The following is a 57,671-nucleotide window of genomic DNA, read 5'->3' on the forward strand; positions in this document are numbered from 1 at the left end:
AAGCCCAAGGAGTGATTGGTCAGCCAGTTGCTCCTCTCATTGTAGCTTAGGCACGAGATGGAGGGAAAGCCGGACTGGCTGTCCGGCTTTCCTGTCCAAATTTATTGTAATAGGAGTGATACAGTGTTCCGTTGACATAGAAATTAGCGACACCGGAGCCCAGATATTCCACCCGCAGGTGATAAATCTCTGTATTTTGGTCTGCAGCAGACAGGGCGTTGGTATTCACAAATTCATCTTTACCATCTTTGTGGGCAAAGGCGAAAACAGAGTTGCCGCCCTTAACCACCATCAAAGCGAACAGATGGTCCGGCTCCCCACGCTCATTGGTGGGATTATCCGGGTTTTGAAGGCCAAAGGTAATTCCCGCGCCGTACTGCCCGGATTTCAGTTCCACATCAGCCTCATAGATAAAGGTATCATCACTGGCCACAGAGGGAGCGTCAGCGTAAGCAAAGGTGTCCTTGCCAGCATCCACGCCTTTGTAACCGCTGGATTCCTCTGTCCAGGTACCGTTGAGGCCCTTCCATCCAGTCAGGTTAGTAGAGAAGCCTTCCAAGGCGCCACCATTGACAGTGTAGTTTACATTGTTAAAGGTCAGAGTCGCATTGCAGGCATTCAGTCCGAAATAGCCGCCGGGGAATTCCGGCAGTTCTCTGGTATGAATCAGATTCCCATCCAGATAGAAGTTGAAGGGGCCGTTTTCGGTTTCCCGCTCCACCTTCAGTTGATAGGTGGTCTGGTTCTTCTGCTCTTCGCTTAAGGGAATCGCCTGAATGAAATCTGCGACACCGTTTGTCTCAGAGAAGATGCAGGCATTTCCGCCGCGATCCACATTGAGGCAGAACCACTTGCTCAGCGGGTTAGCCGGGTCTCTGACACCAAAGACAATACCGCCAGCCTGCTGACCCACAGGGAGGTTTAACTGCGCCTCATATGTAAAGGACTCAGAACTATTGATCATGGTGGTGGACATGGCGAAGACATTGCCCGTGCCAGAGCCTTGATAGCCCTCAGGAAGCTCGGTCCAGGTGCCGCTAACTCCACGCCAGCCAGTCAAGTTGGTGATAAATTCACCAACGAGGAAATCCCCGTCATCGGAGTATCTTACATTGCTGAAAACAGCCTCTGTATCATAGGTCATAAAGCCTAGATAGCCGCCGTTGTAATAGTCGGCAAAAGAAGCCGGCATATTGACAGTAACAGGCTCGTCATTCACAGTAACGGAAAACACTTTCGAAGGCGTTACCGTAACCTTAATATGCTGGGGCTCAGACAGGTCCGCGCCAGAACCTGCCGGGATGCCGGAGAACATCCACTCAGCATTGGCGACAGCCTTCTCATAAAACATAGTCAGGGATAAATTTCCATCTTGAGCGGCAGTAAGCTCCAAGCCAAAAAAGGATGAGACATTTCGGCCCCTTCGTTGGGGGCGCCAAATGTTAAAGTAGCTTTATTGGAACCTCCCTTAAACAGGATATCCGCTTCATAAGTGAAAGCATTGACCTTGGTGGAAGAACCCACAAAGTTATTCTGTCCTTCCTCTCTGGCCACGGTATAGCCGCTTGCCGCATCACCAGTGACGTTATTGCCCACAACACCAGCTAAATCGGTAAGGCCGTCGTCAAGAACAAAGCTGCCTTCATCCGAGTATTTTACATTGCTGAAAACAGCCTGGGTATCATAGGTCATGAAGCCCAGATAGCCACCATTGTAATAATCCGCGAAATTTGCCGTCATCTGTACAGGTACCGAGGTATTGTTGATGGAAACGGAAAATTCCTTATCGGGGGTAACTGTGATCTCTACATGCTGAGGCTGGGTCAAATCCACGCCGGAGCCCGCTGGCACATTCATGAACAGATAGACAGGATTGGCTACTGCCAGTTCGCAGAACATGGTGAGATACAGGTCATATTTATCGTTATTGGGCTGCGCAGATACCTCCATACCAAAAAAAGGATGGGACATTTCGCCGCCGGATTCTGCCGCGCCAAAGACCATGGTGCTCTTTCTGCTCCCATCGGGGCTAATTAACATATCCGCCTCATAGGTAAATGCCTCTACTTTGGCCGAAGATCCAACAAAATTATTCTGATTCTCGATTCTCTCTACCGTATAGCCATCTTGGGCATTTCCGGTTACATTGCTTCCAGCGACCCCCTCTAAATCCTGGAGTTCAGCAGCGATTGTGGTGAGGGAGCCCACGGAAAACAGGGAAAAACCCATCACAAGCGCGAGCAACAATGAGAGAATACGGCGAGGCATCTGTCCACCGCCTTTTTTCGTTTGTTTCTGTTGCATACAATACTCCTTTTCTTCTCAATTCCTCAAACCGTTAAAAGCTAAAAACTATTTTCCCCCCTTTCGCCCTTCCAAAATGATCTAATCATATCTATTATAATAAGAGACATTTACCCATTCAATAAGAAAGTACCGTCTTGGAAAAGTTCGTGGAAAACCTCTAATTTGAGAACTTTCATCTTAGTTAAAAAGGCTACACATTCTTTATGATCTATTGAAGATCTATGTTTAAAAAATCGGGATCACCTTTACAGCGATCCCGATTCCTTTATGAATTCCCTTCGATCTCTTGGCGTTTTTCTCCTGCCTCCTGAAGCTTTTGTGATGCCGTCAGCAAAAGCTGGGTTCCCTCGGCAAGCTTCTGGGAGTTCCCAGAAGGATTCCCGCCGGTGAAGTAGACCTGTAACTCCTCCTGTATCATCTCCAAACCCTGCAGGGCATGATCTGACGATTCATCAAGTAACTGCTGCACCTGACGGTATTTTTCCGGCGCCTCTAAATCTCCAAGCTTGCGAAATGTTTCGTTCATCTGATCCAGCAATCCCTCTACCTTTTCTAAGGATGTACTGTCGTTGGGGTCAAGCGTGGGAAGCTGTTGGCTAAAATCGATAAATACTTCACCAATCTCAGATGAGATAGTGTCTAACTCTTCGCTATATTGTTCCTCTGCGCTTTTCCCACCGCTGCAGCCCACCATGGCCAGCAGCATGGCCATAGCTAAAAACAGCGCAAGCACTCTTTTTATCTTTAAATATCCTTTCATAAGCCCCGCCTCACTTTTTTCTGCTATTATATCATGGCCCTCCCTTCTTGGAAAGATACTTTGATGATGGAACTTTTGACTCAAATTGATTTTTCCAAATCTCGCTTTAACCGCTTGATGATCTTTTTTTCGAGCCGTGAAATATAGGACTGAGAGATTCCGATCATATCCGCCACTTCTTTTTGTGTATGTTCGTTTCCGTTAATTAGTCCAAAACGCAGCTGCATAATGGTCCGCTCCCTTTCTCCCAACCGGTTGACAGCTTCCAGCAGCAGGTTTTTCTCCACATCGTGCTCGATACCAATATTCACGCTGTCGCTTTCTGTTCCTAACACATCGGATAGCAGCAGTTCATTACCGTCCCAGTCAATATTCAGCGGCTCATCAATAGATACTTCATTCTTGGAGGATTGGCTTTTGCGGAGGAACATCAGGATTTCGTTTTCAATGCAGCGGGACGCATAAGTTGCAAGTTTGATATTCCGTTTGGGGCAAAAGGTATTGACCGCCTTAATCAGCCCTATTGTCCCGATGGAAATCAAATCCTCTACGCCAATACCTGTGGATTCAAATTTCCTGGCGATATAAACCACCAAACGCAGATTATGCACAATCAGCGTCTGTTTCGCATCCTCCTCATCATTCTCCAAGCGCTGGAAAACCTGCGCTTCCTCCTCCCGGCTTAAAGGGGGAGGAAGCGTTTCTGGTCCATTGATATAAAAAATATGGTTGCCAAGACGGATTTTCACCATATACTTTTTAAGCCATCTGACAATCTGACATAATGCTCCCCTGTATTTTGTATTCATGCCGCTTCTCTCCTCTTTTCTTCCGTATAGAATCTTAATTTCAATGAAACACTGTATCGCGGCCCAATAAAAGGTCGTAGTTGCCACCGCCCACCTGTTTCTCTGTGATGCCAATGAGAATATCCTCCACTTCCCTTTCTCGGCCGCCCTCAAAAAACACAAAGTGATCTGGCCGGAATGCGACCAATAGCCCACTTCCGCTTACGGTTTGAAAAGGGATGACTCGTGCAGGACTCTTTGTCTCCACCAGAAGAGATCCATTTTTTCCTGGACTTCCCTGTACCCTTTCATAGTAATCCATAATTGCCGCCGGCAATATAGGGAGTATTTTTTCTATGGAGCAAACCGCTACCGGCGTTCCTAAGAAGGGATCCCGCAGCGTATTTCCCGTATCCAAATATCCTTTTAGCTTGACGGCTTTTCCATCAATTTCGACCCGCACTTCATATATGCGGTTTGAAATTGGATGCACTCGAAAGATACGGTGAAACAGGCTCAGCAGGAGATAAGCTGTCAGACTGAGCACTACCAATGTCACAGCGGAAATATCAAAGTAGACAATACCATTGGCAATATAGAAAGATGACGGCGCCATGAACATCCAAAGGGCAAACATAACCCCTGCAAATCCCATGCTCACGGCGAAAAAACAAAATACTGTTTTTCCATAAATTTTATAGGATTTCCGAGGAAATGCCACGGCCACGATCACAAAAGCGGAAACAATTCGTGTTAGCATTTCCCAACAAAAGCCAATGGGTGGTAGTAATATCAAAAGGGAAGTAAGGGAGCCTAGGGCGGCGGCTAAAAAAAGCCGCCTTCTCCCGCTAAAACGGGCGCTTAATTTGGCCGTTGCCAAAAGGAGCAGATAATTGATGAGCAGATTGGTACATATCAGGACGTCCAAATAAATTACCTGGGTCTCCATCCCATCACCTTCTTCCCTCTTAACAGTCATTATCTCACCCTCATAGCATGGAATTATCTTCCATATTTCTTATTATAGTGCGGGGACAACCTGAGGACATGTCACATCCAGGAAGAATTTCTTGTCGGATGTCGGGTATTTATCCATTTTTATGCCTGGTCAAAAATATGCGCGCTTTCCCGCACCAAAAAAAGACATGCATCATAGGATAAGTTAGCCGTTGAAGGCGGCTGTCGAATCACAATGAAATGAGGAAACCTTTTATGTGTTGCAATAATAATCGATGCTGTGGCTGCGGTTGCGGCTGGAACACCTGGAGCGGATGCTCCTGCGCTAACGCAAACACTTCCAATACTGCCAATTCCACCAACTGGAATTGTGGCTGCGGCTGGAACAGTGCCAATGCAGCCTCCAGCTGTGGATGCGATTCCATCTGGTCTGACACAAGCTGGAACTGCAATAACTGCTTGTAAGCTATTCTTCCTTTTCTGCCCCATAACAGAAAGTTGCCTGCCAAAAGTAGATAAACCATTAACTCCTATATCATGTAAAAAACGGGCTGTCAGCATAATGCCGACAGCCCGTTTTTTTGATAAATTCACCAATTATTCTGTACGATCTCACAGATTTACGGTTTACAAAGATAAAGAAGTCTTTCCCTACACCTGGTTCAGTGCATGGAGATAAGCTTTGATTACTGCCTCAATGGCATCGACACCGTCGCTTTCCCCCATATACATCCTGCCGCCGTGGCGTACCCGAACCTGAGCCTTTCCACCAAATTGCTCAGGCCTTGCGGTGACATCAAAATGGTAGGAGTCCATATGGGCGTCTAATTTCACAATCTTGTCAATGGCTCTTATAATTGCTTCTATTGCATGTTCCGCCCGTCCTACATATTCCTTTTCAACTCCGTCTACATACAGCCGTACTACCGCTGTGGCCGGCACGATATTTCCATCATTGACAATAAAACTATGCAACACATATTTTTCTCTGTCCATTTTAGCCTCCTCTCCCCGGAGCTGCCCCCAGTACAGTGAATTTGAATGGACTTAATACAGAGTGTATCCTATTTGCTAGGCACTGTCAATTTTTTATACACGGAATTTAGGATAACTTTACAAAATCATACTGTGTTATATGATCATCGTGTTGACATCTTCTAAGGAGCGCTATAGACTTAGTTTTGTAGAAAAAAAACAGGAGGGATTTTGTGCAAATCAGTCGAAAATGGCGACAAGTCGTCCAACTCTTTCTCACCTTTTTTAAAATTGGCGCCTTCACTTTTGGAGGCGGATATGCTATGATTGCGCTAATGGAGCGAGAAGTGGTAGACAAACGCCACTGGATCACTGAAGAGGATGTCATGGATATCATCACCATTGCCGAGTCTACCCCCGGTGTTATTGCTGTAAATTCGGCCACCTTTATCGGCTATAAAACGGCCGGATTCTGGGGCGCTTTTTTCGCCACGCTGGGGGTAGTTATTCCCTCCTTTACGGTGATCTTTATCATTTCCTTATTCTTTCTGGAGTTTAAAAGCTTAAAAATCGTCTCTTATGCGTTTGAAGGCATTCGCGCGGGAATCGTCGTGCTTATTGTAAGCGCAGCCATAAAACTGGCAAAGTTTTGTCCTCGGGATGTGATTAGTTTTGTCCTTCTAGGCGCCACCTTCATCGCTTCCGCCTTTTTTAACGTGAATTCCATTTACATTCTCCTCACCGGTATGGTTTGCGGCATTGTGTATCAAGTTATCAAGGTAAAAAATACGCCGGTCAAAAAGGGAGGGGACATGTAAGATGATTCTTCTTCAGCTTTTTTTCACCTTTTTTAAGATTGGGCTTTTTACCATCGGCGGCGGATATGCTATGATCCCCCTTATCCAGGCGGATGTTGTAGGCAATGGATGGATGGAACTCGAACAATTCATCGATTTCATCGCGGTTTCCGAATCTACCCCAGGGCCTTTTGCCGTCAATATTGCCACCTTCGTTGGTTCTGAAATGGGCGGGATAGTAGGGGCAACTTTTGCTACTGTCGGTGTGGTCCTTCCTTCATTTCTCATTATTTTATTCATCGCACGATATTTTATGAACTTTCAGAAGAATTTCTATGTTCGTTCCGCTTTGCAGGGATTGCGTCCAGTTATTGTTGGTTTGGTCTCTTCTGCCGCCTTCACTATTGGTATTGCCAACTTTCTTCCCGACCTTTCCAGCTTCTCCGCAGCCTTTTCTCATATCAATTATCGTGGACTGATTATTTTTGCGGTAATCTTACTGATCCATCTTAAATTTAAAACTCACCCCATCTGGCTTATTGTTATTTCTGCAGTCTTAGGCATTCTCTTTTTCGGCGTGCCGGAAATGCTGGGATGGGGGATCCCTTAAGGAGGAAATGTCTATGACAAAAAAGCAGCGGGCTCTCGCTGTCATTGAGCGCTTGAAGGAAAAATATCCCGACGCTATCTGTTCTCTCACTTATCGAAAGGATTACGAACTGCTGATTGCCACACGGCTTTCTGCTCAGTGTACCGACGCCCGAGTCAATATTGTAACCCAGGATCTATTCGCCCAATTCCCCACGGTGGAATCCTTCGCCCAGGCGGATCTCACTCAGGTTGAAGAAATTGTTAAGCCTTGTGGACTTTATAAAACGAAGGCCAAATCCATTGTAGAAATGTGCAAAATTTTACTGGAACGCTTTGACGGAAAGGTACCCGACAACATGGAGGATTTGCTTACGCTACCGGGCGTGGGAAGAAAAACCGCCAATCTGATTTTAGGAGATATTTTTCATAAGCCGGCCATCGTCTGCGATACCCACTGTATCCGGATTACCAACCTTTTAGGCTTGACCGACACCAAAGACCCCGCCAAATGCGAAGAGCAGCTGCGAAAAATTCTCCCTCCCGAAGAATCCAGCGACCTTTGCCATCGCTTTGTTCTCTTTGGAAGAGAACGCTGCAAAGCCAGGAAGCCTGATTGCGGCAGCTGTGAGCTTAAAGATATCTGCAAACATGGTAGTTCTGAGAAAACTGAAAGAAAATAGTCAATAAAAATCTCTGCCATTAGGCAGCATCCTATTAAAAGCAAAATGTATTTCGATGAGAACCGGTGTGACCTGACACACCGGTTCTCATTTGCTCAAAGCCTTTCTTCCAATTTTCAAAGAGATGCGGATTTGTCCTGTCTACCCATTTAATTTCGCTTAACTAGTCGTTAGAGGTGCTGAGTGACTACGGACATTCGTATACAATATGATGTAAAAATTATAAACACACAATAATTTGGGCGAGAAATATTTTCCTAAAAGGCAATGATGGGATGAACATTATCCATCCGGGAAGAAGCGAAAAATTGGCGCGTTTCTGAACGAAGCATCAACCAATATCACTCCATCTGCCACTGCCGGAGGAAATGCCGGAGGTTGAGAGCTTTCTGCCGCTGCTGCCGCCGGGGCTTCGGGCCTTTGCGCTGTATGTACAGGCCCATTATCTCTATTTGAAAGAGGAATATACCCGCAGCGCTGGCATTGTGGCCGCCGCCCTTGCTCTGGCTGTGCCTGTACCATTTGTTTCCCCGGACGGTCAAGCTGTCGTGCCGTTTCCAGCGGTATTCATTTCCGGCGCGGGTAAGCTGCTCGCCCTGTGATTGCAGGAAAGAAACAAGGTCGGCTTGGTTCGCCCGGTCTATCTGTTCTTGGGTGTAGTACATGGTTGATACCTCACTTTCTGTGGTTGAACTGTTCATAGTTTTGAAGTACAATAAAATTAAAGAATAAAGAAAAGAGGTGGCAGCATGAAATCAACTAAAGTGATGTTGTCCGCAGTCATGTTAATGCTATTAGGTATTTTTGTCGCTCTCGTAGATATGGGCAGAAATACATGGCTGGGCGGAGCTTCTCTAATCCTCGTGTTATTGGCAATTATTGTTTTTGTCATCGGCTTTTTTACAAAGAAATAAATTGATTTTATAGGACGGACAAGCCGGACAGCTTGCCTGTCCTTTTCCTTATCGCTCCTGTTCGTGCCGCTTGGCGCGGGTCTGCTCCGGCTGGTCGGCTTTCAGCGCAATATCAACGCACTTGCGGATATTGTGCAGCTCGGCAACCTCGGCGCGGGTTTCTTTCAGCTTGGTATATTCCGCTGTCCTCTGTCCGCTGAGGGTGGCATACTCTTTTTCCCATTCAGAAATAGGCAAGGGGGGGCTTTGTCCCTTTCGGCAGATTTGCATGGAGATAGCGGCTCGCTGCGTTCCATAGGGTAAGCTCGGCGCGGTGGGCTTCCTCGTACTTGTCGCGCTTATTCGTCCAGCCGTTTTTCAGCTTTTTCAGCTCGTCGTGAATGGGCTTGTACTCGGTGTAGTTCTTCCCGTATTCAATCAGCTTTTGCAATTCTTTCATGCGCTTCTCGGCGGTTTTCATGCCCTCCCGGATAGTGTCGGCCTGTTCGCTGACAGAGGAAAGGGCTGCGTCCAGCTCCGCAAGGGTGGAAATGCCATGCTCGGAAAGATAGCCTACCGCCTTTGCAACGGCTTTCAGTTCATCGGCTGCGTGCTGCCTTTGCCAACTCTGCGAATACTTCCGGCTCTTTTCTTTCTGAACGCTCAAATACTTCATCAGCAGATTTGCAAGGCCGGGGGATTGCGGGGGCTGCTCCGGGGCAGTTTCCCGCGCCTTGAACAGCTCGCCAATCCATTCTTTGAGCTTCCCAATCTGCGCCCGGATTTCCGTGAGCGTTCTGGACGGTTGGATTCTCGACGAAGATACATGGGATATGGATTGGGATGAGATGGCGGCAAGCGCTTCCCAGATCGAGGGCTCGCCCTTTGGGGAGGAAACGGTAATCGCGAGAGCGCTCACCGAAGGCAAGCTGTATTTCGGCGCAACCGATTCCGCCGCCAATCCAGGCGACCCCACCGACCCGGATCAACCCATCGGTCCAGCTGATCCGACCGGTCCATCAGGTTCAACTGATCCGATAGACTCCGATGAACAAAACGGCAACGGAGATAAAGGCAAGGATAATCCGCTAACCAGCGATGGCAGCAATATGGTCTTGTTGCTTTCCCTGCTGCTCGCATCGGGAACAGTTGTGGCCGCCGTTACAGTATACGGTCGTAGGCCCAAAAGAGAACAATAAAAGGTGAGAATATCCGGTGTTTTTCTTACCGGGCTGATCTGCTGACAGGAGCAAAGCCTTGTTGAGAAGCAAGGATTATTCGTATTTAAAAAATACCATCATTGCTTTAAATTGCCATGATGGTATTTTTTATAGTCTAAAAAGAGCATCAATAAATGATGGGGGAAATCACAGTATAAATTCCTATAAAGGAGAAAATAGGTACGACTCAATGAGACATAGCCTAACCCCCTTTTTGAGTTGAAGCGTTTATTCCTTTTTATAAAAAGGAAATGGGTACCACAGGAGTGGTACCCATAACTGCGATAAAATTACCTATAACGGATTTTCGCAGGTAGACAGCGGCATTATAACTGCTATATGCCGCATCTTCTGCTGATAGAACAAAAAACGTCTGCGTGGACGGCAAATAGCTCTGATTAAGGCTGTAGCATCGTCCCACAGATACTCCCCCTTCGTCCTCGGAGGGCGCGCAGTGGCCAAATGTCATATCACCGCCTGTTTTACACAAGATGAGTAAGCGCACTCTTTGGAAAACAGAAGCGTCCCGGTTGAAGTAGAGGATTTTTTATTTACTTATCAAGTTTGTCATAGGCTTTTTGGCGAAACTTTTCTGTTTTGACAATAAAGCGTTTATGTTGGCCTTCACCAATCATCCCTTTTTCATCATAGGCTTTCACAATAAAGGTGATTTCCCTGCCATCTACTCCAGCTATTTCCGCCTCGGCCCGTACCGTCATTCCTACCGGGGTAGCGGCCACATGGCTGACGTTGACAAGAGTTCCCACTGTTGTCATCCCCTCCTCCAAAAACTGTTTGCAGCAGGCCGCAGCAGCTTCTTCAATGAGGGCAATCATCATCGGCGTGGCGAACACATCAATTTCACCGCTTCCCACCGTTTTTGCGGTATTTTCTTGAGTTACCTTTGTCTCTTTGCTAAGTTTTGCTCCAATTAAAATTTCCATCACTGTCTACCTCCATCACTTTTACCAATTTATGATAAACTTTTTTGTCAGTTTTGTAAAGAGGGAATCTTACTTTTTACAGATCGGGTGATGGAGAAAATAAATTGATCCTCTTGGTAGGTACAGTGAATATGATCCCCTGAAGAAAATTCGCCCAGAAGCATTTTCTCAGCCAAAGTATCCTCAATCTCACTTTGAATCAACCGACGGAGAGGACGGGCTCCATAGGTAATATCATATCCCTGATGGGCAATATGTTCCACCACCTCTTTGGAAAAAGAAATAGAAACCCCGATATCTTCCATCCTTTTTTGCAGTTTCGATAACATGAGACAGGTAATCTTCCGCACATCATCTTCCTTTAGCCTTGAAAAAACGACGATCTCGTCGATCCGGTTGACAAGCTCCGGTTTAAAAAGACGTTTTAACTCCTTCATCATATCGGATTTCATCGTTTTTTCATCTCCGGAGAACGGAACAAAACCTACATTACTTCCCTGTGCTAAAGCCTGAGCTCCCAAATTAGAGGTCATAATGATGACGGTATTTTTAAAATTCACCTTCCGCCCCTGGGAATCGGTAAGAACTCCATCCTCTAAAATCTGTAGCAAAAGGTTAAAAACATCTGGATGAGCTTTTTCAATCTCATCAAAGAGTACAACACAATAAGGCCTGCGGCGCACCTTTTCGGTGAGTTGACCCCCTTCATCATACCCCACATATCCGGGAGGAGAACCGATGAGCTTGGATACAGCATGTTTTTCCATAAACTCAGACATATCCAGCCGAATCATCGAATTTTCGTCTAAAAAAAGACTTTCCGCCAATGCCTTGCTCAGTTCCGTTTTTCCCACACCGGTTGGGCCCAGAAAGAGAAAGGAGCCTACCGGTCTCCCCGGATCAGAAATTCCTACCCGTCCACGGCGGATGGCCCGGGAAACTGCGCTGACCGCCTCTTCCTGCCCCACGACACGGTGATGCAGCTCTTCTTCTAATTGAAGAAGCCTTTCACTCTGTCTTGAAGTCAAGCGGCTTACGTCAATTCCTGTGTCGGCGGAAACAATTTCCGCAATATCTTCTGCTGTCACCTGGCCGGTAAAACAGCGATGTATTTTTTCCGGTACGTTATTCTTTTTTTCAATTCTTTCCTTCAGTGACAGTTCGCTATCCCTGATTTTAGCCGCCATCTCAAAGTCCTGGTCGTTGATGGCCTTTTCCTTTTGTTCTCTCAGCAGGCTGAGCTCCTCATCCAAATGATTGACAGGGGCAGAAAATTCTCGCAACTTAACCCGGGAAGCTGCTTCGTCCATCAGGTCAATGGCCTTATCCGGCAAAAAGCGGTCACTGAGATACCTGGCAGAAAGACATACTGCCGCATGAATGGCTTCATCAAGAATTTTAAGTCTATAATGCGCTTCATACCGTTCTCGTATTCCCCTGAGAATTTCCTCTGCATCCGAAAGGGAGGGTTCTGCAATGACCACACTTTGGAAGCGGCGTTCCAAGGCGCTATCCTTTTCAATATACCGCCGATATTCTTCCGTAGTCGTAGCACCGATGACCTGGATCTCCCCACGGGCTAACTGGGGCTTCAAGATATTCGCTGCATCCACAGCACCCTCCGCTGCCCCTGCCCCCACAATGGTATGCACCTCATCGATAAAGATAATAACATTGCGGGCGGACACCACCTCTTCCAGCACCTTCTTAATTCTTTCCTCGAATTCTCCTCGATATTTGGTGCCTGCCACCATGGAGCTAAGATCCATAGACAACACCCGCTTTCCCCGCAGAGAATCAGGTACCATATTTGTCACGATTTTTTGTGCCAGCCCTTCCACTACAGCCGTCTTTCCGACCCCTGGTTCTCCAATAAGGCATGGATTGTTTTTGGTGCGGCGAGAAAGGATCTGGATAACGCGCTCAATCTCCTTCTGTCTGCCAATCACCGGATCCAGCTGGTTTTCCCTGGCCTTCTGGGTCAGATCCTTACAGAATTTGTCTAAATTAGGAGTACGGCATTCTCCGGTTCGAACGGCCTGCCCATAGGCTTTGGAGATCGGCTGTTTACCGGTGGAAGAACCCTCGATCCCCATTACTTCAAACAGTTGGGCGCATATGAAGTCACAGTTTATCCCCAATTCTCTGAGAAATCGAACGGCATAGCTATCGTTTTCCTTGAGAATGGCCATTAAGATATGCTCTGTCCCCACCATGCTGTGACCCATCAGCTTTGCTTCTATAAGGGATAGTTCCAGGATACGCTTACAGCGAGGGGTTAAATCGTTGGGGGAGAGCACTGATTTAATCCCCCGTCCTACTGTGAGAATTAACTTTTTCTTGATTTCTTCTAAGGTAATCCCTTTTTTTGATAATATCTGATAGGCTACGCCGCTTCCCTCTTCCAACAATCCCACCAGCAGATGTTCGCTGCCAATATAGGTGTGTCCTAAGTTTTCTGCTTCAGTAATGGCAAAATTAATCGCATTGTTGGCCTTCTGGGTAAAGCCATTGAATTTAAACATGTTTTTCCTCCGCTCTTTGGTCGTAAGGCGCATGCATTCTCCTGCGTCCCCTTCTATTCTATGTCATTATCTTGTGCTGTTTGAAAAATAAATATGCCATTGATATCTAGGGACATTCTTATAAACATGTAACATCTTTTAGCCCAAGCACATAGGATACCATGAAAACTTTTTAAGGAGGCAACTCTTATGTGTAACTGTAATTCCGGTTGTGGCAGCTGTTCTTGGATTATTATACTTATCCTGATTCTGTGCTGCTGTGGTGGTTGCGGTAACAACTGTGGTTGCAATAACAACTGCGGGTGCTGCAACTAACCCTGCTGGTTTCCTCTTGTGATAAAAGAACAGGGGACGCCGTTTATAACGGCGCCCCCTGTTCTTTTGGTGCGCATGAAAATTCGCCGCTTTATCGCAGCTATCTTTTGAATGCCGGTGCGGACGATTAATACATACCGCCCTGAGCGCCTGCCGGCATGGCCGGTGCGGGATTCTCTTCCTTCTTGTCAGCGACAAGGGATTCGGTGGTCAGCACCATAGAGGCTACAGAAGCTGCATTCTCCAGAGCGCTTCTGGTTACCTTGGTGGGATCCACGATACCTGCATCCATCATATCCACATATTTCTCATTGTAAGCATCGAAGCCATAGCCGACCTTCCGTGCCCGGCGGATCTTATCGATGATAACGGAACCTTCCAGGCCTGCGTTCTCAGCAATCTGGCGGATAGGAGCCTCCAAAGCTTTCAGAACAATGCGAACACCGGTCTTTTCATCGCCGTCGCAGGACGGAATGATCTTCTCAACTGCTGGTATTGCATTGATCAGAGCGACACCGCCGCCGGCTACAATGCCTTCCTCTACTGCTGCTTTGGTTGCAGAGAGAGCATCCTCAATGCGCAGTTTCTTCTCTTTCATCTCGATCTCGGTAGCTGCACCAACTTTGATAACAGCAACGCCGCCAGCCAATTTTGCCAGTCTCTCCTGGAGCTTCTCGCGGTCAAATTCGCTGGTAGAAGTCTCAAGCTGTGCTTTGATCTGGCCAACTCTTGCCTTGATCTCATCAGGATTGCCGGCGCCGCCTACGATAATCGTGTTCTCTTTCTGCACCTTGACCTGACGTGCGCGGCCCAGCTGCTGCATGGTGGTATCTTTCAGATCCAGACCCAGCTCATCGCAGATAACAGTACCGCCGGTCAGGATGGCGATATCCTGCAGCATATCTTTTCTTCTGTCGCCAAAGCCCGGAGCCTTAACAGCGACGCAGGTAAAGGTTCCTCTCAGTTTGTTGACAACCAGGGTGGTCAAAGCTTCGCCCTCTACATCCTCAGCAATGATGAGGAGTTTCTTGCCAGCCTGTACAATCTGCTCCAGCAGAGGCAGCAGATCCTGGATAGCGGAAATCTTCTTATCAGTGATCAGGATGTAAGCGTCGTCCAGGACAGCTTCCATCTTATCGGTATCGGTGACCATGTAAGGAGCAATATAGCCCCGGTCAAACTGCATGCCCTCTACAACCTCGCTGTAGGTCTCAGCGGTTCTGGACTCTTCGACAGTGATAACGCCTTCTGCGGTTACTTTCTCCATAGCCTCGGCAATCAGATTACCGATGGTCTCATCACCAGAGGAAACAGAAGCAACTCTTGCAATATCCGCGGAGCCTGCCACCTGTTTAGAGTTGTTCTCCACCTCGGCGACAGCGGCCTTGACAGCCTTCTGGATGCCCTTCTTAACAACCATGGGGTTTGCGCCGGCTGCCACGTTCTTCATGCCCTCATTAACCAGAGCCTGTGCCAGCAGTGTAGCGGTTGTGGTACCATCACCTGCTGCATCGTTGGTCTTGGTAGCAACCTCTTTGACCAACTGTGCGCCCATATTCTCAAACGGATCATCCAGGTCGATCTCCTTAGCGATGGTAACACCGTCGTTGGTGATCAGGGGAGAACCGAATTTTTTATCAAGAACTACATTTCTGCCCTTGGGGCCCATGGTAATTTTTACTGTATTTGCCAGTTGATCAATACCAGACTGGAGAGACTTTCTTGCCTCTTCGCCATATGCAATGATTTTAGCCATAATGAAAACCTCCAATAATACTTCTATTTAGAAATTCCTTATTCAACAATTGCCAGGATATCGGACTGACGCAGGATAATGTATTCCTGTCCGTCGATCTTCACATTGGTGCCTGCATACTGGCTCATCAGAACCTTCTGGCCTTCTTTGAGGTACATTTTAACCTCTTTGCCATCTACCATACCGCCCGGTCCAACGGAGATAACTTCCGCGATCTGGGGTTTCTCTTTGGCGTTACCGGCCAGGATGATCCCGCTCTTGGTTGTTTCCTCTGCTTCCACCATTTTAATCACGACTCTGTCCGCGAGAGGTTTGATTGTCATTTGTAGTTCCTCCTTGTATGATATGATTGTATCAACATATTATTAGCACTCTTTATTCCCGAGTGCTAAGTTATATTTTAGCTATTTTTTCATAAAAATCAAGACCTTTTTGGATTATTTTCACTTTATTATAAAATTTAACAAATCGTTCAATATTAGTATGGTTTTCCCTCCCTTGCCATATTCATGAAGGGCATTTCTCCAGGGAAACTACCTGATAAACTGCCTTATGGCGTAGAGAAGCCAAATGTGCAGCGGGTAGAAAAGGTAGAAAAACCAACGGGTGACTGTGCTGTCCTTTCCTCTCTTCCCGTTATAAAAGAGAATAGGAATGATCGCGAATATCATTATCCACTGGGGATTGACCTGCCAATAATACTCTGCCGGCATCAGCGGCAAAATGGCGGAAGATACAAGACAGGCAATCAGGTAGCCCAGCGTCAATCTTCCTCTGTGTCCATGGAAGCAATAAAACGCCAAGCTACAAGCGATGCCAATAAGCCCGGCTTCGGTCAGCAAAGTAAAGAGCATCGACGCCACAACACAGAGAAAGCTGACGAAGCGGTGTTTGCCCTTAATAAAACTATCCACGAAGATGACAACCAACAGGCATCCGGCAAGTCCCAGAAAGATGTTATTGGTGATCTCCGGCCCATTGTGGAAAAGGTGTTTCATCCCCTCGTTTCCCAGCTGCATAAGAACACCGCAGCCAAACAGGCGGAGAAAATACTTGCCCACATTCCTAGTGTGGAAAAAGGCTTCAACCATGAGGAAAAAGAATACCGGTGCGCTCAGCCGTCCGATATAGCGCATCCAAAAGGGCATTCCCGGTATAAACGCACCGATGTGGTCAATAACCATGCAGAAAAGGGCAAACATTTTGAGCCCCCATCCGCTGATAAGTCCTTTTTGCTTTGCCATCTATTCGTCCTCCCCATTGCTCAGCAGTTCCCGCAGCATCCGCTGTGGATTTTGCAAAAATTCTTTGGTGATAAAATAATGTTCTGTCTCCTGATAGGGGGTTAAGGTGATACCATTCTCTCCCAGTACATAAATCTGGGCGTCCGGATACGCCATGAGGATGGGAGAATGGGTGGCGATGACCAGCTGGGATTCTTCCCGGACCAGTTCCCCCATCCGGGAGAGCAGGCTCAGCTGCCGTGCCGGGGATAGAGCCGCCTCCGGCTCGTCCAATAGATACAATCCCTTACCCCAAAATCGATGTAGTATCAGGGAGAGAAAGCTTTCTCCATGGGACTGGCAGTGAAGGGATTTTCCCCCGTAGGAATCATATAAAGAAACAGGGCTCACGTCGTTGAGACGTTCCACTTCGGTGGCCACATTATAAAAGCTCTCTGCCCTCAAGAAAAATCCATCTCTGGGGCGTATTGGTCCCTTGACAATTCGCAGCGCCTTGTAAAGGCTGGAATGGGTGGCGGCCGAGGAAAAATGAAAGTTTTTGGAGCCTCCTTCTGGATTAAAGCCATAGGCCACGGCAATCGCTTCCAACAAGGTAGATTTTCCGCTGCCGTTTTCTCCCACGAAAAAGGTAACTGGGCTTGTAAACTCCAATTCCCCCAACTGTTCTATAGCCGGAATCTGGAAGAGATAGTCTTCACAGAGTTCTGCCGCGTTTTCTTTGAGAGTAACCGATCGAATATACATAGTCCTTCCCCCTGCCCTCTAGTATAGCACAAGATACACAGCAAAACACCCGGCAATCAAGATTGCCGGGTGTTGCATAGGAACGATTTTGTCTTGGCTAAAATCCCCGAGAACTGCCGCCGCCGCCAAAGCTGCCGCCTCCTCCGGAAAAACCGCCGCCGGAGAATCCTCCTCCACCACCAAAACCGCCGCCGCCAAAGAAGCTGTCGTTGTGGTGATGTCCGCGATGGTATGGCATGAACAAAAAGCCTCCGCCACCGCGACCGCCACGGCCGCCGCGACCACCGCGGACAATGGCGGAAATGGCGATAATACCAAAGATGACAAGGAAAGGAATAAAAGCAGTAAAGAGATTTCCGATGTCATTATCCTCCTCTACAACCTCTTCGGCAGAGGGGAGCTCATCTCCTACCTCTATGCCATATTCGTCATAGACAAGGCTCAACACCGCTTTGTAGCCCTCTAGCATTCCGGTGGAATAATCCCCGTCTCGGTAATAAGGCAGCATATATTTATCCTGGATCTGCCCGGTACGCAGGTCGGTGAGCGCGCCCTCCAGCCCATAGCCTACCTCGATACGGCTTTCCCGTTCTTCCAGTGCCAGGAGAAGCAGAACGCCGGAGTCATCCTCTTCATCGCCAATCCCCCAGCTTTCTGCCAGGGTATAGGAGAAGCTTTCCAGATCCATGCCATCCATAGAAGGGACGGTGACCACCACCGCCTGGGCCTTGGTCTGCTCAAACAGGCTGACCCCCAACTGATAGATGGCATCCTCATCCTCTTCATCCAGCACATCGGCAAAGTCGTTGACAAAAAAGCGGGAAGTGGGCTGCAAATCTTCCGGGGCTGCACCCATCAGTAGGATGCAGATAATGCCCAGCGCTGCAATCAAACGCAGCTTTTTCATAAATGAGTCCTCCGCTTCTCGAAATATTTCTCTTTTCTAGTTATGCGCCAAAGTCCACAGAAGGCACCTGTTCCGCTCCCTCAGAGGCCTCAAAGTATTCGGTCTGTTCAAAGCCGAACATAGAGCCGATGATGGATGTGGGGAACCGCTTCAGGCTGGTGTTATATTCCTGGGCTGCCTCGTTGTATTTGGTCCGGGCTACCTTGATTCTGTTTTCGGTTCCCTCCAGCTGATCCTGGAGGGCAATAAAGTTTTCATTGGATTTAAGCTCCGGATAGTTTTCCACCACCATCAACAATCTAGATAGGGCAGAACTCAACTCAGAATCCGCCTGAGCGCTTTCTTGGAGGTTGGTTGCCCCTGCCAGCTTGCTTCTGGCATCGGCAATCTCGGTAAAAATTTCTTCCTCCTGGCTGGCATATCCTTTGACCGTTTCTACCAGATTTGGGATCAGATCCGATCTTCTCTGCAGATCCGCTTGGATATCGCTGGCGTATTTCTGTACATTCTCCTGCTTGCTGACAAGGGAATTGTAGGTGCCAATGCCCCAGCCCAAAACAGAGACAATGAGCAGCACCAAAACGCCGACAATCGATAAGACCACTATGGTTGATTTTTTCATGATTTTCCTCCAAATCAGTTTCGGTTTGTTTCTTCACCTATCATCTTCATTGCCCTGCAGGGTGTTCCGATGTGGTATGGATATATCATATCCGAAGTTCGAAAATTTAACAATGTCAAAAAAACGCCGGTTTCCCCCGTTTTTGCCCGGTTTACCCTGTTTGGGCCCAAGAGGCAACCGGCTCGTATCCGGGGAAGCTACAGTTCATTCGGCCCCGTTCTATTTAAAATACATATAAAGCTGACATTTGAGCATACCGTTATATAATTTGCGCCGTTTGTCCGCCTTCCGTCCAAAAATCCGTTCAAAATCCTCATCTGGGCTGATGATATAGTATTTCAGATATTTTCTATGCTCAAATACTTTTCCCATGGTATGATAGATTTCCCTGGCTTCTTTGACTTCCAGCATCCGCTCTCCATAGGGAGGATTACAATAGATGACCGCACTCTCCAGATCGGTGGCAAAGCTCCTGATATCTCGTTTTTCCACCCGAATTCTCGGCGATACGCCTGCTTTCTTCGCATTATCCATGGTCAGTTCCACCGCAGCATCATCAATATCATAGCCAAATCCGTGAAATCCAGCCTGCTTATCGATAGCGGAAAGCGCTTCCTGCCGCGCTTCTTTCCAAACACTCTGGGGAACAACACCCCATCTTTCACAGTCGAAGCGGCGGTTGATCCCTGGAGCAATATTCATAGCAACCAGTGCGGCCTCTATCAAAAAGGTACCGGATCCGCAAAAGGGATCGATGACGTTGGCATCTTTCCGCAGCCGTGAAAGCTGGACAATCCCCGCTGCCAGTGTCTCCTTGATGGGCGCCAGGTTGGAATTTCTGCGATAGCCCCTCTTATGCAGCCCAGGGCCCGAGGTATCCAACATGACGGTAACCATATCTTTCATAATGGAAAACTGAATCTGGTGAAGGGCCCCGGTTTCCTCAAACCAGGACTGATGATAGACCTGGGATAACCGGGTGACAACCGCCTTCTTGATGATGGACTGGCAATCGGGGACGCTGTGAAGCTTGGAATTGAGCGACCATCCCTTGACTGGAAAGGCGTCCTTTTTCCCGATGAAATTCTCCCATTGAATGGCCTTTACTCCCTGGAATAAGTCCTCAAAGCTGTGAGCCGAAAAGGTTCCTAAAATAATCTGGACCCGTTCTGCCGTACGCAGTTGGATATTGGCCCGGGCCAAATCTGTAAAATCCCCGTCAAAGGCAACTCTGCCATCGGTGACTGCAACATTCTCAAATCCAAGTCGTCGCGCCTCGTCTCCTAAGACCCCTTCTAACCCAAACATGCAGGGGCAGGATAATTTCATCTTCATTGTATGACTCCATTTCTCTTTTTGACTTTTTGGGCGGGTATAAATGCCATCCGCCATCTTTTAAATTCGAATAATTTTATTATAACCGATGACAAAGGCAGCTGCAATTCATTTTAAGACGAAAAGGGCCAGCCGTGTTCGGCTGGCCCTTGTGCTTTCATATCGTGATTTTCTTAAAGATTATTCTTCAATTTCAGGTTCAATAAGCCCATAATCTCCGTTCTTCCGTTTATAGACAACACAAATGTCGTTGGTTTCTGCCTGGCGGAACATAAAAAATTCATGCTCCAGCAGATTCATCTGCAAAATTGCCTCATCCACACTCATCGGCTTAATGGCAAAGCGCTTTGTCTTGACTACCCGGTACTCTTCCGGCTCTACAGCGTCCTGATACTCCGGTGCAAAAGCATTGACACGCAGCCGTTTTTCCAGACGGGTCTTGTTTTTGACGATCTGTCTGACAAGGGAATCGACAACCACTTCCAGGGAATCAAACATGTCACGGGTCGTTTCCTCCGCCCGGAACACCATATAGGCTGCCCGAATGGTAACTTCCACCGTCTCTCTGTCCCTCTCCCGGGATACGGTGACCACAGCCACTGCATCCTGGTCAAAAAAGCGATCCAGCTTTTTGAGTTTTTTCTCAACGCGGGCCTTGAATGAATCTGTGATGGTTACTCTTCTGGCATTGATTGTGATGTTCATAAATCGGACCCCCTTAACTTGTACATTAAACAATTTATCTAAATTGTTTAATGTTATTATAGCATAAATTGTTTAAAACAGTAAGACAATTTCGGAATTTTCTATGAATTTGGATATATCTACAAAAGAACTGCTATAAATCTGTGGTTTTGTTCCCTGTGATAGAGTCACCTCCACTAATTGCGCCAAAGCGTTCCCAGATAAGAGGCAGATCGTCCAAAATATTTCCCTCCGGCACTTCATTTACCCCGGTGAAAAACAAGCTTTTTTCAAATGTGACAGCTCAATTTATACAATAATAGAACCGTCAATCATCACCATTTTGGGCTTGGCATAGACGGAAAAGGGATCGCCGGCAAAAACCACCAGGTCGGCGTCCTTACCTACCTCAATCGAACCCACTCGGTCATCAATTCCACAAATTTTCGCCGGGGAAATGGTAATGGCTTTAAGGGCCTCATGATAGTCCATCCCCTCCTTAACCGCAATACCGGCACACAGGGGGAGATACTGAATGGGGATCTCTGGATGATCGGTACAGAGGGCAACCGACACTCCGCAATTGGACAACATCCCGGGATTGGCCGGGGTCAACTCTCTGAGCTCTGGCTTGGATCGGTCACATAGGATGGGGCCGGCAACGACACAGGCTCCTTCCTCCAGCAGCACGTCAGCGATTTTATACCCTTCCGTGCCATGGATCAGAACATAATCCAGGTCAAATTCCTTGGCCAAACGGATCGCCGTAAACATATCGTCAGCCCGGTGGACATGGATATGTGCCTTTACCTCCCGCCTGAGTACAGGAATGAGCGCCTCACACTTCATATCGTATTCCGGTTCATCACAGTCTTCGTCATTTTGGGCCTTTTCCATATCTTCCATATAACGGCGGGCCTTGTATAACTGTTCCCGAATCAGAGCCGCCGTTGCCATACGTGTCACCGGCGCCTCCCCTTTGGCATGATAGACACTTTTGGGATTTTCCCCCAGAGCAAATTTCATGGCAACCGGGTCTTTGATTATACAGCTTTCCATTCTCCGGCCCTGTGTCTTCATCGCCAACATCTGTCCAGAAATAGGATTGGCACTACCAGGCCCTGTTATCACCGTTGTAATACCGGCTTGGCGGGCTTCTACAAAACAGCGATCCATGGGATTGACAGCATCACAGGCACGAAGGTGAGGCGTAATCGGATCTGTTTCCTCATTGCCGTCATCACCCTCAAATCCAAGGCCATCTTCCCACATGCCCAGATGGGTATGGGCGTCAATAAAGCCTGGATATACAGTAAATCCATGCATGTCTAGGGCATCCCCCTGCGCATCGAGCTCCTCCATAGGGCCAACTTTCGCAATCTTTCCATCCTCTATCTGCAGGAATCCCCGCTCAATCACTCCATTGGTCACTGTGTTGATTTTTGCATTAATAATATACATCCTTGCCCTCATTTCTTCCTAAAAAACTTTAAAAAATATAGTTTACAAATATTGGAAAATATGGTATTATCTGAATGTAACATCCTATTTCCCAAACACTTCCCCTATTATTTTATTGTGACGCCATCCTCAGTGATGGCGTATTTTTTTGTGGATATGGTCAGAAAACAAAAAAACGAAGCGTCGCCACTTCGTTTCAGTAAAATTAGATTATCTGTTTTGTCCGCCGCCCCGGCGACCCGATGAGCCGCGTTTACCATCCATAAATTTTTTTAGGTCATACATTTTTTCATCGCTGGTTTGTTTGAACTTATTCATCATATCTTCAAAGCTCTGGGGCTCACTTTTTCTGCTTCTGCTAAAATCACGAAAATCCGACCGCTGAAAATTATTCTTCCGCGGCTGCGCTGGCGGAGGATTATCCATGGCACGCTTGATCGACAAACTTACCTTTCCGTCCTCACCTATGTTGAGGATTTTGACCTTGACCATCTGATTTTCTGAGATGTGGTCTTTAATTTCCTTGACATAAGTCGGCGCCACCTCAGAGATATGTACCATACCGGTCCTACCTCCCGGCAGTTCGATAAATGCGCCGAACTTTGTTATGCCGGTCACCTTGCCTTCCACGATGCTTCCAACTTCCAGCTGCATATAGTTGCTTTGTCCTCCTTAATAAATTCACAATGATTGCGTTACATTATACTTAAAATCCAAGAGAAAAGCAAGCTGCTTTTTCTCTTTCCAGATTTTGTGTCATCAACTGCCGGAAGCATCTACAAAGACTTTCTCATCAGGATAAGCATAATCCAGCTTATCCCTCGCCACCTTTTCTACGTAGCTCTCATCATCGCCCTGGGAGAGCAGCCGCTCCACCTCCAGATTTTCCATCTGTTGGGTTTCACATTGTTGATGAATACTCTCCAGATAAGCCTTTTGTTCCCGGATTTCGATCTGCTGGGTCACAAGGGTGGCTATTGTATAGACACCGAAAGCGACTACTGCCAAACGTAGAAAAATATGTTTTTTAGCTTTTTCTTTTTTTACTGCCACCGTTTTTCCCACCCTTTCGGCGCATCCTATCTTTCCGATTTCTTTTTTTGTTACGTTTAAATAGATTATACAATAAAACCTGTCGTTGTTTCAAGCGGAATTTTACTTTTGTACCAAATTTTTTGAACGGAATCATCAATTTTGACAGGAATTTGCGGATCTTGCGGCCTAGCCAAACTAATAGAAGCAGTACAGGGCGGATAAGCACCCGATAGATAAAACGAAACACGGCTTTGACCGCACGAATAATCAACTTTGAGATCTTCATGATCAAGGAACCGACAGTAAAATAATAAATTACACCGCCAAGAAGTTCTCCCAGCACAATGAAAAAACGCAGCTGCCCGCCTATAGACTGCATCATATAAAAGAAGGTCACGAGCGCGCATACAGCGAAAAATAAAGCGTCTTCCAAAAAAACAATGGCTGCTGGATTTTTGACGGCAATCCGGATAATCCGAAATACATCATAAAAAGCGCCTAATCCAGCACCGATAAGGCACGCGATGAGAAACACCTGGGTTTGCTGAGCGATCATCACATTCACTTGCCTTACCATACCTTTCCGGATGTTCTATTCTTCCTGTGATGGAAGGGTTTACTTGAAAATTTTAGACAGGAATCCTCCGCCCTTTTGGGGTTGTTCATCCGCATAGGATAAGGAATAAATCTCCCCCTCCAATGTCAGCTCTCCTGTATCTACATTCAGCTTGTTGATGTGGAGATTAAAGCCCTTTACCGTCAGCTCTCCTAAATCGGTAAACAGGATAACGCTTTGTTCATCAAAGCTGTCTATATCAGCAACTCCGGACACACTCAAAGCCCGTCTATCCTCTAAGATCAGATTATGGGGCAATTTTACTACTTTTTTCTCGTCTACCATTTTCTTGACCTCCATTACTGATTTTGCGGCAAAGCAAAAAACTCCTGTTGCCCATCAATGCATTTTATGATGGACAACAGGAGTTTATGACTGCAGACTATTCCACCACTTCATAGTGGGTGGCGGCGTTTTCTTTGTTGGCGTATTCGCTCACCTTGAGTACCCGCACCTTCAGCGGACGGCTTCCCATGTTAATTTCCACAATGTCTCCCTCTTTTACATCATAGGAGGCTCGTGCGGCCTTACCGTTGACAACGATACGGCCAGCATCACAGGCCTCATTCGCAATGGTACGACGCTTAATCAGCCTCGTTACCTTGAGGTATTTATCTAGTCTCATCGCTTTTCCCCTTTCTACGTCTCATCATTTTCACTGAAGTAAGCAACAAAAAAACCGGTTAGAAAACCGGTTTTTTAACACATCGATGTTTTCTTATTTTGCGACTGCATCCTTCAGAGCCTTGCCGGCTTTAAAGGTCGGCAGTTTAGATGCGGGAATGGTGATCTCCTCTTTTGTTCTGGGATTTCTGCCCTTTCTCTCGCCGCGCTCCTTCACTTCAAATGTGCCAAAACCAACAATTTGGATTTTCTCGCCCTTGACCAGTGCTTCCGTAATGGAATCGATAACAGCACCAACGACTTTATCGCTCTCTTTTTTAGAGATATCTGCTTTTTCTGCAACCAGATTTATCAGTTCTGCCTTTGTCATGTGAATTTCCTCCGTATTTCAAGTTTAATTTCCTAAAACGGCCGCCCTTGATTTCGGTCAACCGTTTGACAACTTTGCTTTTGCCTCTTTCCAAAGGCCATCAAGACTCTCTAGATCTGCTTTTTTCATATCCACCCCGTTCTGGTCTGCCAAAGTTTCGACTACGGCAAACCGACGGATGAACTTTTCTGTCGCCTCCCCTAGGCATTCCTCTGCGTCAACATCCAAAAATCTGGATACATTGACAGCCGCGAAAAAAACATCGCCCATCTCTTCCCTACAGTGCAATGTTTCACCCAGGGCAATCGCTTGCTCCAATTCTGCAATTTCGCTTTTTAGTTCGGAAAGCGCTCCGGCAACATCATCGTAGTCAAAGCCCGCTCGGGCCGCCCGCTGCTGCACCTTGGCACTGCGCATCAGGGCCGGAAGTACTTTGGGCACATTCTGCAAGGTTTCTGTCGCTGTTTTCTGGCCTTTGGTCGCCTGTTTAATTTTATCCCAGTTGACGAGCACCTGGTCGCTGTCTTTCACCTTGATATCACCAAAGATGTGCGGATGCCGGATAATGAGTTTCTGACAGATATCGTTAGCCACATCATCAAAGTTGAAACGGCCTTCTTCCTCCTCCATACGGGCGTGAAACACCACCTGGAGCAGTACGTCACCTAATTCCTCACGAAGCAGCTTTGGATCCTCGTTATCAATGGCCTCCAGAACCTCGTAGGTCTCCTCTAAAAAGTTTTTCCGGATAGAATGGTGATCTTGCTCCCGATCCCAGGGGCAGCCATTCTCCCCACGGAGGATCTCCATGATAGCAAGGAGGTCATCCATGTTATATCTGTCTTTGCGCTTAAATTCCCGTGGCATAACTTCACCTTTATTCTTATCGCATCCCGCCTGAAAAATCCACGAATTACCGGATTTTTCATGAGCAAGTTATATCTTACCTTATCAGACCTCGTTTTTCAAGTAGTTTTGCGATTTTTTCTCCTTTCGGAAGCATAATCACGTCATCTTTGGTAATGGCGTGGATCAAAAACAAAGAGACAAGATAAACCACACATGCCAGTGCGATTGCTCCGATGACAGAGAGGGTATTTCCCAGTCTCATATGGAGCAGTCCAAAGCTGGCCCATCCTGTGGCAGCGCATATTCCTCCTGCAATCAAGGGCTTTATAAAGACACCGACTATATTGGGGACAACATCTGTAATTTTACATAAGCAGATAATACCGGCGACAACAATAATCAAATAGCAGATAATGGTGCCAATAGGCGCTCCGTTGATGTTAACCGATGGAACTGCCACCAGAAAAAAGTTGATTCCCAGCTTGACAATTCCTCCTGCCACCATCAGCTTCACCGGCAGATCCGGCCGTCCCACCGCCTGAAGCATGCTATTGATTGGCGTAGCTACCGCCACAAAAATGGCGGCAATTCCCAGCATCTGCAACAAAGGCGTAGCAATGACAGCCTCTGCCGCCCTGGCAGAAAAGAGCATCTGCAGGATCGGCCCTGCCAGGGCAAAGAGTCCCAGTCCCGCCGGAATCGCCACCAAACAGGTCATGCGAATGACAGCCTCCACATTTCGGCGCAATTCCTTTTCACTTCTGGTGGCCCAAGCCGTGGCCACCGCAGGCAGAGCACTGACGCCAAGGGTTGTGGTGAGGGAGGGCACCAGATTAAAGATGGTAATGGCCAGCGCCTGGTAAGACCCAAAAAGGTAATTGGGAATTTGGCCAAGGCTCATCCCCTCAGGAATCAGTCCCTGGTACATAGATAAAACTGCGGCACTGCCCTGCCCAATGGCAGTATCCAGCCGGTTCATCACCGATACCAGGTCAATCATTGAGGTCAGATTGACTGCGACCGCTCCCAAGCAGACCGGAATGGCCAGCCGGATGAGCCGGCGGCGCAGCTGCTTTGCCGGGCGAGGCTGCGGCGATGCTTCTACCTCCGCTTCTGTAATACCGTCACCTCTGCATTTATGGCGGATCCAAAGATAAGCGGCACCGCCTAAGGTACTCAGAGTGACGCCGAAAATAGCACCAGCCGCTGCATAGGGCAAACTAGCCGCTTGGGCCTGCTCCATGGTGGCAACTGCCTGGCCAAAGACAGAACCCCCACTTTCAAATTGTCTTGCACCCCACAGCAGCATAAGATAAGCGCCTAGCAATCCTCCGGCCAGCTTGATAATCGCCTCTACAATCTGAGACACTGCCGTGGGATACATATTTCGCAGTCCCTGATAATAGCCCCGGTAAGCCGAGGTCATACATCCGAAAAAGATTGCCGGGGAGATGGCAATCACCGACCAAAACGCTCCAGGGTTTCCCACTGCCCGGACAAAAAGCCCTGAACCGAATACAATAAGCGAAAGGCCCGCAATGCCCATGATAAAAAAAAGCGCCGTAGAAATCCGCATAATCCTTCGAATGTCTTTGAAACGGCGCAGGGCAGCATTTTCCGCCACCATCTTGGCTACTGCTACCGGCAGTCCTGCAATAGAGAGAGCATAGATGGGATTAAACAGCCCATAGGCTGTGGTAAAATAGCCCATTCCTTCCCCGCCTATAAGGTTGGTCAGGGGGATTTTAAATACTGCGCCAATGAGTTTGACAATAACGGTGGCAACCATTAAAATAATCGCACCGTGCAGGAAACTCTGCTTGGGTCTGTTCGGCATGTAAGCTACTTCCCCCTTGTCGATTTGCCCTAAATAGGCAATTTGTCCCCTCTCTTTATAAGTATTGTCCCATAGTTTTAATTATACATTATAGAGAATCTCTTCATAGGTGGGAATCGGCCAGATCTTCTTGTCCACAATTACTTCTAGCGCATCCGCAATAGCTCGGATCTTATTCATAGCCGGCAGGATCTGATCCCTACATTGAATGGCCCGCTGTTCCATCTCCTGCAGCGCGGCAATCCGCTCAGCAATCTGGCCCAACTCGATAACGGCACTATCCAGCTCATCCAACTTCCGGCTGATAAATTCCAGCCGCTGTTCCTGGGATTTGGCTGTATATTGGTGGGCCCGGACAGCGGTAATGCTCTGAGCAAGTTCGGTGGCATACCGCATAACCGCCGGATAGATCTCCCGATTGACCATCCGCACCATGGTGTTAGCCTCAATAAGTAGGTGCTTGCTGTAGCGCTCCAGCATTACCTCTTCCCGGGCGCGCAACTCGCTCTCCCGGCAGACATGGTACCTTGAGAATAAGTCAATCGCCCGTTGATGGGTAAGAATTTTCGCGGCACTCACCGTATCCGAGATACAGGGCAGCCCTCTTTTGGCAGCTTCTGCCGGCCATTCCGGCGCATAACTGTTGCCGTTATAGATGACTTTCCCGTGTTTCAGATAGATCTCCTTGATAATTTTGACGATTTCCCCGTCAAAATCCCGGCAGTTTTCCAAGCGTTCCGAGATCCAGTCCAAGGATTCCGCCACCATGGTGTTGAGGGTGGCGTTAACCCAGGATACCGACATAGAAGAGCCGAGCATCCGAAATTCAAATTTGGAGCCGGTAAAGGCAAAGGGAGAGGTTCGATTGCGATCGGTAGCGTCTACCTGCAATTGAGGCAGGGAGGGAATTCCAAAGTCCACGACAGCACCGCTCTGATACTCTTCCTCACCGGATTCCCCCGCCAAACGTTTTAAAACTGAAAGCATGGAATCGCCTAGGCAGATGGAAACAATGGAAGGAGGCGCTTCATAGCCTCCCAGCCGTTGGTCATTGCCAGCACTGGAAGCTGCTGTACGCAATAGGGGCGCATACAGATCGATAGCGCGAATCACCGCACATAAAAACATGAGGAATTTCGCATTGTCATAAGGATTATCCCCTGGCTCCAGTAGATTCTGACCGTTATCGGTCATGAGGGACCAATTGTTGTGCTTACCTGAACCGTTGACATAGGCGAAGGGCTTTTCATGGAGCAAGCAGACCAACCGATGGCGCAATGCCACCCGATGCAGTGTTTCCATCATCAGCTGGTTTTGATCGGCAGAAATATTGTCCACCGTAAAGATGGGTGCCAATTCGTGTTGACAGGGTGCGGCCTCGTTATGTTTGGTCTTGGCGGATACCCCCATACTCCAAAGCTCTTCATCGATTTCCTTCATAAAAAGGGAAACCCGCTCATTGAGGGAAGCGTAATAGTGGTCGTCCAACTCCTGACACTTGGGGGGACGGGCACCAAATAGCGTGCGGCCGCAAAGCTTCAGATCCTCCCGTTTTTGATAGGTTTCCAGGTCAATGAGGAAGTATTCCTGTTCTGCTCCCACCGCCGCCCTGACATGCCGGACCTGATGGTCTCCAAACAGGCGAAGCAGGCGCAGTGCCTCTTTTTCCAAAGCACGTGCTGCGCGGAGGAGCGGGGTCTTTTCATCCAAAGAATCCCCATTATAGGAACAAAACGCAGTGGGAATACACAGGGTCACCCCAGACTTGTCCTCCTTGAGGAAAGCTGGCGAAGTTGGGTCCCACATGGTGTACCCTCTCGCTTCGAAAGTACAGCGCAGCCCGCCAGAAGGAAAAGAGGAAGCGTCTGATTCTCCCTTGATGAGCATCTTCCCTGAAAACTCCATGATGGCGCCGCCGCCAGAAGTAGTGGACATAAAAGACTCATATTTCTCCGCTGTGCAACCGTTCAGCGGCTGGAACCAGTGGGTATAGTGGGTAGCGCCCATGGCCACTGCCCAGTCCTTCATGGCGTTGGCCACCACCTCCGCCAGTTTTGCGTCCAACATTCTGCCTTCATCAATGACCTTTTTCAGCTCTCTGTAGGTTTCTTCCGGCAGTCTTTCCTGCATCACCCGATCATCAAAGACATGGGTGCCAAAAATATCACACAGTTTACAATCTCGGATTGAATCTTCCATCTGATTGCCTCCCCTTATAATTTCTCTAAAATCTCCCCGGAGGAACGGGCACAGCCAGCTATGATCCCTTCATCTCCTAGGGTAAGATAGACTCCATCTCTATATAAAACCCGCCCGTCACACATGGTCAGCACCACATCAGAAGAGCGGGCTGCGTAGACAATGGCGTTTAGTTCGTCGAACACCGGCTGAATATGCGGCCGATGTAGATCGATCACCGCTAAATCTGCCTGAAATCCCTCTTTGATGAGTCCGCAATTTTCCCGTCCCTGGCTGAGAGCGCCTGCTCGGGTCGCCATATAAAGCACCTCTTCCGGTGGGAGGGCGCAGGGATCCCCAGTGCTGCCCTTGCAAAGCAGGGAGGCCAGCCGCAGTTCTGCAAGCATGTCTAGATTATTGTTGCTGGCAGCGCCGTCGGTACCGATAGCCACACAAATGCCGCTGCTGCGCAGGGCCGCCACATCGGCAATTCCGCTGCCCAGCTTCAGGTTGCTGGCCGGACAATGGGCAACACTGGCCCCATGCTCCGCCAAAAGGCGGCGGTCCTCCTCTTCCAGATGGACACAGTGGGCAAAATGGGTAGGTCCATTTAAAATACCACAATCGGCGAAATAGCGTGCTGGAGAACGTCCCCCATGCCGGGTTTTGCATTCTTCCTGTTCCTTTTTTGTCTCAGAAAGGTGGATATGGGTAATGCTCCCCCATTCCTGAGCGAGGGCTGCCATCTCCCGCACGGTATGTTCGTCTGTGGTATATTCCGCATGCAGACAGGTATCCACCAGGATCCGGCCATGCTGAGCGCCATTCCACTTTTGGTGCATCTCCTTCAGGTGAACTACCATGGGGTTTTGCTCGAAAGACACGCTTTGCCCCACCGATGTCACCCCAACCGCCAGATTGCACTTGATTCCTGTTTCTTCTACTGCACGGGCAATCTCATCCACCGAAAAATACATCTCGGAAAAGCTGGTGACGCCGCTGGCCAACATCTCTGCGATCCCCAACATAGCGCCGTAATAGAAGTGTTCTCCTTGAATCTTTGCCTCAAAGGGGAACACCTTCTCCTGAAGCCAACGGTCCAGGGGCAGTCCTTCCGCATAGCCTCGCAACAAGGTCATAGCCACATGACAGTGGGCATTGACAAGACCAGGGATCAGCACCTTGTCCCGACCCGCATAAACTTCTCCATAGTCTTCCTGGGGCATCTTATGGGAAATATAATCTATTTTATCTCCTTTAATGCCCACATAACAATGCCGACGCACCTTAAAGTTTTCATCAATGATGGTAATATCACGAAACAGCATTTTTCTCCTCCGCTTGTCTCACAGCTTTTCAAGGATGGCGGATAACAACTTCTGAAATACTCCGGCCCTTCGGGAGGTGATCTCTACCACCTCTTCATCGGTAATAGGCTGTGCCAGCATTCCCGCCGCCAGATTTGAGATGCAGGAAATTCCAAGAACCTTCATGCCGCAATGGGCCGCTGCAATCACTTCAGGTACCGTAGACATGCCTACTGCGTCACAGCCTAAAGTCCGCAGAGCCCGAATTTCCGCAGGTGTTTCAAATTGAGGGCCTGACATAAACCCATAAACGCCCTCCCGCAACATGACACCGCATTCCCCCGCTACTTTTCGCGCGATCTCCATAAGCGTTGGATCATAGGCGTGGGACATATCAAAAAAGCGCGGCCCTAATTCTTCAATGTTCTTTCCTCTGGCTGGAGATTCTGTGAAAAATTTCACATGATCGGTAATCAGCATAAAATCCCCCGGCTGGAAGCTTCCATTAATCCCTCCCGCTGCATTGGTGACAACCAGTTTGTCCACCCCTAAAAGATGCAATACTCTGGTGGGATAAGCTACCTGCTCCATGGAAAAGCCCTCGTAATAGTGATATCTTCCTGAGAGAAGGAGAACTTTCTTTCCACCTAATTTCACAAAATGCATCTGATAGGCATGGGACTGATTGGTGCCCTTTGGAAAATGTGGGATCTCTTCATAGGCAATGGTGACCGCTTGCGGAAAATGTTTGGCATATTCGCCCAATCCCGACCCTAAGATAACCGCTGCGTCCGGCTTCTCCCCAATTTTCTCTCCGATATACATTGCCGACGCCGCATAATCTGTATAATCAAACACTCTGTCTCTCCCCTTTCGAAAACCGTCCACCCATGTGTGCAGAAAGAAAAATGCCCGGTAACGAAGTGATTCGTTACCGGGCCTCCTATCATGATTCTCGCTCTATGTCCGGCTCGACGGTTATTCTATTCTTCTGTATCAGAGCCTTCCTGGGCCTCTGGATCCTGTCCAGCCTCGTCATCCTCAACAGTTTCCTGGGTCTCCGGCGCTTCAGAAGCATCCAGTTTGGAGCCACAGCGATTGCAGAATACGGAACCGGTAGGGTTAGCAAAGCCGCAGGACTTGCAACGTACCAATTTTTTCAGCTCCATCAGCTTTTCAGTATCCGCCTCCAGCTGTGCAGCCAACTCCTTGATTTCCGCTACACAGACGTTGATGAGCTCATCATTTTCAACTCCGGAAATTTTACAGTCATATACAATTTTACCCAGTCTGCCATAGGCCTTCTCGATTTCTCCCTTGGTTTGGGAGCATTTGAGCTTCAGCTTGGAAATGGCCACGACCTCTTCCGTCTTTTTGCCCGCTTTATCGCAGGCATCCTTTGCCGCAGAGACGAAGCTATCAAACATATCCATCATAATTCCTCCTTAAGCGTTGGAAAATCACGTCTTATCTTGCTCTCATTATAATACTTTCCTCCCTAAATAGGAGGATTTCTCATGAGAATTTATAAAAAATTAATATGTCTTTCAAACATTTTGTACTCAGCCGATAAACTCTCTCAACAAAGAATCCACCGGTACCCACTGAGAGCTGATAGGTGAAAAAGCAGAAATTGCGTTTTTAATCAGCTCCACCTTCTCCTTATGGCTTTCATAACCCTCAAGAAGGGGGAGCAGTTCTTCCCGGAAAAGGCTGGGCTCATACATGATAGCCGTATCAATGGTCAAATCCGCAGTCTTTTCAAAGGGCTCGATATAAAGTTGAGAGGCATGACAGATGTCTTTCCAGTTTTCTAATGTTTTTTCCGGAGGCGTGTTCCGGAAATGATAGTCCCGCACCATCCGGCGGATCAGCCTTGTATTTTCTTGACCGATCAGCACATATTGGCCGGTCACAAACCGGCTTTTCACCGACACATAAATGCGAAAAAGCTTTTCCTGGTCCATAGGCGGAAGAAGTACAGGATTGAGGGCGTGCAGCCCTTCCACAATCACCACGTCATTGCCGGTGATCCTCACCTGCTTCTCCTTGGCGGAGCGCTCCCCAGTTTCAAAGTCAAAGATAGGAAACCAGGCCTGTCCCTCCTGGATCAGATGATAAAAGCACTCATGCATACAGTGGATATCCAAAGAAAATATACTCTCATAATCGCTGCGGCCGTCGGCAAATTTGGTCGGTGCCTTGGTTCCGATGAAAAAGTCATCCAGGGAAATTACCACAGCGCCGATGCCGATTTTCTCCAGCTGATGTTGCAGTTTTCTGGCCGTTGTCGTTTTTCCCGAAGCTGTAGGGCCCGCAATCATGACAAAACTTACCTTGTCAATTCTTTTTTGTATCTCCAGTGCTGCTTCAAGCAGATGGTCTCCGTATGTTTTCTCTCCCAGCGCCACCAGACCTTGCGGGTCATTTTCCGCCATGAGATTGATGTCTGTGACGTCATAATGGGGCTTTGAAAAATCAAGGATTTTCAAAAAAGCTCACCACCTTCTCCTTTCTGCGCATCATCTCATCAAATCTACAAATGTATTCATAAGGATACTTGAAATTATAGATCCGCTGAATTTCTCCTGTCTCTGGATTTACCAGTTTTGTCACCGCTCCCGCGCCCAAAGCGAGAATGGTGTGGACTTCTTCCATGATCAGAATATTGTAGGCACTTTCATACCCCGGTTTGGCGTAGCCCACATTCTCTAAATTCGCAATGGTGTTCTTCTGACGGTAGAGATAATAAGGACGCCATCCCTCCTCCATCAGCTGCTTCTGGGCATAGTCCACCATCTGGGAAACCTCATCCTGGCTGGCTTTATAAAGGGAAACGTATTCCCCTCCAATATCCGAAGAGCGTTTTACAGTCAGTGTATGCACCGTCACATTTTCTGGGGAAAGCTGCTTCACCCTATCCAGGGTGTCACAAAATCCCGGCAGATCATCCCCCGGCAATCCGGCAATCAAATCCATATTGATATCCTGAAAGCCCATTTCTCTCGCCAGGTGGAATGCCTCCACGGCCTGAGCGGCGGTGTGGTTTCTGCCAATGCCCTGAAGCACCCTGTCCTGGAGGGTCTGAGGGTTGATGCTGATGCGGGTGACGCCTGCATCTTTGAGCACCTGCAGCTTTTCTCTGTCGATGGTATCAGGACGGCCGGCTTCCACCGTGTATTCCAGGGCGTCTTGCACCGGAAAGCTTTCCGCCACTGTATCCAGAATACCCTTTAGCTCCTGGGCGCTAACCGAGGTCGGTGTCCCCCCTCCGAAATAGATGGAGGTAAGCTGAAGACCCAATTCCTTCGCTTGGCGTCCCGCTGCCCGGATTTCTTCTTTCATCAGCCGCAGATAATCAGGCACCAGCTTTTTTGTCTTTTCAATGTTGTGGGAGACAAAGGAGCAGTAATGGCAGCGGCTGGGGCAAAAGGGCATGGAAAGGTAAAGACTGTAGGATTTTTTTCGATTATGGCTTAAAATCGTCCGCTGGTTTTCCGCAATAATGGAGGCCAACGCCGCCTTTTGTGGGGAGACAAGATAATGGGACTGAAAGTACTCTTTTGCCTTATCTTCCCCCATTCCCTGTTCCAGCAGGGAGCGGAAAAGCTTTACTGGACGGACACCGGTCAGCACTCCCCATTGCGGAAAAACCCCAGTCAGCTGCGACAGAACGCGGTAGATCAGCACCCCAAATGTAAATTCACAGCTTTGGGTAAAATTGGGTACTCCTTTACAGACTGTGTCCTGCCCCTCTTCTTCACGGCCGCGGTATCTGGCTTTGACAGACAGCAGAGCCCTGTCTTCCTTCTCCCGCAGCGTTGTCAAAATATATTCTTCATAGTCTCCCAAATATTCCGGGGAGTCCTTCCACACCGAGGTAACCGTCTCTCCGGTAAAAAAGAACCGGCAGAGGCTTTCTAATTCATAGCGGAAGGAGTGCCCATCAAAGATCAGCGTCATACGCCTGCACCCATATAAATGTTGTGCAGACGTTCTTCCTCCAAAGTGCTGTCCGGTCCATGGCCAGGAAGAACCTGATAATCGCCCTCTAGGTCGGCCAGACGGCGAAGGGATGCCTTAATCTGTTCATAGCTTCCGCCATAAAGGTCTGTTCTTCCACAGTCCCCTTGAAAGAGGGTATCTCCTGTGAACAGCACATTTTCACACCGGTAGGTCACTGAACCCTTAGAATGCCCCGGGGTAGCGATGACCTCAAAACGCATCTTACCCGCCTCTATGACATCCCCGTCAGAAAGAAGCCAGTCGATGGAAATATCCTCCGGTTTCCACCGCTGCCGCATGGCAAGGCTTAGCTGCGGATCGGTAAGCATTTCTGCATCTTCACCGGAAACACACAGCTTCGCTCCAAATTCGTTCTTGATCTCCATCACAGCCCCTGTATGGTCAAAATGTCCATGGGTCAATAGAATATAGCGGACATCCAAGCCGCGGTTTCGGATGGCTTCTACCAATTTTTGTCCCTCGTCGCCGGGGTCTATAACTACAGCCACCTTGTCCTCATCATAAGCAATATAACAATTTTCCTGTAAATATCCCACTGGGATTACGAGAATTTCCATCATATCTCTCCTTTCCCGGGTTACATCAGTTCATCCGTATCTAAAAAAATGGTCACAGGACCATCATTGACAATGGTAAGCTCCATATCTGCGCCAAAACTGCCTGTCTCCACCTTGGAAACGCCAGTATTTTTCATTCTTTCCACAAAATAGTCGTAAAGCTGTTCTGCATGGGCCGGATTTCCCGCCTTAACATAGGAGGGACGCCGTCCTTTTTTGCAGTCGGCATATAAAGTAAAGTTGGAAACAATGATTACCTCTCCATCAACGTCCAATGCGCTACGGTTCATCTTGCCCTCATCATCAGCAAAGATCCGCAGATTGGCCACCTTTTCACAGAGATAGTCGGCCTGAGCTTTTTCATCAGCGTCACAGACTCCTAACAGAATCATGAGACCCTGTCCAATTTTCGCCACCTGTTTTCCATCTATTTTTACTCCAGCACTGCTGACTCGCTGTAATATTACCCGCATTGCGTCTCTCCTTTACTGATACGTCCTTTCAATGGATATGACCCCTGAAATCCGTTTCAGGGTGGCGATAATGCTGTTAAGCTGTTCCACACTTTTGGTGCCAATGGTCACCTGAATCATGGTATGGCCATCCTTTAACTCCCTAGCGTTGAGGGAATGCAGGGGCACCTTTAGGTTGGTCAGCCCCAAGCTGACATCAACCAGCAGGCCATCCCTGTCATTGGCATAAATCTCGATGGTTGACTTAAAGGTGCCGTTATCCGGCAGCCCTGCCCAGGTTGTCCGCACCCAGCGATCCTTCTGATTTTCGTCCTTCATCGCCGACTGCACATTAATGCAGTCCTTTTTATGGATGGAAACTCCATAGCCCCGGGTGACAAATCCGATGATATCGTCGCCCGGCAGAGGATTACAGCATTTGGCAAACTTGACAAGGCAGCTGTCTAGTCCTTCCACAATAACACCGCTCTGGGGCCGATGCTCTTTTTTGGGCTTGGCAGTCTGTTCCGCCTTCTGCTCCGGCACCCGGTACTTTTTCTGGAAATCATCCTTAATCCTGGGCATAATCCGGGACAGGGAAATGCCGCCGTAGCCAATGGCCGCACAAAAATCATCAACGGAATTTAAATGCTGCCGTTTGGCGATCTCCAGCAAAAATTCTTTCATCTCGGCTTCTGGTAGGGAGATCAGGTTGCGTTTAAACTCCCGTTCCAGCTCCGCGCGGCCTTCCTGGATGTTCTCATCCCGTTTTTCCCGCTTAAACCACTGGCGGATCTTGTTGCGGGCTTCACTGGTTTTCACCATCTTCAGCCAATCCCGGTTGGGTCCATGGCCCTGGGCATTGGAGGTGACAATTTCCACAATCATGCCGGTACGCACCTGGAAATCCAGGGATACCTGACGTCCATCCACCTTGGCGCCGATCATCCGGTTGCCCACGGCACTGTGGATGGCATAGGCAAAGTCAATAACGGTAGACCCTGCAGGAAGGCTGATAACGTCCCCTTTGGGCGTAAAGACAAAAACTTCTTCCGGAGCCAGGTCGTTTTTGATGGAGCGGACAATGTCCTCCACATCGTCTGACTCTTTCTGTACCTCCAGAAGCTGGCGTACCCAGGCCAGACGCTCATCCAGCTTGTCCGAGCCGCTGACGCCGGCTTTATACTTCCAGTGGGCGGCAATGCCGAATTCCGCCGTATGATGCATGTCCCAGGTGCGGATCTGCACCTCGAAAGGAATGGCTTCTTTGCCTACCACAGTGGTATGCAGGGACTGGTACATGTTGGGTTTTGGCGTGGAAATATAGTCCTTGAACCGATTGGGGATCGGGCGGAACATATCGTGGATAATCCCGAGCACGTTATAACATTCAATGACGGTGTCCACTATAATGCGGATGGCGTAAACATCAAAAATCTCTTCGAAAGAGCGCCCCTGCATATAGACCTTACGGTAGATACCGTAGATGCTCTTAACTCTTCCCTCTACATAGGGGTTTTTGAAATCCTTCGAAAGGCGCTCAATGATCCGCTCTTTAATCGCCTCAAGAAACTGCTGACGGTCATCATTGCGCATCCGCAGGGCTTTTTCTATGGAATCATAGCCGATGGGATCCAAATATTTTAAGGAAATATCCTCCAATTCCTCTTTAAAGGCGCGGATTCCCAAACGGTGGGCCAGCGGCGCATATACCTCCATGGTTTCCAAGGCCTTATCCCGCCTCTTTTGCGGCGGCAGAGCGTCGATCGTCCGCATGTTATGAAGACGGTCCGCCAGCTTGATGATGATGACCCGGACATCCTGTGCCACTGCCAGCAGCATTTTGCGGACGTTTTCCGCCTGCTGTTGTTCCCGGGAGGAAAAAGGAATCCGTCCCAGTTTTGTTACACCATCCACTAACAGCGCAACCTCTGAACCAAACTGTTTCTCAATGGTGGAAAGTTCCACTTCGGTGTCCTCTACTACGTCGTGGAGCAACGCCGCGCAAAGGGTATCTGTATCCATCCCCAGATCCACCAGAAGCACTGCCACAGCAATGGGATGAGAAATATAGGGCTCGCCGGACTTTCTGCATTGTCCCTGGTGAGCGTCCACCGCTGTCTGATATGCCACTTTAATCTTTTCTAGGTCGTAGGGCTTGGTGCTCTCCTGCAATTTATGCTCCAAATCCTCAAAAGTATAAATCTTATTTTTCATTCCCATCACCACCTTGTGTTGTTATTGAGAGAGCCGCGAGAATCTTGCTTTTTCCCAAGTCAACTTTTTGGGGATTTTTTACAGCCCCGGTAAGGATTTTCCCATTTTTCTCCACCTGGGCCGCCAATCCCATTTCACACAGGACGTCCAGCGCGATCCTCATTCTCCCATAATCCATTTTATCGCCTACCGCCCGGACAAACAAGAGGTCTTCCCCAAAACTGACGAATCTTTTCTCCCGCAGGTAGCGGTATAATAGGGCAATATCCTCTCTAGAGGGCAACAAACGCTCTTTTTCTTCCTGCTGGAGTTTGCGTCCCAAACGGTAATCATCATAGAGAGTCTTGGTCGCAAAGAGCCGCTCTTCACAGATGCCGGACGGGCGAATATCTTTGATCTTGATGGAAAGCTGCTGCATACCATTATAGATACTGATGTCACAGCTTACCGCTATATCCACCCTATCTCCCGGTGCGTATTCCAACCGGTCAGGGCTCATACCAAAATAAAGGCCGTAGAAAGCGTCATCGTCCTTGATAAAGCGGATCTTACAGTGTTTTCCCCCCGAAAGCGGGTACACCTTGTCCACTATAGCTCCCATCACCGCAAATACCGGAGAGGCGTTTCCCGCCCCATAGGGCTCCAATGCGTCCAGCGCTTTGATTTTTTCTATGGTCATCTCCGAGATTTCCAGCACATGGTCAATAGGCAGGGTAAGGGTAGGCATCTGTGGGAAATTCTCATCACAATATTGATAGAAATCCCTCAGGAAGAGGGGAATATCATCTGTATAGAGGGAAAAGCCAGCCGCAAGAGAGTGACCGCCAAACCGGGTCAGATGCGTACAGCTCTTTTGCAGTGCCTCAGCAAGGGAGAACCCCTCCACAGACCGGCCGGAGCCTCTGGCTTCGTCCCCTTCCACACTGATGAGGAAGCAGGGCTTCCCATAACGCTCCACCACCTTGGCGGCCACGATGCCAATAATCCCATGGTGCCATTGGTCGGATTGAAGGACAATGACTTTTTGATAACGCTTTTGAGGATCGCTTTCCAGCTGCTGCTGTACCTGGGCTGCTATTTCATTGCCCAGGGCCTGTCTGTGCTGGTTAAGCTCGTTCATTTCCCGGGCAAGCTCAGCCGCTCGCTCCTCCTCTTCACAGAGCAAAAGTTCCAGCGCTTTGGACGTCTTACCCAACCTGCCGGCGGCATTGATCCTCGGCACAATACCGAAAGCAACCATTTCGCTGCTCACCGGCTTTCCATCCAGGCCTGCCGCGGACAGCAGGGCGCTTACCCCTATATTTTCTGTCGTTTTTAGTATGTTTAAACCTTCCTTGACGAGAAGGCGGTTTTCTCCGTCCAAATTGACTACGTCGCCAATGGTTCCAATGGCCACAATATCCCCATAATGTTCAATCATGCCCCAGCCGTCATCGCCATCCAGCGCGCACAGCAGCTTGAACGCCACCCCCACGCCGGCAAGGTTTTTATAAGGGCTTTCACAGTCCGTCCGGTGAGGATCGACCACCGCAACTGCTTTGGGCAGAGCCGCCAAGGGCTGGTGGTGGTCGGTGATGACCACATCAACGCCTAATTCTGCCGCATATTTTACCTCATCCAGCGCCGAGATACCGTTATCTACGGTGATGATTAACGTTGTCCCCTGTTCGCTGATGCGGTCAATCGCGCCCTTATTTAGTCCATATCCTTCTCCGTCCCGGTCAGGTATGTAGAAAAACACATCAGCGCCGATATTTTCAAGATAGGTATAGACCAGGTAGGTGGCGGTCATTCCATCACAGTCATAGTCGCCATAAACGGCAATTTTTTCACCATTTTCTACAGCTAGTTGGATCCTTGCCACGGCTTTGTCCATATCCCTCATCAGAAACGGATCAAAAAAAGTTGGACTTCCCTCTAAAAAACGCTGAATTTGCTCTTCATTCTCATAGCCCCGCCCCAAAAGCACATCGCAAACCAGCGGATCAACCTTTAGCGTCTTTGCTATCTGCTCGGCCAGAGACAGGTCAGATTGAGCAATCTTCCATCGTTTTAATTCCAATGCATTTCCCTCCACCAGGCGTTTCTATACCGCCCTCAGCGCTTTCGCTTCTCTATAACCCAGTTACCTGTAACCACAAGCCTTTTATTCTAAAAATAGACAAATTTACAGATTTTTATTTTATCACATCATCTACGAAACTTCAATAAATAGGCCCACCTTCTCAGAATAGGAGGGCCTCGTAAACTTCGACCATCTGTGTTTCCACCGTCTCTTTTCCCAAAGCTTCCAACGCTTTTAGCCGCTTCTTTTTGGAAACTCGCACATTGCTCTCCCTCAGGTGGATGACAAACTGAGCATCATTCTTGAGTACAGAACGAATGGTATCCCTCATAACCTCATTTTGCATTTTTATTTCTTCTGTCCCATCTGAAGGGCTGGTAAATTCCACACAAAGCGCCCGGTCAAGCTGTTCCATCTTAAGCTGATAGGTCGGGTAACCAATACGGTAAGTGGGATCCGCATAACGGCTCTTCCCCACTGTAGGAAAAAGCAGCCTAGTTACGGTTTTTAAATCCTGTTCCCGCTGCAAAAAACTGGGCCACCGTTTCTTTTCCACCCCATTTTCAGCAAGTCCGGTAAATGTGGCAAGAGATCCGCTTCTCTTCTCCTCCGCTACAATGTCCAAAGAGGTTTGCAGGTCGCTCAATCTTTTGACCCCTTGGTTTCGCAGCAGATGGTGGAAGCTTTTTTTCCATCTCCAGCGGCCCCAAAAAGGGATGCGAGCTGTATCCGCATAAAATTTTTGCCGCAGTACTTCAATTGATTGAGATATCGGACAGTGGGCTGCAAATAAAACACTGGATACCGCCAATTCCTTAGATGCACTGACACAGGCAATGTCAATTCCGTTTTCCTGTAGCTGTCTTAAGGCGCAATAAACCGCTAAATCACCGATGCCGCATCCCGACAATGCAACACCTATCTTCATTTGATCGCTCCATTTCTCCTCGTAGTATCAAAACGGCAGGCCTTCACAGATTCTGACCTATGCTATTCTACGAAATTGACAGGCTGTCCGTTCCAAAATCCTAGCTATCAGGCTCATTTTAGATGTCAGTTTTTGGTTCCGTAAGGGGAAAACATGTAAGAAAAAGGCAGCCGCAGCTAGCGGTTGCCTTTTTTGCTAATCAAAAGGGGCATATTTTTTCATAATTTCCTGAGCTACTCGGATACCGTCCACCGCAGCACTCATGATGCCGCCGGCATATCCTGCCCCTTCTCCGCAGGGATAAACCCCGCTGACACTAATGGATTCCAGCCGATCTCCACGTGTCATCCGCACCGGAGAGGATGTGCGGGTCTCGACGCCGGTCAATACCGCATCCTCCGCCGCAAACCCTGGAAGCCTCCGTTGGAATTGCATAAGCCCTTCCCGCATCATAGCGGTGACAAAGGGCGGGAGTATATCATCCAGTGAAGCTGGTACCACTCCTAGGGAATAGGAGGGTGTCACTCTGCCAAAATCCGCGCCGGAACGATGATTTAAAAATCTGCCCACCGTTTGTACAGGTGCTCGATAATTTCCTCCTCCGGCCAAAAAGGCGCTGTGTTCCAGCCTTTCTTGAAAGCGGATGGGATCTTGGGGGTGTACCCCAAAATCGTCTCGGTCCACAGAAACTACCAATGCTGCATTGGCATTGACCTGATCTCTGGCAAATTCGCTCATACCGTTGGTGACCACCGTATCAGCTACTGAAGATGCTGGAACAACCACCCCCCCAGGACACATGCAAAAAGTGTAGACGCCACGATTTCCCTTTCGATAGGATAACTGATATTCTCCCACGCCTACCAATGGGCTGCCCGCATATTCTCCAAAGAGGGCCTTATCGATCTCTTTTTGGAGATGTTCAATACGCACCCCCACCGAAAAGGCCTTTGGCTCGAAAAAGACACCGTCTTCCATCAAAGACATAAACGTGTCCCTCGCACTGTGGCCAATGGCCAGAATCGCTGTTTCACAAGGGACCGACTGGCCCTCAATCAAAAGCGCCCTCAAATTTCCGCCCTGGTGTTCTACCCCGGTTAAGGTTTTCTCAAAGAAAATCTCCCCTCCCAGCGCCAATATTTCCTCACGGATATTTTTTACTACACTGCGAAGCTTGTCCGTTCCAATATGAGGCTTAGAACGCTGGAGGATTTCCTTCGGCGCTCCATGGTTGACCAATTCCTCCAACACAAAAGTACATCGGGAATCAGAAATCCGGGTGGTCAGCTTTCCGTCGGAAAAGGTGCCGGCTCCTCCTTCCCCAAACTGCACATTGGTTCTTTCATTGAGCATCCCTGTTTTCCAAAAGTGCTCCACTGCCTGTACCCGATCTTCTACACGCGCGCCACGCTCATAGACAATAGGCCGATAGCCATTTCGGGCAAGAAGCAAAGCCGCAAACATCCCGGCCGGTCCAAATCCAACAACAACCGGCCGCTCCTTCATTTTCTTGACACCAAAGCGGATTTCCAGCATTTCCCTCGGCTTATAAGAAATGCTGCTGTTTTTTCTTCTGGCAGCCAAGTGGGGTTCCCGGCTGGGGTCAGTCAGTTCTACCCCCACGGAACATACCAGTGTCATGTGATTCCTCCGTCTAGCGTCTAGGGACGTTTTCATCACATAAGCGTCTTTGATCCACCTTCTGGAGATCCCTAATAGAGATATGGCCTTATCTACCGCTGCGTCAGCACTCTCCTCAATGGGAATCCTTACGGATGATATGACAATTGGCATGCGTTTCACCCCACAATCCTGTAATAAAACATGGCCTGCCGCCACAGCGGCAGGCCTGAAAAGTTATTTTAAGAATTAGCAGTTACGACGACCACAACAGCATAGTCGCCTTTTGCCCATACCAGTCCTTTCCCCGGTATTACGATATTGACCGGCACCTTAAACTGTCCGGCTACAATTTCGCTGCCTGAAAGGTCAACTTCGGCCACGATATCCGATGCAGACAAATTTTCTATAATACTGGCATCTCCCACAATCTGTACGTTGGAAATAGATTGTGTGTTGACGGTCACATCAAAGTTAGCCGGCTGGTTCACTACATTGATATTATCGACAGTATAGGTCTGGGATGTTAGATTTTCATTGGTAAAATCTGCCGTAATCGTATTAATATTCTCAATATTGATAAACCCAGAGGGAAGTTGGACATCAAAATCAAAGGTGCTGTCCACATCCAATTGGCTGAAATCCACATAGCCGAGATGCAGTTCGCTCATATTGTCGATGGCATCGGTAGGACCTGCCACCTGAATTGTCTCATTAGACAGGGTATAAGTCAGGGAATCGATGGGGAAGCCGCTGGGCATATGCAAGAAGTCCAGCTTCACCGGCAACTCCTTCATCTTCAGAATGGGGATAGTAACCTCAACCGTTTCATCCTCCTCACTCATGGTGATGGCGGAGTTCTCAATGGCATTTCCCTCTTTGTCCAACAGTGTTACCTGGCCTTCTACAACCTTGGATTCCCGCAGGGTTTCATCTACTTCCACCCTGACCACACATTTTGCCACTCTGGACACATCATTTTCCGGTCCTGTAATGGTAATTTCCGAAGGATTGGCATAAGGCTGCTCCATCATATAACCATCGGGAACGACAACACCGGAAACATCCACATCCAGGCTCAATGTTTGGGTGGACAGACGGTCAAAGGTGACTCGGACCGTCTCCGGCTTGTTAGATATAATCTCAAATGCCTGGCTGTTGTCTCGTTTTGACACCTGGATTTTTAAATCATAGCTTCCCGCCCCAGTCACGCCGGCAAGGGATGCCGTGGCGATTACATCATCAGCAGTCAGACTGCCCACTACATAACGCTCTCCCGTAACCCAAACGTCCACAGTGCTGTCCTCGCCATCTACCACATCCAACCCTAATCTTCCAATGGATGTGGACTGAATATCAATATTAACGGGGACCTGGGTTAACTTTCCATTTATTTCAGGGCTTACGGTAAACGCAACCACAAACCAGGTGATGATGGCAACGACAAAGGCAAAAATCCATACAAATTTTTTATTATCAAACAGCTTACCTAAGCTCAACTTTTTCCATTTCATCTTCATTTGTTTTTCGACCTCCAGAATGCCAGCCTTTTTTCGCCAGATTCGCTGGGCTTGTTGGGCAACAGCTCTTTTTCCAAGAGCTGACTGAGCGTGTGAGCGTCAAATCCCCGCTGGAGGCGGCCATTCATGGCCACCGAAATAACACCGGTTTCTTCAGAAACCACTACCACTACCGCATCAGAGTTTTCGCTCATGCCGATGGCGGCGCGATGTCTGGTTCCCAGCTGCTTACTGATTTCATCTGTTGTAGAGAGAGGCAAAAAACATCCCGCAGCATAAAGTCTGCCTCCCCGGATAATCATAGCGCCGTCATGGAGAGGAGAATTGGGGAAAAAGACATTGCCGATAAGTTCTGCGGTAGGATCCGCATTGATAATGGTGCCAGTTTTGATGATTTCCCCTAGTTTGGTCTGACGTTCGATTACCATCAGCGCCCCAATTTTTTGACGTGACAATGCCGCCGACGCATTACAGATCATTGAAATTGCTGTCCGCCATTTCCACACAGCCTCTTCCTCATCTGTGTTGCCGGCGCCAAACACATTAAAACTAGACAATCGTGTCCGTCCCATTTGCTCCAAAGCTCTTCGCAGTTCCGGCTGGAACACCACCAGCAATGCAATCATTCCGTATTCAAATACATAACGCAGCACAAAGCTCACCGTTTTGAGCCCAACCTGTTCTGCCAATAAATAGGAAATTGCCAACAGGGCGATGCCCTTAACAAGTTGCTCAGCACGTGTTTCCCGTACCAGCTTCACGCCCTTACAAATTAGGTAGGCAACGATGACAATATCCAAAATATCTACAATGGTAATGGTTCTTATAATACTGAGCAGTGAATTCCAAAAAAGTCCCATATTAATACTTCCCTTTATTTTCCATCACGGCTAAACCGTGTTTTTTCCATTGCGCTTGTCTATTCTACTTTTTCAAATCTAGCATATTGCCCTCAGAAGGGGGCAGAAATATCTTATATTCATTTTTATTCTAACACATTTATTTTTTAACTTAAAGGGTGATGACCGTATTTTACATAAAATTCATGAGATTATTTTTTCCCTTTTTGCAGCACTATTTTTACCGCTCCCAGCAACCGTTGAATGTCTTGGGCAGTCGTGAAAGAAGAAAGGCTTGCGCGGATGGCACCGATTTCTGTTGTTCCCAATTTTTGATGGGAAAGGGGGGCACAATGGTAGCCACCTCGCAAAGCAATTCCCTGTCGATCCAACTGTTCCACTGCAGTAAAGCTGTCCATCCCCTGCAGGTTAAAGCAAATCACCGGCACATAATGGTTGTTATCCGGCCGCTTGGTATAGAGAATAACCCCTTTTATCTTGCTCAAGCCATCATAGAGCATACGGGTTAGATTCATTTCGCGCTGATAAATTTTAGGCAGAGTCTCCCTTTTTAGATAAGAAAGGCCTGCTCCCAGTCCAATAATGCCCACTGTATTCAGCGTGCCACTTTCAAATTTGTCGGGCATAAATTCCGGCTGTTCAAGTTCCAGGGAATTACTCCCTGTTCCCCCTTCCATGAGCGGACGCAATAGATCTCCCCGATCGGTGATGAGCACACCGGTACCAGAAGGGCCATAAAGACATTTGTGCCCCGCCATACAGAGAAAATCAATATTGTCTTTTTGAATATCAATAGGAAGGATCCCCGCCGTTTGAGCAGCATCCACCAAAAACAGAATGCCATAGCGCTTTGCCAACTGACCCAGCTTTTCAATAGGAAGACGGATACCGCATACATTAGAGGCATGGGTACAGGCAATAAGCCGGGTGCGGGCTGTAATTTGGGATGCAAAATTTTCCACCGTCCGGTCATCATCCCCCTCTACCACGTCTGCCACACTATAGGTGATCAGTCCCTGGGTGGCCAAACAATGGATTGGCCTGAGCACCGAGTTATGTTCAAAAGTAGAAATGACCACATGATCTCCTCGCTGCAATATCCCTTTGATGGCAATATTTAGCGCGTGGGTGCAATTCTGCGTAAAGATCACATTGGTCACATCATATGCATGGAAAAAATCCGCTAGGGCTTCCCTACAGTCATATACTTTCTCCGCTGTAGCAGCGGACATCCTGTGACCGCTTCTCCCAGGATTTGCTCCATAGGTAGTAAAGGCAGTCTGCACTGCCTTTACTACGGAAGCCGGCTTGGGGAATGTGGTCGCCGCATTATCTAAATATACCACAATCAATCACGCCCTTCGATAAAACCTTCGATAAAAATCCCATTGAGCCTGAGTAGTTCCACCGACCTCTCCACATCCCTATCCTGAACAACCAAACCGTGAGCACAACCACCCTTTTGGTTATGCGTTCTCTCTATGCTGCAGCGTATCCCGTCTCTTTGTAGAAGCCGCTGGCCTTTCATTGCAAATGTCGCTGAGCTGAGAACAATCACCGTTTTTCCCATGAGAAAGACCTCCCGGTAATCAGTTTACCGCAGTATGTCCGTGAGGCCTTGCCGGCGGGTATTCCTTTCCTATCAGACATCACCGCGGCTTTTACATCATATGCGCACTCAGAAGAAGGGTGTGTCCGCTTTATATCCAAACGGGCACACCCTTCTCAAAGCTTCTTATTTTTTGTCAATAGGCAAACGGCATGGGCCGCTATTCCCTCTTTTGCGCCTGTAAATCCCAACCCCTCTTCGGTGGTGGCCTTCACCGATACCACTTCGGTGTCCACATGGCACAGCGCCGCAATATTCCGGCGCATCTCCTGAATATAAGGCGACAATTTGGGCCACTGGGCAATGACGGTAGCATCCAAATTTTCTAAGCGGTATCCTCTTTCTACTATCAGGGCCATCACCCTCTCTAAGAGCTTTTTGCTGTCCGCGCCCTGGTAACTTTCGTCTGTGTCTGGAAAGTGCTTGCCGATATCGCCCAGGGCAAGCGCCCCCAAAAGGGCGTCCATCACCGCATGCAAAAGGACATCCGCATCAGAGTGGCCCAGCAGCCCCCATTCTCCCGGAATATGCACTCCGCCCAAAATCAAAGGGCGTTCCTCTACCAAACGATGGACATCATATCCGTGCCCGATCCGCACAGCCTTTCTCTCCTCTCTGTAGGATGGCTGGCCCTTCTCTTTTAAAAGAGCTGCCGCTACCTGAATATCCTCTGGGGTGGTAATTTTGATATTTTTGTAATCTCCCTGGGCCAAGTACACTTTTTTCCCCTGGCGTTCCACCAGCTGGCAGTCGTCGGTCATGGAAAGTCCCGCCGCTTCACACTCTTGCAGAGCGTCTCGATAAAGCTGTGCAGCAAAAACCTGGGGAGTTTGGGTAATATAAAGCTGTTCCCGATCGGGAGTATGGTCAATACTGCCGTCACATCCTCCCACCTTGATGGTATCTTTTACCTTAACCGCCGCCGTGCAGGCACCCTTTTCTTCCGCCAAAGAAAGGCAGGCATCAATCGTTGCTTGGCTGACCAAAGGCCGGGCGCCGTCGTGTATGCAGTAATATGCTGTCTGTGGATTTGCCGCAAGGATGCCTTGCTTTACCGACGCCTGCCGGCTGTCCCCTCCCGCTACTACGGCGTTGAGTTTTTGGATGCCATATTGCCGGGCCGCATTCTCTGTCTTCTCCCGGTCGGACTGACGTACCACCGCAATAATCTCGTCAATTCGGTCATTGCGTTCAAAGGCCATCAAGCTATGTACCAACACCGGAATCCCATCTATCAGGGCCCATTGCTTGTCAATGCCCTCCATCCGGCTGGCAGATCCTGCCGCCACCACAATCGCCGTTACCTTTTCTTTCATACACTTCCCAGCCTCTCTATTTCTCCCTTCTATCATAACTCCTATAGAAAAAAAAAGCAAAAGCCGGAAGCTTTACTTCCGGCTTTTTTATTAAACCATAGAGAACAATTCTTCATCTGCAGGGACCTGTTTCCCCTCACGAATCATTTTGGTCCAGGCATTTCCTTTCGCGATATTACCCACAAGAAGCATTCCACGCAGGACTCCATCGAGAACCACCCCGCGCTGATAGCTCTTTTCTTCCCTTTTGACAACATAAGTCCCACCATCCAAGAAGATATCCCCAATGGCGAGGGACATGATACCATAATAGTTGAGCCCATTGCGCGGCGGATAAGCATTTTGATAAACTGAATCTTTCCCCGCCATATTTTCCCCGGCTACTTTTCCCTGTTCCACGGCGCACAGCCATGTCCCGGTCAAACCGGTCACATCTCCCGCGGCGAAGATGTCCGGCAAAGAGGTCATCATGTGCTCATTCACGGTAACCCCTCTGTCACTCTTCACAGAGCTTTTCGCAAAGGAAAAATTGGGGCGTACGCCTGCCGCCACAACAATGATGTCACAGTCGATTTTCCTGCCATCTGCCAGCAGAATGCTTCGTGCATGAGAATCGCTATCTATAAGGCAGCTTTCCACCTTTGCCTGAAGGACAAAGGAAGCGCCACGCTCCTCAAAAGCTTTCTGATACCTTGCCGCAGCTTCTTGATCCAGCTGTAGCGGAATGATCCGATCCGCCATCTCCACTACCGTTACCTGACATCCGCGATGCAACAGAGCTTCTGTAACATCCATCCCCACGAGCCCCGAGCCAATGACAACCACCCGGCAACCCTGGCTGATTTCCTTTAAAATTGCGTCTGCATCCGGCATATCACGGAACACAAATACCCCGGTAGCCTCCCGCAGATGCTCTACTGGCGGGATAGAAGGCTGGGCACCGGATGCGATTAGAAGCCTGTCATAGCTTTCCCGGGAACCGTCGGAAAGAAGCACTTCTTTTTGTTCTGGATATATTTCTTCAGCGCCCTGTCCGGAGATCCAACGGACCTGGTATTTCTCGAAAAAATCCGGCTCCACAAAATTGATCTTTTCCGCCGTTTTTTCTCCGGAAAGATAACGCAAAAGCATATTCCTTCCATAAACCTTTTGATCTGTGCTGACAACAACAATCTCATCTTCTTGCCGCAACCCGCGGATTGTTTTCGCAGCCGTCAGGCCGGCGGGTCCCGCGCCGATAATCACGTGTTTCATCGTTTCCACCTCACCATATTCTAATTTCATCCTGTACTATTTTCAGGAAAATATGCAGCAGGATCATGCTTTGAGCATATTGGCATTTTTCCATTTGCCCCGGACAAAGCGCCCAATAAATACAATCAGCCGGAACAGCCAGTCAATGGTCATAGCAATCCAGACACCAAAAACTCCCATTCCCATCCAGCTGGCCAACAGATAGCTAAACGCGATGCGGAACACCCACATAGAGATGATGGACATTATCATGGTATATTTGACATCCCCTGCGGCCCGCAATCCGTTGGGCAGCGTAAAGGAAGCTGTCCATAGAAAAGCTGCACAAATACTGTGATAGATCAGGATCAATAGAGCATCTTTTGCTGCTGTGTCAGAAAGGTTGAAAAAGGCAACCAATGCAGGAGAAGCACAAAGAATCACAGCATTGAGAATTCCCATGCACAGGTAAGCTAGCTTTGTCAGTTTGACAGTATAACAGGTGGCCTGGTCATAGTCTCCGGCCCCAACACATTGGCCCACCACTGTAATCATTGCTAGTCCTATTGCGGTGCCCGGCAACACTGCTACATTGGCAACTGTAGTCGCCACCGCATTGGCCGCAATAGCCGCTGTACCAAAGGTGGCGATCAGCCCCTGTACCAGTATTTTTCCTATCTGGAACATGCCGTTTTCCAGCCCATTAGGGACACCGATCCGCAGAATATTCTGGATCATTCTGGGTTTTAGGTCAAATCTCCACAGTTTCTCCACATGGACAGGCAGCGTCGATCGATGCAGTAATATGATAATAAAAACGCAAGCAAGAAGCCGAGACGCCAATGAAGCAATACCGGCACCGGCAACTCCCATATCAAATCCATAGATTAAAACTGCATTTCCGGAAATGTTGACGATATTCATCAGAAGCGAGGCGAACATAGATACCTTAGAGTTACCCATGGAACGGAAAAGGGCTGCTCCCGCGTTATACACAGCGATAAAGGGATAGGAAAGTGCGGACAGGAACAGATAGGTCTGGGCATTTGTCATAACATCCGCGTCAATGTGGCCAAAGGCTAGATTCAGCAAATGATTGCGCAAAGAAAGGCAAATTACCATAATGACAACAGAAAGAATAGCCACCGTGTAAATGAGTTGTTTACCAGCTATTCGGGCGTTTCTCTCGTCATTGCGCCCCAAGTATTGGGATGTCACCACCGCGCCGCCTGTGGCCAAAGCCGAAAACACATTAATTAAGAGAATATTAATAGTGTCCACCAAAGAAATACCAGAGACAGCCGCTTCACCGTTATTGGCCACCATTACCGTGTCCGCCATACCTACGGTTACCGCTAGAATTTGCTCGATCATCAGCGGTATAATGAGTTTTCTTAGATCCCGCTTTGAAAACATACTCCACCTTCAAAATACACTTTTTTATTAAACTATGCGCCTTTTTATCCCAAAAAGCAAGAGTATGTATGGAGAGAACAAAATATTTGTAAAATCATAGCAGTATTTTCTGCTTTTCTTTTCTGTTTTCTTGTCATTTTGTCTATTTCGTCTGAAATGTCATGAACTTTTTGTTGGAAAAAAGGTTTGAGAAATAAGAAAACTCCCGCTATACTTAAAAGAGAAACTAAACTGCAAGGAGGTCCTCCCGTGGAACAGTCCAAATATGATTGGAAGGAAATTGCCCGATTTTTTCTCATCAACCTGCTTGGCTCCTATTGCTATGCCATGGGGGTCCATATTTTTACTACGCCCCATCAGATTGCACCAGGAGGTATCACTGGTCTTGCCACCATGATTAACTTTCTATGGGGCCTTCCTATCGGCGTTATGACCTTCGCTATTAATGTTCCCCTGCTTATCCTATCCTGGCTCCATATCTCCCATCAGTTTACCATACGTACGGCAATTTCTACCGCTCTGCTCAGTGTCTGTACCGACTTGCTGGTCATCTGGATGCCTCAATACCCTTCCACCTCTGCCCTGGCTCCCCTGCTGGCCAGTCTATTTGGCGGGATCCTTATGGGCATTGGAAATGGTCTTGTCTATATGGGAAATTCCACTACGGGAGGTACTGCCATTGTAGGCGCTCTCATTCAGAAAAGGTTTCCCCAATTTTCTATGGGCAAACTGTTGACCGGAGCTAATATGCTGATCGTGATCGCCTCCATCTTTGTCTTTGGCAACATTGATTCTGCCATCTTCGCTGGTATCTGCATCTACATTTCCGGCTTGGTCATGGACCAGCTGGTCTATGGTATGAACATCAACCGGCTTCTCTTCATCATCTCTGATCAGAGCTCCGCCATAGAAAACCGGATCCTACAGGATCTTCATCGAGGGGTGACTGTTCTCAAGGGCGAAGGGGGCTACAAGCATTCCCAGAAAAATGTTATCTTCTGCGTGGTCAGCAAATCCCAATTTCACAAGGTGAGAAAGCTTACCATGCAGGTGGATCCCGGTGCATTTATTGTCGGCTGCGAGGCCGGCGACGTGCTGGGCCGTGGCTTCCGCCATCTGGACTAACATAAGAAAAGGCAGCCGGAAACCGGCTACCTTTTCTTCATTCCTCGGCATGGTTGATAAAGCCTTTAAATACCGTCAAGATCAAAATCTTGATGTCCAGAAAAAAAGTCCAGTTTTCGATATAGAAAATATCGCACTTAATCCGTTCCAAAATAGAGGTATCTCCCCTCCATCCATGAATTTGAGCCCAGCCCGTAATACCAGGGCGCACCAGATGCTTCATCATATAAAGAGGAATTTCCTCCTTAAATTTCCCCACAAAAAAAGGACGTTCCGGCCGAGGGCCTACTAAGCTCATGTCCCCTTTGAGCACATTAAAAAGCTGTGGCAGCTCATCTATGCTGTATTTTCGGAGGAATACTCCGAATTTGGTTCTCCGGCTGTCGTTTTGGGTTCCCCAGGTAGTCATATCTGACCGGTCGTCCATCTGCATGGAACGGAATTTATACATAGTAAAAGGTTTCTTGTTCCGACCAATCCTCTGCTGACGATAAATAATGGGACCCGGGGAGGTACATCTGACCCCGACAGCGATGACAAGCAAAAGAGGGGACAAAATTAGCAGCCCTAGCCCTGATGCTAGGATATCAAAGCTTCGCTTTACAAAGGAATTGATGGGATTATCCAGCGGAACGCGTCGCAGGTTGATCAGGGGCATTCCCTCGATTTCATCAATGTAGGGTCTTGTAGGCAGGTATTTCGTGTAGAAGGGCAGGAGACTGGATTTCACTCCGGACTTCTCACAAATATCGATGATATCCCCTAAATGAGGAAACTCGTCATAGTCTAAAGAGATGACTACTTCATCAATTCCACTGCCGGCAAGCAGATCCTGCAGCCGTGAAAAATCCCCGCTGTAAGGGATGTCCCTCCCCCCCACATCTTCCTTCTGACCGCTGATATATCCATCTATCCTGTAGCCCAAATTCTTGTTGGTGCTGATCTTGTCAAAAAATTCGCCAGCGGCTTCATTCCATCCCACGAGGAGTAGATGCTTTAAATTGTAGCCCTTTCTTCTCAGATACCGTAACAGTTTCCGCAAGATGATCCGCTCTATTGAGGATAAAATGAAATTGATCCCTCCGAATAGAAGGATAACCATCCGGGAAATATTGACTTCCTTTAAAAAGAAGGCCAATACAAAGATAAAAATAATACCAACAAGATTGGCCTCCATCACCTTACCGATTTCAGACGTCAGCGTCTTATGTCGATAGGTTTCGTGGAGGCCGAAATAATGGTAAATCAAAAAATAGGCCGGTACTGCTACAAGCATCAGCTGCATATAATAGACAAGTTCTATGGCATTACTTTCTCCCGCTAACAAATCAAACCGGATGTGGTAAGACAACAGCATGGAAAAAATGCTGATGATAGCATCGCCTAACACCAGTAACAGGTTGAAAAGCCTTTGATTCTCCTTTATCATTCCGTTAGCTCCTCTTTGGATCTGCACTTCCTTTTGTTTTATCTTCCATCTTCTATCATAAATGAGAATTTTTATCTGTAATCAAAAACGCCCCGGATGTCCGGGGCATTTTCTGCCGTCCTCAGAACAATGTGACATAAGGGACCAGCAGCAGCCGGTTCGTTTGCAACAGAAAAGCGTAATACAAAAGCCCCACTGCAAGAACAAACCCAATGGCAGCATAATACAGGGCTTTTTGATCTCTCAATTCGGTCCGCAGCTTTGTTTCTTTGGCGCTTGTTTGCTTTCTTCTGCCTCTATCCGCCTGCTGGAGCAGGGTGAGTTCCTCAGTTTTCTCTGGATCCACCTGCACCGAACAAACGATCTCTGGAAGCAGATAGATGATCGCCGGGAAGAAAATCAAAGCAACCCGTTGAAAGATGAAATGCTTTATGGTGAGTATGAACAAAAAGGCCGCATACATTGTGAAATTCAGCAGCACCACATTCTGTGGATTTCTGTTGAGTAATCTTTTTTTCAGACAATAGGCAGCGATAAACACTACAATGGGGATGAGCGCCGTCTTAACATCTCTGCCCATGAGATAGTAGCGTCCCTGTTCCGTTTCGGTATAAAATTGATAGACAAATTTGGTCACAAAATTGATAATGGGCCAGGAAAAAATAAGGATTAGTCCTGTTCCTGCCCCATAGATGACCAGCGATTTCCAATTGACAGGCAGATTGGCCAAGAAATAAATGGGAATTAAAATCAGCACACTTTTATGGAAGGAGGCGGCCAGCAGGACCAGCAGTATATAAGGAACCAACTTTTTCTTTTGCAGAAAGGGGATGGCAAACAATAGGATGGAAATCGCTATTTCCTGCCGAAGGGTGCACATGGTATAGCCGAAGAATCCGAAGGCGACAAAGGTAAAAACGCTGATCCAAACAGAGGAAGAATATCGGTAGATGGCTACGGCTCGCAGCCCAATGGTCAGAACTGCGACTACCGCCATAAACACATAGGTATGATTTGTAACAAGGGAAACTAGATAGTTAAGCAGACTAAATCCAAATTCAATTCGATAGGGATTCTCCGCTGAAATTAGGTAGCTAAGGTCATGGTTTGCCACCGACTGAAAATAGTTGGCATACATTTTATAATCTATCCCTACAGTATCGGCACGCAAACTTGCCATGAGCATCATCACAGCTGTTACCACACATAGATAGATTAAATCATTTCTCCGGCTGCCCCTGCGTTCGCAGAGCACAAACCCTAGCACTGCCACCGGAAGTAGCAGTAAATAATAGGGGAGCACACATCCACCCGCCTTCTTTGGGACATAGTTCTCATCTTTTTCAATGTCCCGAAAACATATGGTTACACGGTTATTATGCCTATCTATTGGGTGGATATAAACAATCTGTTCTATCTTTTATCATAAATCCTGATGCTGCCTTCCCTCATGGTCCAGGGTATAGGGAGCTGGATAAATCAGGGAGCTTACCGTCACAAATTCATAGCCTTTTTCCCGCAGCTGGCCCAATATCTGGGGAAGGGCTGTGGGGGTATCTGGCGCGCCACTGTGAAATAGTACAATAGAGCCATTTCCCACCTTACCCATCACCCTTTCTACAATTGTTTCGGCACCTGGCTTTTTCCAGTCGATAGAGTCTATATTCCATTGAATACACTCAAGGCCCGCATCACGTACAGCCCGTACCACCTCGCTGTTATAGGAACCCGAGGGCACCCGAAAGAGGGTCGGCCTTACCCCGGTAACCGCTTGGATTTTATCACAGGAGTTCTGGATTTCCGCCTGGATCTGCTCGTTGGAAATTTGTGTCATATCCGCATGGGTGTCCGAATGGCTCATGACCTCGTGTCCGGCTTCAGCCAATTTCTTCACAGACTCCGGGTAGGTTTCGCACCATTGTCCCACCACAAAAAAGGTACATTTGGCGTTATAGCCTTCCAAGATTTGAAGTAGTGCATCAATATCCTTGTCATCCCAGGCGCAGTTAAAGGTAATCGCCACCTTCTTTTCTTGGGTGTCCACGCTGTAAATGGGGATATCCTTTTTATCCTGCATTGTCCCTACCACTCTGGAGGCCCCGTAGGCAATGCAGACGGCAATCATTATGCCGAAGAGAATCACAAAGCTGCTGAGCATCAGCTTCTTTTTTGTTACAACAGAATAGCCCATATTCCCGCTCCCTTTCATTGTTTTTCATCTCTCTTCAATATATGAGCCTTTATCTTTCAGCAGAAGAAAAAATCATTACTTTGCACCAGGGATTCTTCTATAATTCTCGGTGAAATTGTCGATATGCCCTAATTTTTCTCAACGACTTGACAAGTCATATAATTTGGCATATGATTTTAGCAACACGAGAAAAGCGATGATGGGGAAATTACACCGACAGATTCTTTTAGAGAGTTGCCGGCTGGTGAAAGGCAATAGATATGCGGTGGAGCAATCACCCCTGAGCTGCTGGCTGAACCCCATCTGGGCAAGTAAGCTTTGCCGGTTCCTGACCGTTAAAGACAGGCCGCATTGATCAAAAGATGCGGAAATAAGTGGGCATCTTCTCAAAAGATGTCAATAAGAGTGGTACCACGGAAGCCAAAGCCTTCGTCTCTTGCAGACGCAGGCTTTTTTTGTTAGAAAAATCTCGAAAGGGGCAGATCACATGACCAGAAAAATCGAGATATTGGATTCCACCCTCCGGGATGGCGCCCAAGGGGAAGGCATTTCCTTCTCGGTGGAGGATAAACTGAATATTGTGCGGTCTCTGGACCGGCTGGGTGTGGATTATATTGAAGCCGGTAATCCCGGCTCTAATCCCAAAGACATGGAGTTTTTCGAACGGGTTAAAATGCTGGATCTTCGTTATTCCCGTTTGGTTGCCTTCGGCTCTACCCGTCGATGTCATATCCCGGTCCAAGAGGATAAAAACGTCCGGGCCCTTATCGGCGCCGGCACCTCTACTGTGGCCATCTTCGGCAAGTGCTGGGATATGCATGTCACCGAGATTCTCCGCACCACCCTGGAGGAAAATCTTCGGATGATTGAAGAGACCCTTGCCTATTTTAAGAGTCACGGCAAAGAGGTCATCTTTGATGCAGAGCATTTTTTCGACGGATATAAAAAGAATCCGGATTATGCAATGCAGGCCTTAGAAGCTGCGGTTCGGGCTGGCGCTGACTGTCTGAACCTTTGTGACACCAACGGCGGATGTTTTCCCGATGAAATTTATGAGATGACCAAGGCTGTCTGTGCGCGCTTTCCTGTTAAAGTGGGCATCCACTGCCACAATGACATAGGATGTGCGGTGGCTGGTACCCTCATGGCAGTTAAAGGCGGGGCAACCCATGTCCAGGGCACCTATATCGGGTTTGGAGAACGGTGTGGCAATACCAATCTATCCACTGTAATCCCTTCTCTCCAGCTCAAGGCGGGATATCATTGCATCCCGGACGAAAACATTCGCCTTCTCACCAAAACTGCCACCTACATTGCCGAAATTTCCAATCTCACGGTGGATCATGGTATGCCCTATGTGGGGAAAAGCGCTTTTGCCCATAAGGGTGGCATGCATGTAGATGGGGTCAACAAAAACCCCGCTTCCTTTGAGCATATTCCGCCGGAAACAGTGGGAAATAAGCGCAACATCCTCCTTTCAGAGGTAGCAGGGCGGGGGGCTGTCGTCAAAAAGCTCAGCCACCTGGATCATTCCATTACCAAAGATTCCCCCCAGGCGCAGGAAATGGTAGAACTACTCAAGAATAAAGAGCTGGAGGGCTACCAATTTGAATCCGCTTCCGCCTCCTTGGAGCTTCTGATTCTCAAACGCCTAGGACGTTTTACCCCATTTTTCCACATTGAACACTTTAAAATCATCGGAGAGCGGGAACAGGATAAAAGCGCCCCTTCCTCCGCTATGGTAAAGATCAAGGTGGGAGATCAATACGAAATCACTGCTGATGAG

At 48.2% G+C, this 57,671-nt stretch carries 58 protein-coding genes and 1 other annotated feature (1 of these 59 running past the window's edge); of the genes, 8 read left to right on the forward strand and 50 right to left on the reverse strand.

Translation table 11 applies throughout. The annotated features are described in order from the left end of the window. Positions 1–46: 46 nt before the first annotated feature. From WGC32_RS06600 to WGC32_RS06630, 7 genes are all read right to left on the reverse strand, one after another. The gene (locus tag WGC32_RS06600; RefSeq protein ID WP_342681116.1) at positions 47–1,351 is read right to left on the reverse strand and encodes a hypothetical protein; all 1,305 of its coding nucleotides are present in this window, start codon (positions 1,349–1,351) and stop codon (positions 47–49) included. A 2-nt stretch (positions 1,352–1,353) separates the two neighbouring features. Further along, positions 1,354–2,304 carry a hypothetical protein gene (locus WGC32_RS06605; protein WP_342681117.1) on the reverse strand — a complete coding sequence of 317 codons (951 nt, stop codon included), beginning with the start codon at positions 2,302–2,304 and terminating at the stop codon, positions 1,354–1,356. 268 nt (positions 2,305–2,572) lie between these two features. Beyond that, a complete protein-coding gene (locus tag WGC32_RS06610; RefSeq protein WP_342681118.1) occupies positions 2,573–3,067 on the reverse strand; it encodes a DUF7018 domain-containing (lipo)protein in 495 nt (164 codons plus the stop codon). A gap of 80 nt (positions 3,068–3,147) precedes the next feature. After that, on the reverse strand, positions 3,148–3,876 hold the full coding sequence (gene sigE / locus WGC32_RS06615; RefSeq protein ID WP_342681119.1) for an RNA polymerase sporulation sigma factor SigE: 729 nt from the start codon (positions 3,874–3,876) through the stop codon (positions 3,148–3,150). 40 nt (positions 3,877–3,916) lie between these two features. After that, positions 3,917–4,834, reverse strand: a complete 918-nt coding sequence (locus WGC32_RS06620; RefSeq protein WP_191483161.1) for a sigma-E processing peptidase SpoIIGA — start codon at positions 4,832–4,834, stop codon at positions 3,917–3,919. Between the two features lie 208 nt (positions 4,835–5,042). Further along, a complete protein-coding gene (locus WGC32_RS06625) occupies positions 5,043–5,336 on the reverse strand; it encodes a hypothetical protein (protein ID WP_342681120.1) in 294 nt (97 codons plus the stop codon). Positions 5,337–5,463: 127 nt separating this feature from the next. After that, on the reverse strand, positions 5,464–5,808 hold the full coding sequence (locus WGC32_RS06630; RefSeq protein WP_191483159.1) for an alpha-isopropylmalate synthase regulatory domain-containing protein: 345 nt from the start codon (positions 5,806–5,808) through the stop codon (positions 5,464–5,466). A gap of 212 nt (positions 5,809–6,020) precedes the next feature. Here WGC32_RS06630 and WGC32_RS06635 point away from each other — a divergent pair, with 212 nt between their 5' ends. The 5 genes from WGC32_RS06635 (at position 6,021) to WGC32_RS06655 (ending at position 8,769) form a co-directional block, all read left to right on the forward strand. After that, positions 6,021–6,605, forward strand: coding sequence for a chromate transporter (locus tag WGC32_RS06635; protein WP_342681121.1), 585 nt, complete (start codon positions 6,021–6,023; stop codon positions 6,603–6,605). A 1-nt stretch (position 6,606) separates the two neighbouring features. Continuing rightward, the gene (locus tag WGC32_RS06640; protein ID WP_191483157.1) at positions 6,607–7,194 is read left to right on the forward strand and encodes a chromate transporter; all 588 of its coding nucleotides are present in this window, start codon (positions 6,607–6,609) and stop codon (positions 7,192–7,194) included. 13 nt (positions 7,195–7,207) lie between these two features. Then, positions 7,208–7,855: an endonuclease III gene (gene nth, locus WGC32_RS06645; protein ID WP_191483156.1), complete on the forward strand. Its 648-nt coding sequence runs from the start codon at positions 7,208–7,210 to the stop codon at positions 7,853–7,855. Positions 7,856–8,223: 368 nt separating this feature from the next. After that, positions 8,224–8,457, forward strand: a complete 234-nt coding sequence (locus tag WGC32_RS06650) for a hypothetical protein (protein ID WP_342681249.1) — start codon at positions 8,224–8,226, stop codon at positions 8,455–8,457. Between the two features lie 147 nt (positions 8,458–8,604). Then, positions 8,605–8,769 (forward strand): hypothetical protein, encoded by a 165-nt coding sequence (locus tag WGC32_RS06655; protein WP_342681122.1) that lies wholly within the window; start codon positions 8,605–8,607, stop codon positions 8,767–8,769. Positions 8,770–8,817: 48 nt separating this feature from the next. Here WGC32_RS06655 and WGC32_RS06660 read toward each other — a convergent pair whose 3' ends face one another. Beyond that, complete coding sequence (locus tag WGC32_RS06660) at positions 8,818–9,006, reverse strand: hypothetical protein (protein ID WP_342681123.1); 189 nt, start codon at positions 9,004–9,006, stop codon at positions 8,818–8,820. Then, the gene (locus WGC32_RS06665; protein WP_342681124.1) at positions 8,993–9,424 is read right to left on the reverse strand and encodes a hypothetical protein; all 432 of its coding nucleotides are present in this window, start codon (positions 9,422–9,424) and stop codon (positions 8,993–8,995) included. The genes WGC32_RS06660 and WGC32_RS06665 overlap by 14 nt, the downstream gene beginning before the upstream one ends. 58 nt (positions 9,425–9,482) lie before the next feature. Here WGC32_RS06665 and WGC32_RS06670 point away from each other — a divergent pair, with 58 nt between their 5' ends. Then, the gene (locus WGC32_RS06670; RefSeq protein ID WP_342681125.1) at positions 9,483–9,947 is read left to right on the forward strand and encodes a hypothetical protein; all 465 of its coding nucleotides are present in this window, start codon (positions 9,483–9,485) and stop codon (positions 9,945–9,947) included. 572 nt (positions 9,948–10,519) lie between these two features. Here the strand turns inward: WGC32_RS06670 and WGC32_RS06675 are convergent. The 38 genes from WGC32_RS06675 to WGC32_RS06860 all read right to left on the reverse strand — a co-directional run bounded on the left by WGC32_RS06675 (position 10,520) and on the right by WGC32_RS06860 (position 51,140). Further along, positions 10,520–10,912 (reverse strand): thioesterase, FlK family, encoded by a 393-nt coding sequence (locus WGC32_RS06675; RefSeq protein ID WP_191482851.1) that lies wholly within the window; start codon positions 10,910–10,912, stop codon positions 10,520–10,522. 47 nt (positions 10,913–10,959) lie between these two features. Then, positions 10,960–13,437, reverse strand: coding sequence for an ATP-dependent Clp protease ATP-binding subunit (locus tag WGC32_RS06680; RefSeq protein WP_342681126.1), 2,478 nt, complete (start codon positions 13,435–13,437; stop codon positions 10,960–10,962). Positions 13,438–13,879: 442 nt separating this feature from the next. Further along, complete coding sequence (gene groL / locus WGC32_RS06685) at positions 13,880–15,508, reverse strand: chaperonin GroEL (RefSeq protein ID WP_342681127.1); 1,629 nt, start codon at positions 15,506–15,508, stop codon at positions 13,880–13,882. A gap of 38 nt (positions 15,509–15,546) precedes the next feature. Next, positions 15,547–15,831, reverse strand: a complete 285-nt coding sequence (locus tag WGC32_RS06690; protein WP_191482854.1) for a co-chaperone GroES — start codon at positions 15,829–15,831, stop codon at positions 15,547–15,549. Between the two features lie 210 nt (positions 15,832–16,041). After that, a complete protein-coding gene (locus WGC32_RS06695) occupies positions 16,042–16,752 on the reverse strand; it encodes a TraX family protein (protein ID WP_342681128.1) in 711 nt (236 codons plus the stop codon). Then, positions 16,753–17,496, reverse strand: a complete 744-nt coding sequence (locus tag WGC32_RS06700) for an AAA family ATPase (RefSeq protein ID WP_342681129.1) — start codon at positions 17,494–17,496, stop codon at positions 16,753–16,755. 97 nt (positions 17,497–17,593) lie between these two features. Continuing rightward, positions 17,594–18,403 carry a TPM domain-containing protein gene (locus WGC32_RS06705; RefSeq protein WP_342681130.1) on the reverse strand — a complete coding sequence of 270 codons (810 nt, stop codon included), beginning with the start codon at positions 18,401–18,403 and terminating at the stop codon, positions 17,594–17,596. Between the two features lie 40 nt (positions 18,404–18,443). Continuing rightward, positions 18,444–19,025, reverse strand: coding sequence for a LemA family protein (locus WGC32_RS06710; RefSeq protein ID WP_342681131.1), 582 nt, complete (start codon positions 19,023–19,025; stop codon positions 18,444–18,446). A gap of 219 nt (positions 19,026–19,244) precedes the next feature. After that, the gene (locus WGC32_RS06715) at positions 19,245–20,360 is read right to left on the reverse strand and encodes a THUMP domain-containing class I SAM-dependent RNA methyltransferase (protein WP_342681132.1); all 1,116 of its coding nucleotides are present in this window, start codon (positions 20,358–20,360) and stop codon (positions 19,245–19,247) included. Positions 20,361–20,540: 180 nt separating this feature from the next. Continuing rightward, the gene (hpf, locus tag WGC32_RS06720) at positions 20,541–21,065 is read right to left on the reverse strand and encodes a ribosome hibernation-promoting factor, HPF/YfiA family (protein WP_191482860.1); all 525 of its coding nucleotides are present in this window, start codon (positions 21,063–21,065) and stop codon (positions 20,541–20,543) included. A 288-nt stretch (positions 21,066–21,353) separates the two neighbouring features. Continuing rightward, on the reverse strand, positions 21,354–22,505 hold the full coding sequence (locus tag WGC32_RS06725; protein WP_342681133.1) for an amidohydrolase: 1,152 nt from the start codon (positions 22,503–22,505) through the stop codon (positions 21,354–21,356). 210 nt (positions 22,506–22,715) lie between these two features. Beyond that, a complete protein-coding gene (locus tag WGC32_RS06730; protein WP_191482862.1) occupies positions 22,716–23,159 on the reverse strand; it encodes a S1 RNA-binding domain-containing protein in 444 nt (147 codons plus the stop codon). Positions 23,160–23,264: 105 nt separating this feature from the next. After that, a complete protein-coding gene (locus tag WGC32_RS06735; protein ID WP_342681134.1) occupies positions 23,265–23,558 on the reverse strand; it encodes an FtsB family cell division protein in 294 nt (97 codons plus the stop codon). After that, positions 23,533–24,096 (reverse strand): spore cortex biosynthesis protein YabQ, encoded by a 564-nt coding sequence (gene yabQ, locus WGC32_RS06740; protein ID WP_342681246.1) that lies wholly within the window; start codon positions 24,094–24,096, stop codon positions 23,533–23,535. The genes WGC32_RS06735 and yabQ overlap by 26 nt, the downstream gene beginning before the upstream one ends. 60 nt (positions 24,097–24,156) lie before the next feature. Next, a complete protein-coding gene (gene yabP / locus WGC32_RS06745) occupies positions 24,157–24,441 on the reverse strand; it encodes a sporulation protein YabP (protein ID WP_191482875.1) in 285 nt (94 codons plus the stop codon). A 97-nt stretch (positions 24,442–24,538) separates the two neighbouring features. Then, positions 24,539–24,781, reverse strand: coding sequence for a S4 domain-containing protein (locus tag WGC32_RS06750; protein ID WP_191482865.1), 243 nt, complete (start codon positions 24,779–24,781; stop codon positions 24,539–24,541). A gap of 93 nt (positions 24,782–24,874) precedes the next feature. After that, positions 24,875–25,150 (reverse strand): HU family DNA-binding protein, encoded by a 276-nt coding sequence (locus WGC32_RS06755; protein ID WP_191482866.1) that lies wholly within the window; start codon positions 25,148–25,150, stop codon positions 24,875–24,877. 57 nt (positions 25,151–25,207) lie between these two features. Next, positions 25,208–26,017 (reverse strand): nucleoside triphosphate pyrophosphohydrolase, encoded by an 810-nt coding sequence (gene mazG / locus WGC32_RS06760; protein WP_191482867.1) that lies wholly within the window; start codon positions 26,015–26,017, stop codon positions 25,208–25,210. 76 nt (positions 26,018–26,093) lie between these two features. Next, the gene (locus WGC32_RS06765; protein WP_342681135.1) at positions 26,094–27,836 is read right to left on the reverse strand and encodes a putative polysaccharide biosynthesis protein; all 1,743 of its coding nucleotides are present in this window, start codon (positions 27,834–27,836) and stop codon (positions 26,094–26,096) included. Between the two features lie 81 nt (positions 27,837–27,917). Further along, positions 27,918–30,035 (reverse strand): glutamine synthetase III domain-containing protein, encoded by a 2,118-nt coding sequence (locus tag WGC32_RS06770; protein WP_191482869.1) that lies wholly within the window; start codon positions 30,033–30,035, stop codon positions 27,918–27,920. Between the two features lie 14 nt (positions 30,036–30,049). Further along, positions 30,050–31,342, reverse strand: coding sequence for an amidohydrolase (locus WGC32_RS06775; RefSeq protein ID WP_342681136.1), 1,293 nt, complete (start codon positions 31,340–31,342; stop codon positions 30,050–30,052). 18 nt (positions 31,343–31,360) lie between these two features. Further along, positions 31,361–32,179 (reverse strand): purine-nucleoside phosphorylase, encoded by an 819-nt coding sequence (locus WGC32_RS06780; RefSeq protein ID WP_342681137.1) that lies wholly within the window; start codon positions 32,177–32,179, stop codon positions 31,361–31,363. Positions 32,180–32,304: 125 nt separating this feature from the next. Further along, entirely contained in the window at positions 32,305–32,754 is a 450-nt protein-coding gene (locus WGC32_RS06785) for a hypothetical protein (RefSeq protein WP_342681138.1), read from the reverse strand. Between the two features lie 129 nt (positions 32,755–32,883). Next, a complete protein-coding gene (locus WGC32_RS06790) occupies positions 32,884–33,813 on the reverse strand; it encodes a uridine kinase family protein (protein WP_342681139.1) in 930 nt (309 codons plus the stop codon). Then, a complete protein-coding gene (hemZ, locus tag WGC32_RS06795; RefSeq protein ID WP_342681140.1) occupies positions 33,800–35,284 on the reverse strand; it encodes a coproporphyrinogen dehydrogenase HemZ in 1,485 nt (494 codons plus the stop codon). The genes WGC32_RS06790 and hemZ overlap by 14 nt, the downstream gene beginning before the upstream one ends. Next, positions 35,281–35,904: an MBL fold metallo-hydrolase gene (locus tag WGC32_RS06800; RefSeq protein WP_342681141.1), complete on the reverse strand. Its 624-nt coding sequence runs from the start codon at positions 35,902–35,904 to the stop codon at positions 35,281–35,283. Before WGC32_RS06800 ends, hemZ begins: the two co-directional genes overlap by 4 nt. A 20-nt stretch (positions 35,905–35,924) precedes the next feature. Further along, the gene (dtd, locus tag WGC32_RS06805; RefSeq protein WP_342681142.1) at positions 35,925–36,377 is read right to left on the reverse strand and encodes a D-aminoacyl-tRNA deacylase; all 453 of its coding nucleotides are present in this window, start codon (positions 36,375–36,377) and stop codon (positions 35,925–35,927) included. Positions 36,378–36,389: 12 nt separating this feature from the next. Then, positions 36,390–38,573, reverse strand: a complete 2,184-nt coding sequence (locus WGC32_RS06810) for a RelA/SpoT family protein (RefSeq protein WP_191482769.1) — start codon at positions 38,571–38,573, stop codon at positions 36,390–36,392. Next, positions 38,563–40,635 (reverse strand): single-stranded-DNA-specific exonuclease RecJ, encoded by a 2,073-nt coding sequence (gene recJ, locus WGC32_RS06815; RefSeq protein ID WP_342681143.1) that lies wholly within the window; start codon positions 40,633–40,635, stop codon positions 38,563–38,565. The genes WGC32_RS06810 and recJ overlap by 11 nt, the downstream gene beginning before the upstream one ends. A 163-nt stretch (positions 40,636–40,798) precedes the next feature. Continuing rightward, on the reverse strand, positions 40,799–41,566 hold the full coding sequence (locus tag WGC32_RS06820; RefSeq protein WP_342681144.1) for a hypothetical protein: 768 nt from the start codon (positions 41,564–41,566) through the stop codon (positions 40,799–40,801). A 195-nt stretch (positions 41,567–41,761) separates the two neighbouring features. Next, positions 41,762–43,360 carry an NAD(P)/FAD-dependent oxidoreductase gene (locus WGC32_RS06825; RefSeq protein ID WP_342681145.1) on the reverse strand — a complete coding sequence of 533 codons (1,599 nt, stop codon included), beginning with the start codon at positions 43,358–43,360 and terminating at the stop codon, positions 41,762–41,764. Positions 43,361–43,428: 68 nt separating this feature from the next. Further along, positions 43,429–44,706 (reverse strand): CdaR family protein, encoded by a 1,278-nt coding sequence (locus tag WGC32_RS06830; protein ID WP_342681146.1) that lies wholly within the window; start codon positions 44,704–44,706, stop codon positions 43,429–43,431. Beyond that, entirely contained in the window at positions 44,703–45,566 is an 864-nt protein-coding gene (gene cdaA / locus WGC32_RS06835; protein WP_191482774.1) for a diadenylate cyclase CdaA, read from the reverse strand. Before cdaA ends, WGC32_RS06830 begins: the two co-directional genes overlap by 4 nt. Before the next feature lie 191 nt (positions 45,567–45,757). Beyond that, positions 45,758–46,912: an aminotransferase class V-fold PLP-dependent enzyme gene (locus tag WGC32_RS06840; protein WP_342681147.1), complete on the reverse strand. Its 1,155-nt coding sequence runs from the start codon at positions 46,910–46,912 to the stop codon at positions 45,758–45,760. A gap of 2 nt (positions 46,913–46,914) precedes the next feature. Next, positions 46,915–47,136 (reverse strand): putative Se/S carrier-like protein, encoded by a 222-nt coding sequence (locus tag WGC32_RS06845; protein ID WP_342681148.1) that lies wholly within the window; start codon positions 47,134–47,136, stop codon positions 46,915–46,917. Positions 47,137–47,291: 155 nt separating this feature from the next. Continuing rightward, on the reverse strand, positions 47,292–48,491 hold the full coding sequence (ispF, locus tag WGC32_RS06850; RefSeq protein ID WP_342681149.1) for a 2-C-methyl-D-erythritol 2,4-cyclodiphosphate synthase: 1,200 nt from the start codon (positions 48,489–48,491) through the stop codon (positions 47,292–47,294). 90 nt (positions 48,492–48,581) lie between these two features. Then, complete coding sequence (locus WGC32_RS06855) at positions 48,582–49,745, reverse strand: NAD(P)/FAD-dependent oxidoreductase (RefSeq protein WP_342681150.1); 1,164 nt, start codon at positions 49,743–49,745, stop codon at positions 48,582–48,584. 63 nt (positions 49,746–49,808) lie between these two features. Then, the gene (locus WGC32_RS06860) at positions 49,809–51,140 is read right to left on the reverse strand and encodes an MATE family efflux transporter (protein WP_342681151.1); all 1,332 of its coding nucleotides are present in this window, start codon (positions 51,138–51,140) and stop codon (positions 49,809–49,811) included. A gap of 249 nt (positions 51,141–51,389) precedes the next feature. On the opposite strand from WGC32_RS06860, the gene WGC32_RS06865 reads away from it, so the two are divergent. Next, positions 51,390–52,265: a YitT family protein gene (locus tag WGC32_RS06865; RefSeq protein ID WP_342681152.1), complete on the forward strand. Its 876-nt coding sequence runs from the start codon at positions 51,390–51,392 to the stop codon at positions 52,263–52,265. 37 nt (positions 52,266–52,302) lie between these two features. Here the strand turns inward: WGC32_RS06865 and WGC32_RS06870 are convergent, their stop codons facing one another. The 3 genes from WGC32_RS06870 to WGC32_RS06880 form a co-directional block, all read right to left on the reverse strand. Next, a complete protein-coding gene (locus WGC32_RS06870) occupies positions 52,303–53,694 on the reverse strand; it encodes an undecaprenyl-phosphate glucose phosphotransferase (protein WP_342681153.1) in 1,392 nt (463 codons plus the stop codon). Positions 53,695–53,815: 121 nt separating this feature from the next. After that, the gene (locus WGC32_RS06875; RefSeq protein WP_342681154.1) at positions 53,816–54,997 is read right to left on the reverse strand and encodes an EpsG family protein; all 1,182 of its coding nucleotides are present in this window, start codon (positions 54,995–54,997) and stop codon (positions 53,816–53,818) included. 120 nt (positions 54,998–55,117) lie between these two features. Then, entirely contained in the window at positions 55,118–55,885 is a 768-nt protein-coding gene (locus WGC32_RS06880; protein ID WP_342681155.1) for a polysaccharide deacetylase family protein, read from the reverse strand. A gap of 187 nt (positions 55,886–56,072) precedes the next feature. After that, positions 56,073–56,325, forward strand: a binding site (T-box leader). A 47-nt stretch (positions 56,326–56,372) separates the two neighbouring features. Here WGC32_RS06880 and cimA point away from each other — a divergent pair. After that, positions 56,373–57,671 carry the 5' portion of a citramalate synthase gene (gene cimA / locus WGC32_RS06885; protein ID WP_191510323.1) on the forward strand. The gene runs 279 nt beyond the window's last position, so only the first 1,299 of its 1,578 coding nucleotides appear in the window; it begins with the start codon at positions 56,373–56,375; its stop codon lies beyond the right edge, outside the window.

This window comes from Zongyangia acetica (assembly GCF_038739695.1).
GTDB lineage: Bacteria > Bacillota > Clostridia > Oscillospirales > Ruminococcaceae > Zongyangia > Zongyangia gallinarum.

Excerpts from the sequence above, each read along its gene's own strand:
- WGC32_RS06600 (WP_342681116.1), bottom strand. The coding sequence starts at position 1,351 with ATGTTTTATGAGAAGGCTGTCGCCAATGCTGAGTGGATGTTCTCCGGC.
- WGC32_RS06605 (WP_342681117.1), bottom strand. The coding sequence starts at position 2,304 with ATGCAACAGAAACAAACGAAAAAAGGCGGTGGACAGATGCCTCGCCGT.
- WGC32_RS06610 (WP_342681118.1), bottom strand. The coding sequence starts at position 3,067 with ATGAAAGGATATTTAAAGATAAAAAGAGTGCTTGCGCTGTTTTTAGCT.
- sigE (WP_342681119.1), bottom strand. The coding sequence starts at position 3,876 with ATGAATACAAAATACAGGGGAGCATTATGTCAGATTGTCAGATGGCTT.
- WGC32_RS06620 (WP_191483161.1), bottom strand. The coding sequence starts at position 4,834 with ATGACTGTTAAGAGGGAAGAAGGTGATGGGATGGAGACCCAGGTAATT.
- WGC32_RS06625 (WP_342681120.1), bottom strand. The coding sequence starts at position 5,336 with ATGGTTTATCTACTTTTGGCAGGCAACTTTCTGTTATGGGGCAGAAAA.
- WGC32_RS06630 (WP_191483159.1), bottom strand. The coding sequence starts at position 5,808 with ATGGACAGAGAAAAATATGTGTTGCATAGTTTTATTGTCAATGATGGA.
- WGC32_RS06640 (WP_191483157.1), top strand. The coding sequence starts at position 6,607 with ATGATTCTTCTTCAGCTTTTTTTCACCTTTTTTAAGATTGGGCTTTTT.
- nth (WP_191483156.1), top strand. The coding sequence starts at position 7,208 with ATGACAAAAAAGCAGCGGGCTCTCGCTGTCATTGAGCGCTTGAAGGAA.
- WGC32_RS06650 (WP_342681249.1), top strand. The coding sequence starts at position 8,224 with ATGCCGGAGGTTGAGAGCTTTCTGCCGCTGCTGCCGCCGGGGCTTCGG.
- WGC32_RS06655 (WP_342681122.1), top strand. The coding sequence starts at position 8,605 with ATGAAATCAACTAAAGTGATGTTGTCCGCAGTCATGTTAATGCTATTA.
- WGC32_RS06665 (WP_342681124.1), bottom strand. The coding sequence starts at position 9,424 with ATGAAGTATTTGAGCGTTCAGAAAGAAAAGAGCCGGAAGTATTCGCAG.
- WGC32_RS06675 (WP_191482851.1), bottom strand. The coding sequence starts at position 10,912 with ATGGAAATTTTAATTGGAGCAAAACTTAGCAAAGAGACAAAGGTAACT.
- WGC32_RS06680 (WP_342681126.1), bottom strand. The coding sequence starts at position 13,437 with ATGTTTAAATTCAATGGCTTTACCCAGAAGGCCAACAATGCGATTAAT.
- groL (WP_342681127.1), bottom strand. The coding sequence starts at position 15,508 with ATGGCTAAAATCATTGCATATGGCGAAGAGGCAAGAAAGTCTCTCCAG.
- WGC32_RS06690 (WP_191482854.1), bottom strand. The coding sequence starts at position 15,831 with ATGACAATCAAACCTCTCGCGGACAGAGTCGTGATTAAAATGGTGGAA.
- WGC32_RS06695 (WP_342681128.1), bottom strand. The coding sequence starts at position 16,752 with ATGGCAAAGCAAAAAGGACTTATCAGCGGATGGGGGCTCAAAATGTTT.
- WGC32_RS06700 (WP_342681129.1), bottom strand. The coding sequence starts at position 17,496 with ATGTATATTCGATCGGTTACTCTCAAAGAAAACGCGGCAGAACTCTGT.
- WGC32_RS06705 (WP_342681130.1), bottom strand. The coding sequence starts at position 18,403 with ATGAAAAAGCTGCGTTTGATTGCAGCGCTGGGCATTATCTGCATCCTA.
- WGC32_RS06710 (WP_342681131.1), bottom strand. The coding sequence starts at position 19,025 with ATGAAAAAATCAACCATAGTGGTCTTATCGATTGTCGGCGTTTTGGTG.
- WGC32_RS06715 (WP_342681132.1), bottom strand. The coding sequence starts at position 20,360 with ATGAAGATGAAATTATCCTGCCCCTGCATGTTTGGGTTAGAAGGGGTC.
- hpf (WP_191482860.1), bottom strand. The coding sequence starts at position 21,065 with ATGAACATCACAATCAATGCCAGAAGAGTAACCATCACAGATTCATTC.
- WGC32_RS06725 (WP_342681133.1), bottom strand. The coding sequence starts at position 22,505 with ATGTATATTATTAATGCAAAAATCAACACAGTGACCAATGGAGTGATT.
- WGC32_RS06730 (WP_191482862.1), bottom strand. The coding sequence starts at position 23,159 with ATGCAGCTGGAAGTTGGAAGCATCGTGGAAGGCAAGGTGACCGGCATA.
- yabQ (WP_342681246.1), bottom strand. The coding sequence starts at position 24,096 with ATGATCGCTCAGCAAACCCAGGTGTTTCTCATCGCGTGCCTTATCGGT.
- yabP (WP_191482875.1), bottom strand. The coding sequence starts at position 24,441 with ATGGTAGACGAGAAAAAAGTAGTAAAATTGCCCCATAATCTGATCTTA.
- WGC32_RS06750 (WP_191482865.1), bottom strand. The coding sequence starts at position 24,781 with ATGAGACTAGATAAATACCTCAAGGTAACGAGGCTGATTAAGCGTCGT.
- WGC32_RS06755 (WP_191482866.1), bottom strand. The coding sequence starts at position 25,150 with ATGACAAAGGCAGAACTGATAAATCTGGTTGCAGAAAAAGCAGATATC.
- mazG (WP_191482867.1), bottom strand. The coding sequence starts at position 26,017 with ATGCCACGGGAATTTAAGCGCAAAGACAGATATAACATGGATGACCTC.
- WGC32_RS06765 (WP_342681135.1), bottom strand. The coding sequence starts at position 27,836 with ATGCCGAACAGACCCAAGCAGAGTTTCCTGCACGGTGCGATTATTTTA.
- WGC32_RS06770 (WP_191482869.1), bottom strand. The coding sequence starts at position 30,035 with ATGGAAGATTCAATCCGAGATTGTAAACTGTGTGATATTTTTGGCACC.
- WGC32_RS06775 (WP_342681136.1), bottom strand. The coding sequence starts at position 31,342 with ATGCTGTTTCGTGATATTACCATCATTGATGAAAACTTTAAGGTGCGT.
- WGC32_RS06785 (WP_342681138.1), bottom strand. The coding sequence starts at position 32,754 with ATGGATATGTTTGATAGCTTCGTCTCTGCGGCAAAGGATGCCTGCGAT.
- hemZ (WP_342681140.1), bottom strand. The coding sequence starts at position 35,284 with ATGACGCTGATCTTTGATGGGCACTCCTTCCGCTATGAATTAGAAAGC.
- WGC32_RS06800 (WP_342681141.1), bottom strand. The coding sequence starts at position 35,904 with ATGGAAATTCTCGTAATCCCAGTGGGATATTTACAGGAAAATTGTTAT.
- dtd (WP_342681142.1), bottom strand. The coding sequence starts at position 36,377 with ATGCGGGTAATATTACAGCGAGTCAGCAGTGCTGGAGTAAAAATAGAT.
- WGC32_RS06810 (WP_191482769.1), bottom strand. The coding sequence starts at position 38,573 with ATGAAAAATAAGATTTATACTTTTGAGGATTTGGAGCATAAATTGCAG.
- WGC32_RS06820 (WP_342681144.1), bottom strand. The coding sequence starts at position 41,566 with ATGAAGATAGGTGTTGCATTGTCGGGATGCGGCATCGGTGATTTAGCG.
- WGC32_RS06825 (WP_342681145.1), bottom strand. The coding sequence starts at position 43,360 with ATGCCAATTGTCATATCATCCGTAAGGATTCCCATTGAGGAGAGTGCT.
- WGC32_RS06830 (WP_342681146.1), bottom strand. The coding sequence starts at position 44,706 with ATGAAGATGAAATGGAAAAAGTTGAGCTTAGGTAAGCTGTTTGATAAT.
- cdaA (WP_191482774.1), bottom strand. The coding sequence starts at position 45,566 with ATGGGACTTTTTTGGAATTCACTGCTCAGTATTATAAGAACCATTACC.
- WGC32_RS06845 (WP_342681148.1), bottom strand. The coding sequence starts at position 47,136 with ATGGGAAAAACGGTGATTGTTCTCAGCTCAGCGACATTTGCAATGAAA.
- ispF (WP_342681149.1), bottom strand. The coding sequence starts at position 48,491 with ATGAAAGAAAAGGTAACGGCGATTGTGGTGGCGGCAGGATCTGCCAGC.
- WGC32_RS06855 (WP_342681150.1), bottom strand. The coding sequence starts at position 49,745 with ATGAAACACGTGATTATCGGCGCGGGACCCGCCGGCCTGACGGCTGCG.
- WGC32_RS06860 (WP_342681151.1), bottom strand. The coding sequence starts at position 51,140 with ATGTTTTCAAAGCGGGATCTAAGAAAACTCATTATACCGCTGATGATC.
- WGC32_RS06870 (WP_342681153.1), bottom strand. The coding sequence starts at position 53,694 with ATGATAAAGGAGAATCAAAGGCTTTTCAACCTGTTACTGGTGTTAGGC.
- WGC32_RS06880 (WP_342681155.1), bottom strand. The coding sequence starts at position 55,885 with ATGGGCTATTCTGTTGTAACAAAAAAGAAGCTGATGCTCAGCAGCTTT.